The organism is Isoptericola sp. NPDC058082, assembly GCF_042885055.1.
GTDB lineage: Bacteria > Actinomycetota > Actinomycetes > Actinomycetales > Cellulomonadaceae > Isoptericola.
In genome coordinates, this window is record NZ_JBHVSQ010000001.1 from 1 (window position 1) to 57,671 (window position 57,671).

47 protein-coding genes (1 of these 47 running past the window's edge) are annotated in these 57,671 nt (G+C 74.5%); 30 read left to right on the forward strand and 17 right to left on the reverse strand.

Features of this window, described 5'->3' with window-relative positions; genetic code table 11:
* The 9 genes from ACFVS0_RS00005 to ACFVS0_RS00045 form a co-directional block, all read left to right on the forward strand.
* On the forward strand, positions 1–1,735 hold a 1,735-nt coding region (locus ACFVS0_RS00005; protein WP_430586815.1), incomplete at its 5' end, for a metallophosphoesterase family protein.
* 27 nt (positions 1,736–1,762) lie between these two features.
* Positions 1,763–2,488 carry a metal-dependent transcriptional regulator gene (locus tag ACFVS0_RS00010; protein WP_430550106.1) on the forward strand — a complete coding sequence of 242 codons (726 nt, stop codon included), beginning with the start codon at positions 1,763–1,765 and terminating at the stop codon, positions 2,486–2,488.
* 112 nt (positions 2,489–2,600) lie between these two features.
* Positions 2,601–3,818 (forward strand): MFS transporter, encoded by a 1,218-nt coding sequence (locus ACFVS0_RS00015; protein WP_430586816.1) that lies wholly within the window; start codon positions 2,601–2,603, stop codon positions 3,816–3,818.
* A gap of 79 nt (positions 3,819–3,897) precedes the next feature.
* Positions 3,898–4,563, forward strand: a complete 666-nt coding sequence (locus ACFVS0_RS00020) for a vitamin K epoxide reductase family protein (protein ID WP_430586817.1) — start codon at positions 3,898–3,900, stop codon at positions 4,561–4,563.
* A gap of 43 nt (positions 4,564–4,606) precedes the next feature.
* The gene (leuS, locus tag ACFVS0_RS00025; RefSeq protein WP_430586818.1) at positions 4,607–7,555 is read left to right on the forward strand and encodes a leucine--tRNA ligase; all 2,949 of its coding nucleotides are present in this window, start codon (positions 4,607–4,609) and stop codon (positions 7,553–7,555) included.
* Position 7,556: 1 nt separating this feature from the next.
* Positions 7,557–9,119 carry a DUF3375 domain-containing protein gene (locus ACFVS0_RS00030; RefSeq protein ID WP_430586819.1) on the forward strand — a complete coding sequence of 521 codons (1,563 nt, stop codon included), beginning with the start codon at positions 7,557–7,559 and terminating at the stop codon, positions 9,117–9,119.
* Entirely contained in the window at positions 9,116–9,841 is a 726-nt protein-coding gene (locus ACFVS0_RS00035) for a DUF4194 domain-containing protein (RefSeq protein WP_430586820.1), read from the forward strand. The genes ACFVS0_RS00030 and ACFVS0_RS00035 overlap by 4 nt, the downstream gene beginning before the upstream one ends.
* Positions 9,838–13,263: an ATP-binding protein gene (locus ACFVS0_RS00040; RefSeq protein WP_430586821.1), complete on the forward strand. Its 3,426-nt coding sequence runs from the start codon at positions 9,838–9,840 to the stop codon at positions 13,261–13,263. The genes ACFVS0_RS00035 and ACFVS0_RS00040 overlap by 4 nt, the downstream gene beginning before the upstream one ends.
* Positions 13,264–13,318: 55 nt before the next feature.
* Complete coding sequence (locus ACFVS0_RS00045) at positions 13,319–15,790, forward strand: glycogen/starch/alpha-glucan phosphorylase (protein ID WP_430586822.1); 2,472 nt, start codon at positions 13,319–13,321, stop codon at positions 15,788–15,790.
* Between the two features lie 26 nt (positions 15,791–15,816).
* Here ACFVS0_RS00045 and ACFVS0_RS00050 read toward each other — a convergent pair whose 3' ends face one another.
* Positions 15,817–17,622, reverse strand: coding sequence for a helicase HerA-like domain-containing protein (locus ACFVS0_RS00050; protein WP_430586823.1), 1,806 nt, complete (start codon positions 17,620–17,622; stop codon positions 15,817–15,819).
* 149 nt (positions 17,623–17,771) lie between these two features.
* Between ACFVS0_RS00050 and aztD the strand changes: the two genes are divergently transcribed.
* From aztD to holA, 5 genes are all read left to right on the forward strand, one after another.
* On the forward strand, positions 17,772–19,136 hold the full coding sequence (gene aztD, locus ACFVS0_RS00055; RefSeq protein ID WP_430586824.1) for a zinc metallochaperone AztD: 1,365 nt from the start codon (positions 17,772–17,774) through the stop codon (positions 19,134–19,136).
* Between the two features lie 50 nt (positions 19,137–19,186).
* Complete coding sequence (locus tag ACFVS0_RS00060) at positions 19,187–20,065, forward strand: DegV family protein (RefSeq protein ID WP_430585602.1); 879 nt, start codon at positions 19,187–19,189, stop codon at positions 20,063–20,065.
* Positions 20,066–20,147: 82 nt separating this feature from the next.
* Positions 20,148–21,299 carry a ComEA family DNA-binding protein gene (locus tag ACFVS0_RS00065; protein ID WP_430586825.1) on the forward strand — a complete coding sequence of 384 codons (1,152 nt, stop codon included), beginning with the start codon at positions 20,148–20,150 and terminating at the stop codon, positions 21,297–21,299.
* A gap of 122 nt (positions 21,300–21,421) precedes the next feature.
* The gene (locus ACFVS0_RS00070) at positions 21,422–23,896 is read left to right on the forward strand and encodes a ComEC/Rec2 family competence protein (RefSeq protein ID WP_430586826.1); all 2,475 of its coding nucleotides are present in this window, start codon (positions 21,422–21,424) and stop codon (positions 23,894–23,896) included.
* An 89-nt stretch (positions 23,897–23,985) separates the two neighbouring features.
* Positions 23,986–25,014 carry a DNA polymerase III subunit delta gene (gene holA, locus ACFVS0_RS00075; protein ID WP_430550093.1) on the forward strand — a complete coding sequence of 343 codons (1,029 nt, stop codon included), beginning with the start codon at positions 23,986–23,988 and terminating at the stop codon, positions 25,012–25,014.
* A gap of 137 nt (positions 25,015–25,151) precedes the next feature.
* On the opposite strand, the gene rpsT is transcribed toward holA, so the two are convergent.
* The 7 genes from rpsT to ACFVS0_RS00110 form a co-directional block, all read right to left on the reverse strand.
* Positions 25,152–25,412 carry a 30S ribosomal protein S20 gene (gene rpsT, locus ACFVS0_RS00080; RefSeq protein WP_430550092.1) on the reverse strand — a complete coding sequence of 87 codons (261 nt, stop codon included), beginning with the start codon at positions 25,410–25,412 and terminating at the stop codon, positions 25,152–25,154.
* A gap of 253 nt (positions 25,413–25,665) precedes the next feature.
* Positions 25,666–25,992 carry a type II toxin-antitoxin system PemK/MazF family toxin gene (locus tag ACFVS0_RS00085; protein WP_430587122.1) on the reverse strand — a complete coding sequence of 109 codons (327 nt, stop codon included), beginning with the start codon at positions 25,990–25,992 and terminating at the stop codon, positions 25,666–25,668.
* Between the two features lie 8 nt (positions 25,993–26,000).
* Positions 26,001–26,369, reverse strand: coding sequence for a hypothetical protein (locus ACFVS0_RS00090; protein ID WP_430586827.1), 369 nt, complete (start codon positions 26,367–26,369; stop codon positions 26,001–26,003).
* Between the two features lie 12 nt (positions 26,370–26,381).
* Entirely contained in the window at positions 26,382–26,969 is a 588-nt protein-coding gene (locus tag ACFVS0_RS00095; protein ID WP_430586828.1) for a type II toxin-antitoxin system PemK/MazF family toxin, read from the reverse strand.
* Positions 26,970–26,990: 21 nt separating this feature from the next.
* On the reverse strand, positions 26,991–27,830 hold the full coding sequence (locus ACFVS0_RS00100) for an alpha/beta fold hydrolase (protein ID WP_430586829.1): 840 nt from the start codon (positions 27,828–27,830) through the stop codon (positions 26,991–26,993).
* A gap of 62 nt (positions 27,831–27,892) precedes the next feature.
* On the reverse strand, positions 27,893–28,735 hold the full coding sequence (locus tag ACFVS0_RS00105) for a maleylpyruvate isomerase N-terminal domain-containing protein (RefSeq protein ID WP_430586830.1): 843 nt from the start codon (positions 28,733–28,735) through the stop codon (positions 27,893–27,895).
* Between the two features lie 45 nt (positions 28,736–28,780).
* A complete protein-coding gene (locus ACFVS0_RS00110) occupies positions 28,781–29,344 on the reverse strand; it encodes a DJ-1/PfpI/YhbO family deglycase/protease (protein WP_430586831.1) in 564 nt (187 codons plus the stop codon).
* 174 nt (positions 29,345–29,518) lie between these two features.
* Between ACFVS0_RS00110 and lepA the strand changes: the two genes are divergently transcribed.
* Positions 29,519–31,393, forward strand: coding sequence for a translation elongation factor 4 (gene lepA / locus ACFVS0_RS00115; RefSeq protein ID WP_430550087.1), 1,875 nt, complete (start codon positions 29,519–29,521; stop codon positions 31,391–31,393).
* Positions 31,393–32,667, forward strand: coding sequence for a radical SAM family heme chaperone HemW (hemW, locus tag ACFVS0_RS00120; protein ID WP_430586832.1), 1,275 nt, complete (start codon positions 31,393–31,395; stop codon positions 32,665–32,667). Before lepA ends, hemW begins: the two co-directional genes overlap by 1 nt.
* An 82-nt stretch (positions 32,668–32,749) precedes the next feature.
* Here the strand turns inward: hemW and ACFVS0_RS00125 are convergent, their stop codons facing one another.
* A complete protein-coding gene (locus ACFVS0_RS00125; RefSeq protein WP_430586833.1) occupies positions 32,750–33,247 on the reverse strand; it encodes a DUF4870 domain-containing protein in 498 nt (165 codons plus the stop codon).
* Between the two features lie 120 nt (positions 33,248–33,367).
* On the opposite strand from ACFVS0_RS00125, the gene ACFVS0_RS00130 reads away from it, so the two are divergent.
* Positions 33,368–33,943 (forward strand): DUF4282 domain-containing protein, encoded by a 576-nt coding sequence (locus tag ACFVS0_RS00130; RefSeq protein WP_430550084.1) that lies wholly within the window; start codon positions 33,368–33,370, stop codon positions 33,941–33,943.
* Positions 33,944–33,961: 18 nt separating this feature from the next.
* Here the strand turns inward: ACFVS0_RS00130 and ACFVS0_RS00135 are convergent, their stop codons facing one another.
* The 4 genes from ACFVS0_RS00135 to ACFVS0_RS00150 form a co-directional block, all read right to left on the reverse strand.
* A complete protein-coding gene (locus ACFVS0_RS00135) occupies positions 33,962–34,843 on the reverse strand; it encodes a DUF3097 domain-containing protein (RefSeq protein WP_430550083.1) in 882 nt (293 codons plus the stop codon).
* Between the two features lie 133 nt (positions 34,844–34,976).
* Positions 34,977–35,189, reverse strand: a complete 213-nt coding sequence (locus tag ACFVS0_RS00140) for a hypothetical protein (RefSeq protein ID WP_430550082.1) — start codon at positions 35,187–35,189, stop codon at positions 34,977–34,979.
* 101 nt (positions 35,190–35,290) lie between these two features.
* Positions 35,291–38,140, reverse strand: coding sequence for an AAA family ATPase (locus ACFVS0_RS00145; protein ID WP_430586834.1), 2,850 nt, complete (start codon positions 38,138–38,140; stop codon positions 35,291–35,293).
* A gap of 68 nt (positions 38,141–38,208) precedes the next feature.
* A complete protein-coding gene (locus ACFVS0_RS00150) occupies positions 38,209–38,406 on the reverse strand; it encodes a hypothetical protein (RefSeq protein ID WP_430550080.1) in 198 nt (65 codons plus the stop codon).
* A 319-nt stretch (positions 38,407–38,725) separates the two neighbouring features.
* Between ACFVS0_RS00150 and ACFVS0_RS00155 the strand changes: the two genes are divergently transcribed.
* The 13 genes from ACFVS0_RS00155 to ACFVS0_RS00215 all read left to right on the forward strand — a co-directional run bounded on the left by ACFVS0_RS00155 (position 38,726) and on the right by ACFVS0_RS00215 (position 53,497).
* On the forward strand, positions 38,726–39,823 hold the full coding sequence (locus ACFVS0_RS00155) for an HrcA family transcriptional regulator (protein ID WP_430585613.1): 1,098 nt from the start codon (positions 38,726–38,728) through the stop codon (positions 39,821–39,823).
* 85 nt (positions 39,824–39,908) lie between these two features.
* Positions 39,909–41,033 carry a molecular chaperone DnaJ gene (gene dnaJ, locus ACFVS0_RS00160; protein WP_430563609.1) on the forward strand — a complete coding sequence of 375 codons (1,125 nt, stop codon included), beginning with the start codon at positions 39,909–39,911 and terminating at the stop codon, positions 41,031–41,033.
* 42 nt (positions 41,034–41,075) lie between these two features.
* Positions 41,076–41,864 carry a 16S rRNA (uracil(1498)-N(3))-methyltransferase gene (locus tag ACFVS0_RS00165; protein ID WP_430563610.1) on the forward strand — a complete coding sequence of 263 codons (789 nt, stop codon included), beginning with the start codon at positions 41,076–41,078 and terminating at the stop codon, positions 41,862–41,864.
* 45 nt (positions 41,865–41,909) lie between these two features.
* Complete coding sequence (locus tag ACFVS0_RS00170) at positions 41,910–42,263, forward strand: histidine triad nucleotide-binding protein (protein ID WP_430550076.1); 354 nt, start codon at positions 41,910–41,912, stop codon at positions 42,261–42,263.
* A gap of 109 nt (positions 42,264–42,372) precedes the next feature.
* Positions 42,373–43,458 carry a PhoH family protein gene (locus ACFVS0_RS00175; protein WP_430586835.1) on the forward strand — a complete coding sequence of 362 codons (1,086 nt, stop codon included), beginning with the start codon at positions 42,373–42,375 and terminating at the stop codon, positions 43,456–43,458.
* A complete protein-coding gene (gene ybeY / locus ACFVS0_RS00180) occupies positions 43,455–43,907 on the forward strand; it encodes an rRNA maturation RNase YbeY (protein WP_429732311.1) in 453 nt (150 codons plus the stop codon). Before ACFVS0_RS00175 ends, ybeY begins: the two co-directional genes overlap by 4 nt.
* 28 nt (positions 43,908–43,935) lie before the next feature.
* A complete protein-coding gene (locus ACFVS0_RS00185) occupies positions 43,936–45,315 on the forward strand; it encodes a hemolysin family protein (protein WP_430550075.1) in 1,380 nt (459 codons plus the stop codon).
* Complete coding sequence (era, locus tag ACFVS0_RS00190) at positions 45,312–46,301, forward strand: GTPase Era (protein ID WP_430563611.1); 990 nt, start codon at positions 45,312–45,314, stop codon at positions 46,299–46,301. Before ACFVS0_RS00185 ends, era begins: the two co-directional genes overlap by 4 nt.
* Before the next feature lie 101 nt (positions 46,302–46,402).
* Positions 46,403–47,971 carry an alpha/beta hydrolase family protein gene (locus ACFVS0_RS00195; protein ID WP_430586836.1) on the forward strand — a complete coding sequence of 523 codons (1,569 nt, stop codon included), beginning with the start codon at positions 46,403–46,405 and terminating at the stop codon, positions 47,969–47,971.
* Positions 47,972–48,167: 196 nt separating this feature from the next.
* Entirely contained in the window at positions 48,168–49,844 is a 1,677-nt protein-coding gene (locus tag ACFVS0_RS00200; protein ID WP_430586837.1) for a hypothetical protein, read from the forward strand.
* A gap of 239 nt (positions 49,845–50,083) precedes the next feature.
* Positions 50,084–51,865 carry a 2-isopropylmalate synthase gene (gene leuA / locus ACFVS0_RS00205; RefSeq protein WP_430563614.1) on the forward strand — a complete coding sequence of 594 codons (1,782 nt, stop codon included), beginning with the start codon at positions 50,084–50,086 and terminating at the stop codon, positions 51,863–51,865.
* An 89-nt stretch (positions 51,866–51,954) separates the two neighbouring features.
* On the forward strand, positions 51,955–52,686 hold the full coding sequence (recO, locus tag ACFVS0_RS00210; protein ID WP_430550070.1) for a DNA repair protein RecO: 732 nt from the start codon (positions 51,955–51,957) through the stop codon (positions 52,684–52,686).
* A 16-nt stretch (positions 52,687–52,702) separates the two neighbouring features.
* Positions 52,703–53,497, forward strand: coding sequence for an isoprenyl transferase (locus tag ACFVS0_RS00215; RefSeq protein ID WP_430550069.1), 795 nt, complete (start codon positions 52,703–52,705; stop codon positions 53,495–53,497).
* A gap of 66 nt (positions 53,498–53,563) precedes the next feature.
* On the opposite strand, the gene ACFVS0_RS00220 is transcribed toward ACFVS0_RS00215, so the two are convergent.
* The 4 genes from ACFVS0_RS00220 to ACFVS0_RS00235 form a co-directional block, all read right to left on the reverse strand.
* A complete protein-coding gene (locus ACFVS0_RS00220; protein ID WP_430586838.1) occupies positions 53,564–54,619 on the reverse strand; it encodes an iron-siderophore ABC transporter substrate-binding protein in 1,056 nt (351 codons plus the stop codon).
* Positions 54,620–54,681: 62 nt separating this feature from the next.
* Complete coding sequence (locus tag ACFVS0_RS00225) at positions 54,682–55,572, reverse strand: ABC transporter ATP-binding protein (protein WP_430563616.1); 891 nt, start codon at positions 55,570–55,572, stop codon at positions 54,682–54,684.
* The gene (locus tag ACFVS0_RS00230; RefSeq protein WP_430550066.1) at positions 55,569–56,642 is read right to left on the reverse strand and encodes a FecCD family ABC transporter permease; all 1,074 of its coding nucleotides are present in this window, start codon (positions 56,640–56,642) and stop codon (positions 55,569–55,571) included. The genes ACFVS0_RS00225 and ACFVS0_RS00230 overlap by 4 nt, the downstream gene beginning before the upstream one ends.
* A 1-nt stretch (position 56,643) precedes the next feature.
* Positions 56,644–57,671, reverse strand: partial view of a FecCD family ABC transporter permease gene (locus ACFVS0_RS00235; protein ID WP_430550065.1) — the 3' portion only. It continues 19 nt past the right edge of the window; only the last 1,028 of its 1,047 coding nucleotides appear in the window; the start codon falls outside the window, past its right edge — the gene reads right to left on this strand; its stop codon occupies positions 56,644–56,646.

Genomic DNA, 57,671 nt, shown 5'->3' on the forward strand with positions numbered 1-57,671 from the left:
GTTTCTTGTCCTCCTGCTTCAGGGGGGCTTGCGGCGCCCCTCCACCACCGCCGCGGCGGTGGCCACGGACGAGACGCCGCCCGGCGGGCGGACGAGACGCACGCGCCGGACGCCGCCGCGCTGGGTGCGCTGGACCCTCGCCGGGGTGACCGCGGCCGTGGCGTGCCTCGTCTTCGGGGTCAGCACCGCCACCACGGAGCTCGGCTTCGGGCCCCACGAGGCCGTCTACTCGGTGACCAACGACAGCCTGGTCGTGGTCGACCTCGGCCCGCTGGGCACGCTGGAGATCGACTCGCCCCTCCCGCTCGGGCTGGGCGTGGACGTGGTGGTCAAGGAGATCCCCGCCGACCTGACCACGGTGGGTGCGGCCAACACCCTCACGGCACTGAGCCAGGACCTCGAGAGCTACCTGCAGTTCTTCTCCAGCCCGGACGTCGCCGTGCGCAGCGTCGCCCTGGCGCTGGTGGAGAACGCCCTGTGGCGCTCGCTGGGCGCCGCCGCGGTGGTGGTCGCGGTGGGGTTCGCCGTGCGCTGGCTGCTGGGGTCCGGGCGACGACGTGAGCTCGCCGACGCGATGGCCCCCCGGACGGGGGAGATCACCGCGGGGGTGGTGGTCGTGGCCCTCGTCGTGACGACGGTGACGTCCGGCGCCGTCGGCAGCACCGCCCAGGGGCAGCCCGCCTCGCCGGTCTTCGCCGGGACGGCGCTGGAGGGCGCGCGGATCACCGGGCGCCTCGCCGGCGTCATCGACACCTACGGCGGGCAGCTCGTCAAGCTGTACGAGGACAACGAGGAGTTCTACGCGAGCGCGGACGACGACCTGTCGGCCGCGTGGGACGCGCGGCTCGCCTCCGAGGCGGCCGCGTCCGCGACCGCGGCCGGCACCCAGTTCGCGTCCCCGGGTCCCGCCGAGCCCACCGCGCCGGCCGCCCCGCCCCGCGTCCTGCCGAGCGGCGGCCCGGAGGACGAGCCGGTCACCTTCGTCGTCATCTCCGACCTGCACTGCAACACGGGGATGACGCCGCTGATCCGCACGACGATCGAACGCTCGGGAGCCGACGTCGTGCTCAACGCGGGCGACACCACCATGAACGGCACGTCGGTGGAGAAGGTCTGCGTCGACTCGTTCGCCTCGGCCGTCCCGCGCGGGGTGCCGATGGTGGTGTCGGACGGCAACCACGACTCGCAGGTCACGTCCGACCAGGAGGCGGCGCACGGCCAGAAGATCCTCGACGGCCAGGTGGTCGACGTCGAGGGGGTCCGCATCCTCGGGGACCGGGACGCGCTCGAGACGCGCGTCGGCGTCGGCACGAACGTCGCGCGCGAGCGGACGCCGGAGCAGCAGGCGGCGGACCTCGCCGCGACCGCGTGCGAGGACCGCGACGGCGTCGACCTGCTGCTGATCCACACGCCGTCCGTGGGCCTCGACGCCCTCGAGACGGGGTGCGTGCCGTTCCAGGTGTCCGGGCACACGCACAGCAGGTCCGGGCCGGAGCAGGTGGGGCAGGGCGTCCGGTACGTCAACGGCTCCACCGCCGGCGCGGCGCCCAACCAGCCGACCGTCGGGCCGCTGCACGGCACGGCCGAGATGACGGTGCTGCGGTTCGACCCCGCGACGCGGCGGATGCTCGACGTGCAGGTCGTGAGCGTCACGCCCGACGGCGCGGCGACGGTGGGCGAGCGCGAGCCGGTGCCCGACGTCGTGCCGCCGGCCGACGAGGCGTCGGGGCCGTAGGGGCGGTCGCCCGGATAGGCTCGGACCGTGCCCGAACCCACCACGCCAGGCCCCACCACGCCGCCGCAGGCCGTCGACCCGGACGAGCTCACCCCCGTCGCCCAGGACTACCTCAAGGCGGTCTGGTCGGCGCAGGAGTGGTCGGACGAGAAGGTCACGACGGGGCTGCTGGCGGACCGGTTGGGCGTGGGCCCGTCCACCGTCTCCGAGACGGTGCGCCGCCTGACGACGCAGGGTCTGCTGGGTCACGAGCCGTACGGCGGCGTCTGGCTCACGGAGCTGGGCCGGCGCTATGCGCTCGTGATGGTACGGCGGCACCGGCTGCTGGAGACGTGGCTGGTGCGCGACCTCGGGTACGCGTGGGACGAGGTGCACGACGAGGCCGAGGTGCTGGAGCACGCCGTGTCCGACCGGCTCGTCGAGCGGATCTCCGCGCGGCTGGGCCACCCGGAGCGCGACCCGCACGGCGACCCGATCCCGTTCGCCGACGGGCGGGTGGTGCGCCCCGAGGCGGTGCCGCTGGTGGACCTCGAGGCCGGCGCCGGGGGAGTGGTCGCCCGGATCTCCGACGCCGATCCCGAGGCGCTGCGGTACCTGGCCGACCTCGGCATCGACCTGGACCTGCCGGTGCGGCTGACGTCCCGGCGGGAGTTCGCCGGGACCGTCGGCGTGACGTGGGAGGCGGACGGACGCGAGGTCGGCGTGGATCTCGGGCTGCTGGCGGCCTCGCGCATCTGGGTCGTGCGCGCGTAGGCTGACCCGGTTCCCCGACGACGTGAGCGCTTGGACGGCGCACCGCCGTCGACGCCTCGTCTCGAAACGATTCGAGCATCCCGGTGCGCGATCCGATCCCGAGGAGAGGCGAGTGACCTCGACGACCACGCCCGCGAGCGACGCCACGGCCCGCACCGGCCACACACCCCGCCCCGAGCACGTCGGGGCCGCGCTGTTCGCGCTCGCCGTCGGCGGGTTCACGATCGGCACCACCGAGTTCGCCACGATGGGCCTGCTGCCGCAGATCGGCGCGGACCTGGGCGTCAGCGACCCGGTGGTGGGCCACGCGATCACCGCGTACGCCGTCGGCGTCGTGGTCGGCGCGCCGCTGCTGACCGTCGCGGCCGCGCGGATGTCCCGCAAGCGGCTGCTGCTGTGCCTCATGGGCTTCTACACGGTGGCGAACGTGCTGTCGGCGGCCGCGCCCGGCATCGAGAGCCTGGTCGTCGGGCGGTTCCTCGCCGGCCTGCCGCACGGCGCCTTCTTCGGTGTCGGGGCCGCGGTCGGCGCCGCGGTGGCGGGGCCGGGCCGGCGCGGCCACGCCGTGTCGATGATGATGACCGGCCTGACGGTCGCGAACGTCGTCGGGGTCCCGCTGTCGACGGCGGTGGGGCAGAACCTCGGCTGGCGCGCCGCGTTCGTCGTCATCGGGGTGCTCGGAGCCGTGACCCTCCTCGGCATCTGGCGCTTCGTGCCCGAGCGGGGGCCCGTGGACTCCAGCGTCCGGAAGGAGCTGGGCACGCTGCGCAACGGCCCGCTGTGGATCTCGTTCGCCGCGGGTGCGATCGGCTTCGGCGGCCTGTTCGCCGTCTACACGTACGTCGCACCGACCGTCACCAAGGTCGCGGGGATGTCCGAGAGCGCCGTGCCCTGGGTGCTCGCCGTCTTCGGGGTCGGCATGACCGTCGGCACGCTGCTCGGCGGCAGGCTGGTGGACCGGAACGTGCTGCGCACCGTGGTCGGCGGGTTCGTCGCCACGGCCCTGTCGCTGGTCCTGTTCGCGCTGGTCGGGACGTCGCCCGTGCCCGCCGTCGTCGGGCTCTTCCTGCTGGCCGTCACGTCCCAGACCCTCGGCCTGGCGATGCAGACCCGCCTCATGGACCTGTCGCCGCGCGCGCAGTCCCTCGGTGCGGCCCTGTGCCACTCCGCCCTCAACATCGGCAACGCGAGCGGCGCCTTCTTCGGCGGGCTCGTCATCGCCGCGGGCTACGGGTACCTCGCGCCCGCGTGGGTCGGCGTCGCGCTCACTCTCGTGGGCCTGGCGATGGTGCTGGCCTTCGGCCGGCAGCGCGTGGCGCACGCGGGCTGACCTGGCGCCGAGGGTCCCGGCGGGGCTTCGCCGACGTCGTCGGGCCGGGCCCCCAGGAACGTGCGGTACGGTCGCGCCCGTGAGCCCGAGCGTGCGCGACGAGACCCACGACATCCCCGACGACGCGGCGGGGGAGGGCGTGCCCGCGACACCCGCGCGCGGCCTGACCGCCCGCGCGTACGGCGTGCTGCTGACCGTGCTGGGCGGGATCGGCTTCGGTGCGGCGTCGTGGCTGGCGATCGAGGAGTACCTCAAGCTGCTCGACCCGAACCGGGTGACGAGCTGCAGCTTCAACGTCTTCCTCGACTGCGGCGTCGCGATGATGTCCTGGCAGGGCACGCTGCTCGGCTTCCCGAACCCCTACATCGGGGTCGCGGCGTTCCCCGTGGTGATCACCACGGGCGTGGTGCTGCTCGCGGGGGCGAGGCTGCCGCGGTGGTACCACCGGTCGCTGCTCGCGGTGACGGTGCTCGCCCAGCTGCTCATCTTCTTCCTCATGTGGTCGAGCTTCTACGCGCTGGTGCGGCTGTGCCCCGCCTGCATGGTCGTGTGGACGATCGTGTGGCCGCTGCTGTGGTTCCAGGTGGTGCACGCCGTGCAGGAGGGCCACCTGCCGGCGGGCGACGGGCTGCGCCGCGCCGTCGTGCGCAACCGCGGCCTGGTCCTGATCATCGGGTACGTCGTGGCGATCGGCTGGCTGCTGCTGGCCGTCGGCGGGCCGCTGGTCGAGTCCTTCGGGGTGTGAATATCCGGCCGGGTCGTGCGGTCCCGGCCGGTAGACTCGCCGGGTGAGCACGCCCGACACCGCACCCGCCCGATCCGAGGCTCCGACCGCGCCTTCCCAGGAGCCCACCCACCGCTACACGCCCGCCCTCGCCCAGCAGATCGAGGAGCGCTGGCAGGACCTGTGGGAGGAGCGCGGCACCTTCTGGGCGGCGAACCCGAACGGTGCGCTCACGGACGGCGACGGCCGGAACGCCGCAGGCCAGCCGTTCTTCATCATGGACATGTTCCCGTACCCCTCCGGGGCGGGGCTGCACGTCGGGCACCCGCTGGGCTACATCGCCACGGACGTCGTGGGCCGGTTCCGCATGATGTGCGGCGACAACGTGCTGCACGCGCTGGGCTACGACGCGTTCGGCCTGCCCGCCGAGCAGTACGCGGTGCAGACGGGACAGCACCCGCGCACCACCACCGAGCAGAACATCGTCACCATGAAGCGTCAGCTGCGCCGCATGGGCCTGGCGCACGACTCGCGTCGCACGTTCGCCACGATCGACCCCGAGTACGTGCGCTGGACGCAGTGGATCTTCCTGCAGATCTTCGACTCCTGGTACGACGCCGAGGCCGACGGCGGGAAGGGCCGTGCGCGACGCATCTCCGAGCTGGAGGCCGAGTACGCCTCGGGAGAGCGCACGCTGGCCGACGGCAGGTCGTGGGACGCGTTGTCCGACGACGAGCGGCGCGATGTGCTGGACGCGCAGCGGCTGGCCTACGTCGACGAGTCGCCCGTGAACTGGGCGCCCGGCCTGGGCACGGTCCTGGCCAACGAGGAGGTCACGTCCGACGGCCGTTCCGAGCGCGGCAACATGCCCGTCTTCCAGAAGTCCCTGCGGCAGTGGAAGATGCGGATCACGGCCTACGCCGACCGCCTGACCGACGACCTGGAGCTCATCGACTGGCCGGAGAAGGTCAAGTCGATGCAGCGCAACTGGATCGGCCGTTCCACGGGCGCGAACGTCCGGTTCGACGTCGTCGGCACCAGCGACTACGACGCTGCCGGCGCGGGCGCGCAGGTCGAGGTGTTCACCACCCGCCCGGACACGCTGTTCGGCGCGACGTTCATGGTCGTGGCGCCCGAGCACCCGCTGCTGGACGAGGTCCCCGCGTCCTGGCCCGACGGCACGCGCGACGTCTGGACCGGCGGGCACGCGACGCCCGTCGAGGCCGTGGCCGCCTACCGCCGCGAGGCCGCCGCGAAGACCGCCGTCGAGCGGCAGGCCGACGCGGGCAAGAAGACCGGCGTCTTCACCGGCCACCTGGCCGTCAACCCCGTCAACGGCGCGACGGTCCCGGTGTTCACCGCCGACTACGTGCTGATGGGCTACGGCACGGGCGCGATCATGGCGGTGCCCGGCGGCGACCAGCGCGACTTCGACTTCGCGGAGGCGTTCGAGCTGCCCGTGATCCGCACGGTCGAGCCCGCCGGCGGCCTGCCCGAGGACTTCGCCGGCGCGTACACGGGCGACGGCGTCGCGGTGAACTCCTCGAACGACGAGATCAGCCTGGACGGGCTCGGCGTGGCCGAGGCCAAGGAGAAGATCACCGCGTGGCTGAGCGCCCGCGGCGTCGGCGAGGGGACGACCACGTACCGCCTGCGCGACTGGCTGTTCAGCCGGCAGCGCTACTGGGGCGAGCCGTTCCCGATCCTGTGGGACTCCAACGACCGCCCGGTCGCGATCCCGGCCGACATGCTGCCCGTCGACCTGCCCGACGTGCCCGACTACGCGCCGCGCACCTTCGAGCCCGACGACGCGGACTCCTCGCCCGAGGCCCCGCTGGGCCGTAACGACGAGTGGGTGCACGTCACCCTGGACCTGGGCGACGGGCCGAAGACCTACCGCCGCGACACCAACACCATGCCCAACTGGGCCGGGTCGTGCTGGTACTACCTGCGCTACCTGGACCCGACCGACTCGACCGACGGCCCCGCCAAGGGCACCGCCGTCGTCGACCCGGAGCTCGAGTCGTACTGGATGGGCCCGCGCCACAACGCGACGTCCGGCCCGGCCGGCGGCGTCGACCTGTACGTCGGCGGCGTCGAGCACGCGGTGCTGCACCTGCTGTACGCGCGGTTCTGGCACAAGGTGCTGCTGGACCTGGGCTACGTGTCGTCGCTGGAGCCGTTCGGCAAGCTGTTCAACCAGGGGTACATCCAGGCCTACGCCTACACCGACTCCCGCGGCGCCTACGTGCCCGCCGGCGAGGTCGAGGGCGACGAGCAGACCGGCTTCACGTACTGGGGCGAGCCCGTGAACCGTGAGTACGGGAAGATGGGCAAGTCCCTGAAGAACGTCGTCACGCCGGACGAGATGTACGAGCAGTACGGCGCCGACACGTTCCGCGTGTACGAGATGTCGATGGGCCCGCTGGACCTGTCGCGCCCGTGGGAGACGCGCGCCGTCGTCGGGTCGCAGCGCTTCCTGCAGCGGCTGTGGCGCAACGTCGTGGACGAGGAGACGGGCGCGCTCGTCGCGACCGACGACGAGCCCGACACCGCCACGCTGCGGGCGATGCACCGTGCGATCGCGGACGTGCGCGTCGAGATGGAGCACATGCGGCCCAACACGGCGATCGCGAAGCTCATCACGTACAACAACCACCTCACGTCCCTGGAGCGGGTGCCGCGCGCGGCGGTCGAGCCGCTGGTGCTCATGGTCGCGCCGATCGCCCCGCACATCGCGGAGGAGCTGTGGCAGCGGCTCGGGCACGACGGCTCGCTGGCGCGCGAGCCGTTCCCGACCGCCGACGAGCAGTACCTGGTCGAGGACACCGTGACGTGCGTCGTGCAGGTCAAGGGCAAGGTGCGCGGGCGTCTCGAGGTGGCGCCGTCCATCTCGGACGCCGACCTGGAGGCCGCCGCCCTGGCGGAGCCGAACGTGGTCCGCGCCATCGACGGTGCGACGGTGCGCAAGGTGATCGTGCGCGCGCCGAAGCTCGTCAACATCGTCGTCTGAGTTGGCGACCGTCCGCCTCGAGGGCGCCCTGGCACGCAGCCAGGGCGCCTTCGGCACGCCCTCCCTCGCCCTCCTGCACCGCAAGGAGGGGCCGCTGGTCGTCGCCCTGCTGTCGCTGATCTTCACACCCGGCCGCGCCACCGTGCCGACCGAGCAGATGCACGTGGAGGTCGAGGACCTGCTCGCCGAGGCGCGCGCCGCCGGCCACGACGTGCCCGACGACGCCGCCCGCGCGCTGTGCTCGCGCTGGGTGGCGGGCCGCTGGCTGGTGCGCGCGCTCGACGACGACGGCGTCGAGCAGTACCAGGTGAGCTCGCACGCGGCGGAGGCGCTCGCGTTCGTCGACCGGACGCAGGGGGCGCGCGCCCTGGTCAGCGAGTCGCGCATCCGCACGCTGCTCGTGGCCCTGGACGGGCTCGCGCGCGATGCCCGACCCGACCGGGAGTCGCAGCAGCGGGCGCTGCGGGAGCAGGTCGCCCGCGCGCGCGACGAGATCGCCGTGGCCGAGGCCGAGCTGGCCCGCCTCGACGCCGGCGGGCCCGTCGTGCAGGCGCCCACGGACCGGCTGGTCGAGCAGTTCGACAACGTGGCCGCGCTGGTCCGGGAGCTGCCCGCCGACTTCGCCCGCGTGGCCGAGTCGATCGCGGAGCTGCAGCGCAGCATCGTCACGGGCCTGCGCCAGGACGAGCGCCCGACCGGTGAGGTGCTGGGCGCCTACCTGGAGGCCTCCGACTCGCTCATGCAGCGCACGCCCGAGGGGCGCGCCTTCTCCGGGGCGATGGAGCTGCTGCGCGACCCGCAGCTGCTCGGCCAGGTCGACGAGCGGGTCCGGGCGGTGCTGGCGCACCCGTTCGCCGCGGACCTGCCCGCGGACCGCCGGGAGTCCGTGCGGGCCCTGTACTCCCAGCTGCTCGCCGCCGTCGACGGCGTGCTCGACGCGCAGGCGCGCGCGTCGCGGACCATCACGCAGCAGCTCACCGTGCACAACCCGCTGCGCGACCGCGAGCTGGACGCCGCGCTGCGCGAGGCGACCGCGGCGATGGCGGAGTGGTTCCCGACGTCGGGCCGGGCGGCGCGCGTGGAGCCGCTGCGCTGGCTCGAGCGGGCGCGTCTCGGCCGGTTCCGGGCGCAGCTGCACGACCTGCGCCCCGACACCCCGCCCGACGCGCTGGCCGACCTCGACGACCCCGGCCACGACGCCGCGGGCGCGCCGGGGGAGGTGCTGGGAGGCCTGCGCGGCATGGGCGGCCCGCGCTACGAGGAGACCGTCGCCCATGCGGCGCGGGTGCTGCGCGAGCGCGGCGGGGCCACGGCCGACGAGGTGTTCGCGGCCGGCCCGGCCGAGCTGCGTCGGCCCGTGGAGCTGCTGGGCTACCTCGAGCTGGCAGCGCCGGACGCGCTCGACGAGGCGCTCGGCGGCGACGGCGGCATGGGTGACGTGCCCGCGGCACGGCTGCGCCGCGTGACGGCCGTGCGCGCCGACGGCAGCACGCGCGACCTGGTGGTGCCGCTCGTGGGCCTCACGGCTCCCGGCGACGGGCCCGACGACGAGGAGGACGCATGACCGACACGACGACCGAGCCGGCGACCGAGCCGGTGGTGGGCGGGCCCGCGTTCGTCGAGGTGCCCGCGCTGGCCGACGACGACGCGTCGCTGTTCGCGGGCGACACGGGCGTGCTGCCGTACGAGGCGCGCCGCGCGCTCGCGCTGGTGCTGCAGCGGCGCTACCTGTCCGCGGCGGCGCACCCGGCGGAGTGGAAGGCGCTGCTGGCGCACCAGGACGTGCTCGCCTCGCGCTGCCACGACCTGTTCGTGGAGCTCGTCGTCGACCGCGACTACGAGATCGCCTACAAGCGGCAGGTCCGCGAGGCGGGGCTGAGCATCCCCGTGCTCCTCAAGGACGAGCCGTACAAGCGGGTCGAGACGCTGCTCATGCTGTTCGCGCGCAACCGCTTCCGGCAGGAGCAGGGCGCGGGCGAGCGCGCCGCGCACGTGGACGCCGAGGAGCTCGTGGACTACGCGCTCGGGTTCCTCGCCGCGGACGAGACCAACCTGGCCGCGCGCCGGCGCGAGGTCGACAACGCGGTCGCGACGCTCGTGCGCGAGCACGTGCTGGACGAGGTCGCCGAGGGCCGCTACCGCGTGCAGCCCGTCGTGGAGATCCTGCTCCCCGTGGAGCGGCTGCGGGAGCTGACGTCGTGGCTGCGCGACCCGGCGGTCGAGCCCGTCGAGACCACGGAGGACGAGACCGACGCGGTCGACGAGGACGAGGAGGCCCGCGCGTGACGATCACGAGCGACGCGGCGGAGCAGGTCGCCCCACCCCGGATGCAGCAGTCGCTGTTCGGGCTCATCCCGACGGCGTCGGACGGGCGGCAGTGGACGGCGCGCTCCATGCAGCTGGTGAGCTGGGGCGGCTACCACGGGTACCACGAGGTGCGGTTCGCGGGCACGACGACGCTGCTCACGGGCGCGTCCGGGTCCGGCAAGTCGACCCTGCTCGACGCGTACATCGCCCTGATGATGAGCCACACGACGCCGTTCAACGGCGCGTCGAACACGGCCACGAGCGGGCGCGCGCGCGGGCAGGAGCAGCGCAACGTCGTCTCCTACGCGCGCGGCAAGCTCGACGAGGAGCGCACGGCGGGGTCCGGGCGGGCCAAGGACCGCGTGCTGCGCGGAGAGACGTCGGACACCTGGTCGGCGATCGCGATGACGTGGTCCTCGCAGGCGGGCGAGCGGTTCACGGCGCTGCGGGCCTGGTACGTGCCCCGCGGGGCACAGCGCGCCGACGAGACGGTCGCGGTGCGCGCCGTCGTCGACGCGGACTTCAGTCTGCGCGACCTCGAGCCGCTCGCGGCCCAGCGGTTCGGCAAGGCCGGGCTCACCGCGGCCGGGCTGGCGTCGTTCGACACGGACAAGGCGTTCGCCACCCGCCTGCACGCCGCGCTCGGCATCGGCGCCGCGGGCGACGGCGAGAAGGCCATGCAGCTGCTCGGGCGGATCCAGGCCGGCCAGCAGATCACCACCGTGGACTCGCTCTACAAGGCGATGGTGCTGGAGGAGCCCGAGACGATCCGGGTGGCCGAGCGCGCCGTCGAGCACTTCGACGAGCTCAGCGAGGTGCGCGCCGAGATGGACACGGCGCAGCGGCAGGTGGACGTGCTGCGACCGATGCTGGAGCACCGGGTCGCGATCGACGACGCCGCGGCGCGGCGCGGTCTCGTGGACGCGCTCGGGCCCGACGGCGGCGCCGGTGGAACCGGGCCCGGCACCGAGTCGGCCCGGACCACGCCGTTCACCGCCTGGCGCGACCGCACCCAGCTCGACCTGCTGCGGGCCGGCGAGGCGGAGAACCGGGCCCAGCACAAGGCCGCGGCCGAGCGGGTCGCCGTCGCCGAGGAGCGGCTCACCGTCGCCCAGGGCGAGCTGGAGCAGGTGCGCGCCGACCAGCGCCGCAACGGAGGCGACGCCATCGAGGCCGCGGAGCGCGACGTGCGCACCGCCGAGCAGCGGCTGGCCGAGGCCCGGCGCGCCCGCGCCGAGCTCGAGGGCCACCTGGCACCGCTGGAGCGGGACGCGGGGACGCGGCGCGAGCTCGAGGCCCTGCACGCCGACGCCCGCCGGTACCTGGACGAGCGCGACACCCACACCGACGCGCTGTCCGAGTCCGTCGTCGAGGGCGCCGCGCGCGAGAAGGAGGCGATGCGGTCCCTGGCCGAGCTGGAACGGGAGGAGGCGTCGCTCAAGGCGCGGCGCGGCAACGTGCCGCGCGAGCTGCACGAGGCGCGCGAGGCGCTGGCGCGGGCTGCGGGTCTGCGCCCCGACGACCTGCCGTTCGTGGGCGAGCTGCTCGAGGTACGCGGCGAGTACGAGCCCTGGCGCGACGCCATCGGGCTCGCCCTCGGGGGCTTCGCCGTCACGGTGCTGGTCGACGAGGCGCGCCTCGACGCGTTCCGGTCCGCGATCGACGCCGTCCGCTCGCCCGTCCGCGTGCGCTTCGAGGGCGTCCCCACCGGGCTCGCGCTGTACGAGGAGGCCGACCGGGCGCTGCTCCCGGGGCGGCTCGAGGTCAAGGCCGGGCCCTTCGGCGGCTGGCTCGCCGGCCGCCTGGCGGAGCGGTTCGCCTACGTCTGCGTGGACGACCCGACCGAGCTGGCCCGGCACGACCTGGCGCTCTCGCGGTCGGGCCAGACGTCGGAGGGCCGGCGGGGTGCGCACGGCGGACAGGGCCGGGCGTCGGCGCTGGGCTTCAGCAACCACCGGCGGCTCGAGCAGCTCGCCGAGCAGATCGCGGCCGCGCACCAGGAGCTGCGGCAGGCCTCCGAGGCGCTCGCGGGCGCCCGGCTGCGGCAGAAGGGCGAGGCCGACCACTTCGTCGCGTACAGCCACGCGCTGCGGGCCACCTGGGACGACGTGGACGTGCGCGGCGCCGAGGAGCGGCTCGCCGAGCGGCGGGACCGGCTCGAGGCGCTCGTCGCCGGCTCGGACGTGCTGCGCGCGCTCAAGGCGGACGAGGACGCCCTGCGCGCCCGCGTCGACGAGCTCTACCGGGAGCGGGCCGCCGCGCAGCAGCGCGTCACCGAGCTCGGTGCCGGGTGGGAGCAGCTCAGCGACCAGGTGGACCAGGTCGCGGACGCGGTCGACCTTGCCGACGAGGAGGGGGTCGAGCTCACCGGCGAGCAGGAGCTCTGGCTGGCCGAGCTCATGGCGCAGGTCGGCTGGTCCGGCGTGGCGGGCGCGTCGGGCAGCGGCCTCGCGGACCTCACCACGGCCGTGGCCGCCGTCGTGCGCGAGCTGCATCACGCGCGGGACGCCGCCGAGGAGGCGGAGCGCGCGGCGCGTGCGGCCCTCGCAGCCCTGTTCGAGCGGTTCAACGACACCTGGCCCGACCCGAACCGCAGCGCCGACCCCGACGGCGCGTACGCCGACTTCCTGCGGATCTACGAGGACCTGGAGTATCAGCAGCTGTACCGGCTGCGCGACCGGTGGTCGGCGCACCTGCGGCAGATGTCGGGCGACCAGCTCACCCGGCTGAACAACGGCATCGCGCAGGCCGTCGCGGAGATCCGCGACCGCATGGAGCCGGTCAACGCGATCCTCGCGACGCTGCCGTTCCGCGACGACGCCCACCGGCTGCGCATCACCGCCACCCCGGTCGAGGCCTCGGACGTCGTCTCGTTCCGGCGCCGGCTGCGCGAGCTCGCCACCACGCCGGCGGGCGACGTCCCGCTCGCCGAGCACGAGCGCCGGTACGAGAGGATGCGCCGGCTGATCGACCGCATCCGTCCGGACAGCCCCGAGCGGCGGCGCCTCGTGGACGTGCGCGACCACGTGCGGGTCAGCGCCGAGTGCGTGGACCTCGAGGGCAACCACGTGAGCGTCTACGACCACATCGCCGGCAAGTCCGGCGGCGAGTCGCAGGAGCTCGTGGCGTTCATCGTCGGCGCGGCCCTGCGCTACCAGCTCGGCGACGCCGGGGCGGAGCGCCCCCGGTACGCACCCGTCTTCCTCGACGAGGCCTTCATCAAGGCCGACGCCCGGTTTGCCGGCCGCGCCGTCGGCGCGTGGCGCGGGCTGGGATTCCAGCTCGTCGTCGGCGCGCCGCTCGACAAGGTCAGCGCGCTGGAGCCGCACGCCGACGTCGTGCTGCAGGCCATCAAGGACGCGACCGGCAGGTCGCGGCTGGTGACGCTCGTGGGGGAATGACCGGCGTTCCGCGCCGGGCCGCGCCGGGGGAGCGACGCGTGTGTACTGTCGTGACGTGACCGAGACCACGCCTCTGATCACCAGCCCGGAACCGACCGTCGAGGGGTTCGTCCGCGAGTACCTGCACGAGCTGAACTTCAGCCAGGGCACGATCCTGGAGCGGGCGACGGACAACGACCGGTACCTCGCGCTCGCGCGCACGGTGCGGCACTACCTGATGTCCCGATGGATGCAGACCACGGTGAGCCAGTACCGCACGCAGGCGAAGGCGGTGGCCTACCTGTCGGCGGAGTACCTCCTGGGCCGGCAGCTCGACAACGCGCTCATCGCGACGGGGCTGGAGGAGGTGGCCGCGGAGGCGCTCGCCAGCCTGGGGCTCGACCTCGACGAGCTGCGCGAGGTCGAGGTCGAACCGGGGCTCGGCAACGGCGGGCTCGGCCGGCTGGCGGCCTGCTTCGTCGACTCCCTGGCGACGATGAGCGTGCCCGCGATCGGGTACGGCATCCGGTACGAGTACGGCATCTTCCGGCAGACGTTCTCGGACGGCCGCCAGGTCGAGGAGCCGGACACCTGGCTCGACAACGGCGACCCGTGGGAGTTCGCGCACCCCGAGCACGAGGTCACCGTCGGCTTCGGCGGGCACACGGAGAAGTTCACCGACGACGACGGCCGCGAGCGCTCACGCTGGGTGCCGGGCTGGCAGGTGCTCGGCGTGCCCTACAACTCGATGGTGCCGGGCTACCGGAACGGGCGGGTCAACACGCTTCGGCTGTGGAGCGCGCGGGCCACGCACGCGTTCGACCTCAAGATCTTCAACTACGGCGACTACGCCGAGGCCGTGCGGTCCCAGACGTTCGCCGAGAACATCTCGAAGGTGCTGTACCCCGAGGACTCCACGCCGCAGGGCAAGGAGCTGCGGCTGCAGCAGCAGTACTTCTTCGTCGCCTGCTCGATCCGCGACTTCCTCGACCAGCTCCTGCCGCCGGGCTTCGACCTGCACGACCTGCCCGACCGCATCGTCTTCCAGCTCAACGACACGCACCCCGTCATCGCGATCCCGGAGCTGATGCGGATCCTGGTGGACGAGCGCGGCTTCGAGTGGGACGACGCGTGGCAGGTGACGCAGCGCTGCTTCGCCTACACGTGCCACACGTTGCTGCCGGAGGCGCTGGAGGTCTGGCCGGTCGAGCTGGTGGGGCGGCTGCTGCCCCGGCACCTGGAGATCATCTACCGCATCAACGACGAGTTCCTCGCCCAGGTGCGCGAGCGCTCGGGCGGGAACGAGCTGCTGGTGCGGCGCATGTCGATCATCGCGGAGCACCCCGAGCGGTCGGTGCGGATGGCGTTCCTCGCGACGGTCGGCGGTTCCCGGGTGAACGGCGTCGCGGAGCTGCACTCGCAGCTGCTGCGCGACAAGGTGCTCGCCGACTTCGCCGACTTCTGGCCGGAGAAGTTCACCAACGTCACCAACGGCGTGACCCCGCGCCGGTTCGTGAAGCTGGCGAACCCGGGCCTGTCGGGCCTGATCACGGAGGCGATCGGCGACGGCTGGGTCACCGACCTCGACCGGTTGCGCGAGCTCGAGCCGTTCGCCGACGACGCCGAGTTCCGGCGCCGGTTCCGCGAGGTGAAGGCCGCGAACAAGGACCGGCTGGTCTCCTTCCTGGCCGCGCGCGACGGCATCGCGATCGACCCGGCCACGATGCTCGACGTCATGGTCAAGCGCCTGCACGAGTACAAGCGCCAGCTGCTCAAGCTGCTGCACGTCGTGACGCTCTACGACCGCATCACGTCCGGGGAGCTCGCGACCGCCGACGTCACGCCGCGCACCGTCGTCTTCGGCGCGAAGGCCGCCCCCGGGTACGTGATGGCGAAGGAGATCATCGCGCTGATCAACCACGTGGGCGCCGTGGTCGCCGCGCACCCCGACGTGTCCCGGGTGCTGCGGATCGCGTTCCCGGCGAACTACAACGTCACGGTCGCGGAGACGCTGATCCCGGCCGCCGACCTGTCGGAGCAGATCTCCCTGGCGGGCAAGGAGGCGTCCGGCACGGGCAACATGAAGTTCGCGCTCAACGGCGCGCTCACCATCGGCACCGACGACGGCGCGAACGTCGAGATCCGTCGGCTCGTGGGCGACGAGAACTTCTTCCTGTTCGGGCTCACGGAGCCCGAGGCGAGCGCCGTCGCCGAGGCGGGCTACCGGCCCTCGACGTACTACGAGGAGAACCCGTCGCTGCGCCGGGCGCTGGATCTCGTGGCGCGCGGCACGTTCTCCGGCGGTGACGCGTCGGTCTTCGAACCGATCGTGTCCAACCTGCTCACCGAGGACCGCTTCATGGTGCTCGCGGACTACCAGGCGTACCTCGACGCGCAGGATCGGGTGGAGCGCGCCTATGCGGACCCGGACGCCTGGAGCCGGTCGGCCGTGCTCAACGTGGCGCGCTCGGGCTTCTTCTCCTCGGACCGGTCCGTGCGCGACTACCTCGACCGCATCTGGCACGCCGCGCCGCTGACGGCCGACTGACCGGCCGACTGACGTCGCCGCCGCGCTCAGCGGCGGCGACGCGTGCCGAAGACGGTGCGGGTGATCTCCCGGGCCAGGGTCGTGCCGACGGTGGCGAGGATGGCGTCCATCGGGCTGCGGGCGCGCGACGTCGAGCCCGACCGCGAGGCCTTCTGCGCCTTCCGGGCGTCGGCGTCCGCCTCCTTGCGCGCCTGCGCCGCCTCCTTCTCCAGCTCGGCGGCGCGCTCGGTCGCCTCGCGGGTGGCGGCGTCCTGCGCGGCGCGGGCCTGCAGCAGCTCGTACGCGGACTCGCGGTCGACGGCGGCCCCGTAGCGCGCCTGGCCGGGTGACGCCGCGACGGCGGCGTCGAGCACCTGCTGCGGCGCCGGGTCCATGGACGCCTGCGGCGCGCGCACCCGGGTCCAGGCGACCGGGGTGGGCGCGCCCTTCTCGTCGAGGAGCGTGACGACGGCCTCGCCGGTGCCGAGCGACTGCAGCAGCCGCTCGAGGTCGTACGGCGAGGTGGGGAAGGTGCGGGCCGCCGCGCGCAGGGCCTTCGCGTCGTCGGGCGTGAAGGCGCGCAGCGCGTGCTGGACGCGGTTGCCGAGCTGGGCGAGGACGTCGGCCGGCACGTCCTTGGGCGACTGGGTCACGAAGAAGACGCCCACGCCCTTGCTGCGGATGAGCCGCACCGTCTGGACGACCTGCTGGAGGAAGTCCTTGGAGGCGCCCGTGAACAGCAGGTGCGCCTCGTCGAAGAAGAACACGAGCCGCGGCTTGTCGGGGTCGCCCACCTCGGGCAGCTCCTGGAACAGCTCCGCGAGCAGCCACATGAGGAACGTCGAGAACAGGGCGGGCCGGTCCTGCACGCCGGGCAGCTCGAGGGCGGAGATCACACCGCGCCCGTCCGGGGACGTGCGCAGCAGGTCGGCGGTCTCGAACGCCGGCTCGCCGAAGAAGACGTCGCCACCCTGCGCCTGCAGCCCCACGATCTCGCGCAGGATGACGCCGGCGGTCGCGGCCGAGACGCCGCCGATGCCCTTGAGCTCCTGCTTGCCCTCGTCGGAGGTGAGGTACGCGATGGTGGCCTGCAGGTCCTTGAGGTCGAGCAGCGCGAGCTGCTGCGTGTCGGCCCAGTGGAAGATCAGCTCCAGGCTGGAGGACTGCGTCGCGTTGAGGCCGAGCACCTTGCTCAGCAGCAGCGGGCCGAAGTCGGTGACGGTCGTGCGGATCGGCACGCCGGTGCCCAGGCCGCCGAGCGAGTAGAACTCGACGGGGTACGACGTCGGCGTCCACTGCTGCCCGATGCTCGCCGCGCGCTCGGCGACCTTCGGGTTGTCCGGGCCCTTGACGGCCAGCCCGGACAGGTCGCCCTTGATGTCGGCGAGGAACACCGGGACGCCCTGGGCGGACAAGCCCTCCGCCATGCCCTGGAGGGTCTTCGTCTTGCCGGTGCCCGTGGCGCCCGCGACGAGCCCGTGGCGGTTCAGCGTCGCGAGGGGGAAGCCGACCTGCACGGTGGCGTCGGGCTCCGGGTCGCCGCCGAGCGGGCCGGACAGCAGAGCTCCGAGCGGCAGCGTCGGGGCGTCGGAGGCGTAGCCCGCGCGCACCTCGTCGGCGTACGACGGCGGTGCGGCCCCGGTGTCCTCCGGCGGCGAGGTCCCGTCGGCAGCGGGCACGACATCGGGCGGTCCGGCGGCCCGTGGCTCATCCCTGCTCGCGGCCTCCGCCGCCTCGAGCGCCGCCTGGGCGGCCGCCGCCTTGGCCTCCGCCGCCTCGGCGGCGGCCTGCGCGGCGGCCGCTCGCAGTGCGGCGAGGTCGGCGTCGTCGGTGGGCGGTGTCCCCTCGGCCATGGCCCGCACGCTAGCGCGGTGCGGGGCCGGGTGCGCGACGAGCAGGAGGACGAGGTTGAGAACCGTTCTCACATCTGCTTCACTACTCGGGCACATGGGAATCGTTCTCATGTGACTCCTTCGCGCTGCCCCGACCTGGAGAGAGACCCATGCCTGCCCTCACCCGCACCACCCGCGCCGGCCGGCGCCGACAGTCCGCCGCGGGCCTCCTCGCCCTCGCGGTACCCCTCGCCCTGGCGAGCTGCGCGTCCGCGGACCCCGCCGACGGCGCCGCGTCGGCGGAGCCCGCCGCCGAGCCCTCCAGCGCGGAGACCGCGCAGGCCACCGAGGCCGCCGCCGCGACCGCCCGCATCGCGCTCACCTACGACGGCGGCGTCGTCGTCCTCGACGCGCAGACGCTGGAGCAGGTCGCCGACCTGCCGCTCGAGGGCTTCACCCGCCTCAACCCGGTCGGCGACGGCCGCCACCTGCTCGCCTCCACGACCGGCGGGTTCCGCGCCCTGGACCTCGGCGCGTGGGCTGAGGCGCACGGCGACCACCACCACTACTGGACGTCCGAGCCGCGCCTCACGGACGTCACCTACGCGGCCGAGGAGCCCGGCCACGTCGTCGTGCACGGCGGCCGCACCGTGCTGTTCGACGACGGGACGGGCCAGGTCCGCGTGCTCGACTCCGCCCACGTCGCCGAGGGCGAGGCCCCCGCCCGGGAGCTCACGACGCCGTCGGCGCACCACGGCGTCGCGGTCGAGCTCGGGGACGACTCGCTCCTCGTCACCGAGGGCACCGAGGAGTCGCGCTCCGGCGTGCGCGTCCTGGACGCCGACGACCAGGAGATCGCGGCGAGCGACGACTGCCCGGGCGTGCACGGCGAGGCGGTCGCGGCGGACGAGGCCGTCGTCGTGGGCTGCGAGGACGGCGTCCTCGTCTACGCGGACGGCGAGCTCACCAAGGTGCAGGCCCCTGACGCCTACGGCCGCATCGGCAACCAGGCCGGCTCCGAGGAGTCGCCCGTCGTGCTCGGTGACTACAAGACGGACCCCGACGCAGAGCTGGAGCGGCCCACGCGCGTCTCGCTCGTCGACACGCGTAGCGGGGACCTGTCGCTGGTCGACCTGCCCTCGAGCTACACGTTCCGTTCCCTGGCCCGCGGTGCCGACGGGGCGGCCCTCGTGCTGGGCACCGACGGCTCCCTGCATGTCATCGACCCGGGGAGCGGGAAGCTCACGACCTCGATCCCGGTGATCGACGCCTGGGAGGAGCCCGCCGAGTGGCAGGAGCCGCGCCCCGCGGTGCTCGCCCTCGACGGGTCCGTGTACGTCACCGACCCGGCGACGAAGTCCGTGCACGCGGTGGACGTGGAGTCCGGCGAGGTCTGGAAGTCCGTCCGGCTGGACGTCGCGCCGAACGAGATCTCCGGGGTCTCGGGCGACGTGGAGGCGAGCGGCACCGACGAGCACGACCACGAGGCGCACGACGGTGAGGCGCACGACGGTGAGGCGCACGACCACGAGTGACGACCGATGCCGCCCGGGCGGTCCGGGCGGCGTCGGTAGACTCCCCGCCGATGCCCATGGAATCCCCGGCCGTCCGCGTCGTCACCGACTCGACCGCCTGCCTGCCCGCCGTCGCCGACGGTGCCGTCGCGCCCGTCGTCGTCCCGCTCCGTGTCGTGGCGGGGGAGGAGTCGTGGCGGGAGGGCGTCGACATCACGCCCGAGGAGGTGGCCGCGCGCATCGCGGCGGGCGAACGGCTGAGCACGTCACAGCCGGCACCGGCCGAGTTCGGCGCCGTCTACCGCGACCTCGCCGCGGCCGGTGCGCGGGCCGTCGTCGGCGTGCACCTGTCGGGGGCGCTGTCCGGCACCGTCGAGGTCGCCGCGAGCGCGGGGCACCGCGCCATGATCCCCGTGCGGGCGGTCGACTCCCGGACCGTCGCGATGGCCCTCGGGTTCGCGGCGCTGGAGGCGGCGCGGTGCGCCGCCGCAGGGGGAGACGCCGCGGCCGTCGCGGCCCGTGCGCGGCAGGTCGCGGAGTCGAGCACGACCGTGTTCCTCGTGGACTCGCTCGACCACCTGCGCCGCGGTGGGCGGCTGTCCGCCCCGGCAGCCGCGCTCGGCACGGCCCTCGGCGTGCGGCCCATCCTCGGCATGCGCGACGGAGTGATCGAGATGACGCAGCGCGTCCGGACGCGTCGGGCGGCGACCGACCGGCTGGTCGAGGTCGCGGTGCGGCGCGCCGAGACGTGCGAGCGGCCGGGCGTGGCCGTGCACCACCTCGGCGTCCCCGAGCGGGCCGGCGAGCTCGCGGCCCGGCTCGCCGCGGAGACCGGGGCCGAGCCGTTCGTGACGCCCGTGAGCGCGGTGCTCGGCGCGCACGTCGGCCCGGGCGCTCTCGCCGTCGTCGTGGCCGAGCTGGGCGGACGTCCGGACGACCTCGTGCGCTGAGGAGCCTGCCCCCAGGAGCGCGCCGTCCACAGGTCGCCTCGCGCGGAACCCGTCGGGGCGGCGGCGAACCTAGCGTCGCGGCGTGACCACCACGCTGCCTCCCGACCACGGCGGAGCGGACGCCCCGCCACCGGCCACCTTCCCGCCGTCGGACGCCGGCGCGCCGCCTCGGCCCCGCACGCCGGCGGAGGGCGACGACCGGCCGGGCAGCTCCGGACCGGAGCCGGACCGGGCCCTCGGCGAGGCCGCTGCTCGGTTGCGGGCCTGGCACGCCCTGCGCGAGGACGCAGGTGGCCCGCCGGGTCGTGACCCCGGTCGTGATCCCGGTCGTGACCACCAGGAGCGTCCCGACGGCGGACCCCCGGTCGGCCCGCCGTGGGCCGCGCCGGTCGAGGAGGACGAGCTCGCCGACCGCCTGCGTGCCCGCCGGTCGGCGCAACACGTCGCCGCTGCGTACACGGCGGCGCACGGGCACCCCGTCGACGGGCACGACGACGGCGGCGGCGCGCGACGCTGGTCGATCGGGCTGCGGGCGGCGGTCGTGGCCTCCGTCGCCGTCCTGCTCGTGGCCGTCGTCGTCGCGGTGGTCGCGTCCGCACGGCCCGACGACGTCATCACCCTCGCCGACGCGAGCGCGTCGTCCGGGGTCCCCACCGGTCCGTCGTCGCCGTCCGCCGGCCCGTCCACGGCCGCGGACGCGGCGGTCTCGGCCGACAGCGGCGCGGGAGACCCTCCCGCCGGGACGCCCGGGACACCCGGGGCGACGCCGGCGCCGGGCACCGTGGTGGTGCACGTCGTGGGCGAGGTGCGCGAGCCCGGGCTGGTCACGGTCCCGTCGGGCGCCCGCGTGGCGGACGCCGTGGCCGCGGCCGGCGGCACGACCCGGCGCGCCGACGCCGCGGCCCTCAACCTGGCGCGGGCGGTCGTCGACGGCGAGCAGATCCGTGTGCCGAGGCCGGGGGAGCAGCTCCCGGCGTCCGCTGGGGCGGCGGACGAGAGCGGCGGGGACGGGACGGGAGGCGGGTCGGACGCCGCGGCGGGCGGCGCCGTGAACCTCAATTCCGCAGGAGCGGCAGACCTCGAGGAGCTGCCGGGCATCGGCCCCGCCCTGGCCGGGCGGATCGTCGCGTGGCGCGACGAGAACGGGCCGTTCACCAGCGTCGACGAGCTCGACGAGGTGTCCGGGATCGGCCCGTCGGTCCTCGGGCAGGTCCGTGACCTGGTCACGCTGTGACGGGCCCGTCCAGCCACCACGGTCCCGATGCCGGCCCGTGGGGGCGGGCGCGATCGGTCGTCCACCCGGGGGACCGACGGACGGTCGCCACGCCGCCGGTCCGGCGCACGGACCTGCGCCTGGTGCCCGCCGGCCTGGTGGCCTGGGTGGCGGCCTGGGCACTCACCGGTCCGGTCCAGGGCTGGGCCGGCGTGGTGGCCGTCGGCGCGGTGCTCGCCTGCGTCGGCGCGGGGACGGCGGCCCTCCTGGTGTCGCGGTGGTCGCGCCGCTCCCGCCCGCGACGCCGCCCGCGGCCGGAGCTGCCGGAGACGGTCCGGGTGGGCGCGGCACGGCCCACGGCCAGGCACGTCGTCGTGGCGCTGGCGTGCCTGGCGGCCGTGGCGCTCGGGGTGCACGCCCAGGCGGCACGGCAGGCGCCCTTGCGGTCGCTGGCCGGACAGGGTGCGCAGGCCGAGCTGGTCGGTCGCGTCGTGTCGGAGCCGCGGCCGGCCGTCTTCGGCGACGGCGAGCGTTGGCAGGTGGCCGCGCGGCAGGTGACGGCGCGCGGTGTCGCGTCGTCCACCGCCGGGCTCGTCGAGGTCACGGCGGCCGGTGCGGCGCCGCGCTACGGGGCGACGGTCTCCGTCTCCGGGGTGCTGCGCCCGGTCGACGCGGGCGACGGCCCGCTGGCCAGGCTGACGGCGGCGGGGCCGGTGGCCGAGCGCGCGCCGCCGACGGCCCTGCTGCGCGCGACGCACACGATGCGGTCGGCGCTGCTCGAGGTCACCGAGCCCCTGGACGCTCAGGCACGCGGGCTGGTGCCGGGCGTCGCCGTCGGCGACACGAGCCGCGTGCCCGAGGCCGTCGACGAAGCGATGCGGGTCACGAGCCTCACCCATGTCACCGCGGTGTCCGGGGGCCACTTCGCGATCGTGGTGGCCGCGCTCACCGCCCTGTGCGCGCTGGCGCGGGCTCCCCGCGCGCTGCGCGTCGGCGTGGTCGCGGTCGCCGCGACGGGCTTCGTCCTGCTCGTCCGGCCCGAGCCCAGCGTGCTCCGGGCCGCGTGGACGTGCGCCGCCGCGCTGCTCGCGCTGGCGCTGGGTCGGCCGTCCGCGGGCGCCCCGGCCCTCGCCGCGGCGGCGACCGTGCTGCTCGTCGTCGACCCGTGGCTCGCGCGGTCCTACGGCTTCGTCCTGTCGTGCGCGGCGACCGCGGGTCTCGTGCTCCTGGCGGGCCCGATCGCCCGCCGGCTCGCGCCGTGGACCGGGCGTCCGCTCGCGTTCGCGCTCGCGGTCCCGTGGGCCGCGCAGGCCGCCTGCGGGCCGGCGCTGCTCCTGCTCGACCCGCACGTGCCGCTGATGTCGGTGCCGGCGAACCTGCTCGCGACCCCCGCCCTGGTGCCGGCCACCGTGCTCGGGCTCGTGGCCACGCTGCTCGCCCCGTGGGCGCCGGGAGCGGCCCTGCCCGTCGCGTGGCTGGCGGGTCTCGCGACGGGGTGGATCGCCTCTGTGGCCCAGACCTTCGCCAGCGTGCCGGGCGCCCGCCTGCCCTGGCCCGCCGGGCCGCTCGGGGTGCTGGCGCTGATGTTGCTCACGGTCGCGGTCCTCGCCCTCGTCCTGCGCCGGCCGCCCGGCGAGGGCTGGCGACGGGAGTGGCGCGAAGCCGCACCACGCGCCGTGCGCCGGGTGCGGCGACAGGTCCGGCGGACGACGCTGCGGCACGGCCGCGTGCGGACGGCCACGGTGGCGGGTCTGGCCGGCGTCCTGCTGCTGGCGGTCCTCGTGGTCGCCGTGCCCCGGCTCGCCGGGGCGGGCCACGCGGTCCCGGACGACTGGCAGGTGGCCGCCTGCGACGTCGGGCAGGGCGACTCGCTCGCGGTGCGCACGGGTCCGTCGTCCGCGGTCGTGGTGGACGTCGGCCCCGACGGCGCGGCGGCCGGCCGCTGCCTCGACCGGCTGGGCGTCACGACCGTGGACCTGCTCGTCCTCAGCCACTTCCACGCCGACCACGTGGGCGGGCTCGCCGCCGTGCTGCGGGGGCGCTCGGTCACGGCCGCGCTGGTCTCGCCGCTCGACGAACCGGCGGGCCAGGCGGCGGCCGTGCGGTCCGCGCTCGCGGCGGCGGGGGTGCCCGTCCGCGCGGCGGCCGTCGGGGACGTGGGCTCGGCGGGCTCGGCGACCTGGCAGGTGCTGGCGGCCGCGGGCGGGGCGCGTTCCGCCGGGTCGGGCGGCGGGGACGAGGGCGACGGTGCGAACGACGCCAGCGTGGCCCTCGAGCTGCGCACCGCCGCCGGGCTCGACGTCGTCGCGCTCGGCGACCTCGAGGAGCCGGGCCAGGAAGCCCTCGCCGCAGACCTCGCCGCCACGGGGCGGGCGGCCGACGTCGACGTCGTGAAGATGGCCCACCACGGGTCGCGGTCCCAGTCCGCGGCGCTCGCCCGGCACCTCTCGCCCCGCGTCACGCTCGTGAGCGTCGGCGCCGACAACACCTACGGGCACCCGACCGACGACGCGCTCGCTCTCTACGCGTCCGAGGGGTCCGCGCTGGTCCGGACCGACGAGTGCGGCACCGCGGCGCTCGTCGGCCGGGACGACGAGATCGGCCTCGCGTGCGGCTAGCGTGCCCGCCGCGACGGCCCGGTCCGCTCGGGCGCGGGGAGAAAGCACGGGTGGGCGGGAGAGTCGGCGGCTCGTGGCAGGCTGGGGGCGTGCCCGCCGCCTCCACGTCCCGACAGCCCCGCCCCGCCCGCAAGGGGAGGTCCTCGGCGAACAGCCGGCCGTGGGACGACCCCACGCTGGCCCCGGTGCTCCTCGTGCGCGGACCGGAGGGGCTGCTCGCCGAGCGGGCCGTGGACGGCATCGTCGGGCTGGCGCGCGAGCGCGACGCCACCACCGAGAAGGCCGAGCTCGACGGCGGCACCTACGCCGCCGGTCAGCTCGTCGTCGCCGCCAGCCCGTCGTTGTTCGGCGAGCCGAGCGTCGTCGTCGTGCGGGGCGCCGAGGCGGCCACGGAGGACCTGGTCGCGGACGTGGTCGCGTACGTCGCGGCGCCCGACCCGGAGACGGTCGTCGTGGTGGTGCACGGCGGCGGGCAGCGGGGCAAGAAGATGCTCGACGCGATCGTCGCCAGCGGTGCCCCCGTGCTCGAGTGCGAGCCGATCTCCAAGGACGCCGACAAGGTGCAGTTCGTGACGGCCGAGTTCCGCGCCGCGCGGCGCCGGGCGGACGCGGCGGCGGTCCGGGCGCTCGTCGACGCCCTGGGTACGGACCTGCGCGAGCTCGCGTCCGCCTGCTCCCAGCTCGTCGCCGACACGACCGGCACCATCAGCGAGACCGTGGTCGACCGGTACTACGGCGGCCGCGTCGAGGCGACGGGGTTCAAGGTCGCGGACGCCGCGGTCGCGGGGGACACGGGGGGTGCGGTCGCGCTCCTGCGCCACGCCCTGGCGACGGGCGCCGACCCGGTGCCGATCGTCGCCGCCCTCGCACTGCGTCTGCGCACCCTCGCGCGGGTCGCGGCGATCCGCGGCGGAGCGGCCACTGCGCGGCAGCTGGGGCTGCAGGACTGGCAGGTCCGCAACGCTCAGCGGGACCTCTCCCGCTGGACCCCGGAGGGCCTCGCGACCGCCATCGGCGCCGTCGCGCAGGCCGACGCCGACGTCAAGGGCGGCGGCCGCGACCCCGTCTACGCCGTCGAGAAGGCCGTGCTGACGATCGCCCGCTCCCGCCGCGGCTGACCCTCACAGCGCCTGCCCTGGCCGGAGACGCGCGAAGGGCGCCGCACCCGGTGGGTGCGGCGCCCTTGCGGAGTCTTGGCCGGTCCGGCCCGACGTGAGAGGCGTCAGGCGGACGGAGCGCGACGACTACAGGCGACTCAGAGCGCCTCGACCTGCTTCGCGATGGCCGACTTGCGGTTCGCGGCCTGGTTGGCGTGGATGACGCCCTTCGAGACGGCCTTGTCGAGCTTGCGGGAAGCGGCCTGCAGCGCGGTGGCAGCGGCCTCCTTGTCGCCCGCGGCGACGGCCTCGCGCACCTTGCGCACGTAGGTCTTCAGCTCAGACTTGACGGCCTTGTTGCGCAGGCGCGCCTTCTCGTTCGTCTTGATGCGCTTGATCTGGGACTTGATGTTTGCCACGTGTGGACTTCCTGGTGTGTTCGCCTGCCGGCGAGCGGATAGGTCGTAGAGGGCGGCCACAGCTCCGGGACTGGGGTGGGGAACCCGTGGAGAGGAACTGCGGCTGTGCCCGCCGACCTGGGCGGACACGCAAACATCAACGATAGCAGAGGGGGCCAACCGGCAGAACCGCGTGCGCGGGGCCGTCCTGTGAGATGCGCCCCGGCGTTCCTGCCCTCGGGTCAGTTCCCGGGTCGCTTCCCGATCCTGATCCTCAGGCCCTCGCCCGACCCATCGCCTCGACCACGGCGTCGAACGTCTTCCGGTCGAGCACCGCGCCCTCGCGCCGGACCTTCCCCGGGTCGACGCAGAGGATCCGGTTGAGGCGCACCTCGCTCGGGCGCTTCCGCGGGTCCCACGCCCCGGCGCCGACGTCCATCCACAACCGGCCGTACCGCGCCTCCTGCGCGGCGTCGCGGTCGTGGTCCTTGCTGGTGAGCTGCAGGGCCAGCAGCCACGGGCCGTCGCGGCCCACGAGCAGCACCGGCCGGTCCTTGCCCTGGCTGTGGTCATGAAAGCACAGGCACCCACGTGGCAGCAGAGTGCTCGCTAGTCGGAGTCCGCGACGTACCGCAGGGTCCGAAGAGCTTCGTGACGCGAGACTCCAAGTCTCAGCTGGAACTCCTGGTCATCGATCGCACTCGGCCTGTGGAGGACTTCGTTGAGCGCGTTGACGACGGCGAGGCGATCGACGGTGCTCAGGACGTACTCGTCGGCGGCCAGCCATTCGTTGATCGGGCCGTCCCAGCCATCCGGTGGCACTCGGTAGCGCCCCGCTTCAAGACACTCTTCGCACGCCCACGCGTCCTCGACGGGCAGCCCCAGCCAGCGAGATCGTGACCGCGATTCCTCCGACAGCGGGCCCATGCACCAGTCGCAATAGGTCTGCGCGGTGTCCGATGCCAAGTCAGAGCTCATCGACGTCTCGCATCAACGTCCACGACGTCCTGACCCGCGGGCCTTCTGCATCGCAGCCACCACCTGGTCGAACCGCCTCTTGTCGAGGACGGCGCCCTCGCGACGCACCGCGTGCGGGTCCACCCGGATGACGCGATTGATGCGGACCTCGCTCGGTCGACCCTGTCCATCCCACGGACCGCTACCGATATCCATCCAGAGCCGTCCGTACCGCGCTTCCTGCGCGGCGTCCCGGTCGTGGTCCTTGCTGGTGAGCTGAAGGGCCAGGAGCCAGTGTCCATCCCGTCCAATGAGCAGCACAGGGCGGTCTTTGCCACGTGGGTTGTTGACGTTGTTCTGGTCCTCCTCGTACGGCACCCACGTCCACACGACCTCGCCCGGGTCGGGCTCGCCGTCCAGGCTCGGGGAGTACACCGGGCGCACCGTGCCGGTGTAGTCGCCGGGGTAGCCGGCGTCCCGGGCGGGGGTCGTCCCGCGCCGGTTCGAGGGCCTGGCCGTCGAGGGGCGGGTCGTCGAGGTGGGGCGCGCGGAGCCGCGCGACGACGGGCGGGTCGCCGAGCGCAGCACGTCCACCAGCAGGTTCAGCCATCGGTTCGCCACGGCGGACAGCCTACGTGCGGCTCACTCGAGCACGAACCGCGCCAGCCGGTCGCCCATCGCCTCCGGGTCCCACGAGTGGTCGGCGCCCGCGACGGTCTCGGCGGTGCCGTCGGGCACCGCGGACGCGAGGTCCGCCGCGGCCTCCGGCATGCCGGGGAAGGTCCGCGTCCCCGTCATGGCGAGCAGGGGCACCTGGATGCCGGAGAGCTCGCCGTCGCGCAACGCCCGCGTCGCCCAGGTCAGCGCCTGGGCGTCGGCCCGCTGCGAGACGACGGACGCTGCGATCGCGGGCCATTCCGGCGACGCCTTGGCCCCGGCGAGCCACTCGGGCGGCATGTCCTTCATGAAGTGCTCGGTGGCGCCCTCGAGGTCGCCGGCGTCGATCCGCCGCTCGATCTCGGCCGCCCAGGCGGCCGTCTCGCCGGCCCCGGACTCCAGCGGGGCCTCCCACAGCGCGAGCCCGAGGACGGGGAGGCCCCGGTCTGCCGCCCGCAGCGAGATCGCGCAGCCCGACGAGTGCCCGCAGAGCACGGCGGGTCCGCCCGCGACGTCGAGCACCGCCGCCACGGCGTCCAGCTCGCGGTCCAGGTCGAGGCGACCGGCGGCGGGGGAGTCGCCCCGGCCGAGCCGGTCGTAGACCACGGTCGTGACGCCTGCCGCCGCCAGGATCTCCGCCGTGCGGGTCGTCACCGGGTCGACGGCGCGGAACGGCCCGGCGCCCGCGACGAAGACGACCGCGGGGCCCGTGCCACGCAGGTCGTAGGTCACGCGGTCGCCGCGCGCGGTGGTGACGGTCGCGGTGGCGCACGCGGTGGCCGCCGCGCTCGGGGGGCCTGCGGTGCGTGCGGTGTCGTCGCTCATGCCGGGTGGGACCGGGCGACGCGCCGCGACTCATCGGTTCCCTCGGGGCGACCGCCCGGGCCTCAGGGCACGAGCGGCCCGGCGAGCACGCGCCGCGCGGCGTCGAGGTCGCCCTCGACGACGGCGCCGGCCTCCGCGGGCGTGAGCCGCCCCCACAGCAGCAGGTCGAGCCGTTGCGCCGTCGTGGTGAGCGTCGCGTCGGCGTCGGCATCGGCATCGAGATCGGCCTCGTCGGCCGTCGGGGCGCCGAGCGTCCACGACCAGCCGACGTCGGAGGCGACCACCCGGAGCCGGTCGGTGAGCGGCGCCGCCCGGCCGAGCCGCACCTGCCGCGGCTGGAACATCGTCACGACCTCGTCGACGCCGTCGGCCCAGACCTCGGGGGCGAGGGTGACCGTGTCCAGCGCGCCCGGGCCGGACCCCAGCCGCGCGGCGCGCAGGTCGTGCAGGTGCACGAGCGTCTCGTGGGACTGGCGGCGCCACCAGAACGACGCCGGCCCGTCGCCGAGCAGCGTCCGCGCGGCGCCGTCCGGCCCTGCGGCGTCGAGCGTCGCGCGCAGGTCGGCGGCGTGCCGGCGGTAGAGCGCGGCGAGGGCCGCGATCCCGCCGTCGGGCCCCGTGGGGTCGGGGGCCGGCAGGTCCTCGTCGCGCGAGGGGTCGCCCAGGGCCATCCCCGCCGCCCAGTGGTGCACGCCCGCGAGGTGCAGCACCAGCTCGGCCGCGCGCCAGTCGCCGCAGGCCGGGACGAGCGCGTCCGGTGCGACGTCGGGCACCGTGGCGGCGAACTCGTCCTGGAGGTGCGCGAGGAGTGCGAGCCGGTCGGGCTCCGGACCGGCGTCGGCGCGCCGCCCCGTGCGCGGGTCGACGACGGGGCGGGGCTGCGGGGCGGCGGGCGACGGCGGCATGACGCCGAGGCTAGCGCCCGGCACGGCCCCGGCCGAGGGCGTTCCTCAGGAGCCGAGCAGGGCGTCGACCTCGCGGAGGAAGTCGTCCAGGTCGTCGGGGGTCCGGGACGTCACGAGGGGGAAGCCGGCGCCGTCGTCGCGCACCACCGACCGGTCCACCCAGCGCCCGCCCGCGTTGCGCACGTCGGTGGCCAGGGACGGGTATGACGTCAGGGTCGCGCCGCCGACGCACCCCGCCTCGACCACCGCCCACGGACCGTGGCAGATGGCGGCGACCGGCCTGCCCGAGTGCGCGAACGTCGTGACGAGCCCGATCGCGGCCTCCTGCAGGCGCAGGGTGTCGGCGTTGATCGTGCCGCCCGGCACCAGCAGCAGGTCGACGCCCTCGGGATCGACGGCGTCGTAGGTCGTGTCGGCGGGAACAGGCCGCCCGGGGTCCTTGTCGCCGACGAGCGTGCGCACGTCGCCCGGCTCGTTCGAGGCGACGACCACCTCGGCGCCGGCGGCTCGCAGGTGGTCGAGCGGTACCACCAGCTCGTCCTGCTCGACGCCGTAGCTCGTCACGATCGCCAGCACGCGCTTCCCGGCCAGGTCTGCGGTGTCGGTCATGTCGGGGGCTCCTCCCGTCACGTCGGTCGGTGGACCTCGACCGTACGCAGCGGTGCACGACGCACGCACGTGGGACCGGCCCGCGGGACCCCCGGGGACAACCTCATGGGACAATGGCCGGGCCTCGTCACCACCGACGACACCCATCCAGCGACCCTGACGGAGCGAATCGCGTTGCCCATCCCCGGACCCGCGCTGCGTGCGCGCATCGAGCCGAACGCCACGGCGCCCGAGCTCATCCGCAACTTCTGCATCATCGCGCACATCGACCACGGCAAGTCGACGCTCGCCGACCGCATGCTGCAGCTCACCGGCGTCGTCGAGCCGCGGGCCATGCGGGCGCAGTACCTCGACCGGATGGACATCGAGCGCGAGCGCGGCATCACCATCAAGTCGCAGGCCGTGCGCATGCCCTGGCAGGTGGGCGAGGAGGCCCACGCGCTCAACATGATCGACACCCCGGGGCACGTCGACTTCACGTACGAGGTCTCCCGTTCGCTCGCGGCCTGCGAGGGCGCCGTCCTGCTGGTCGACGCGGCGCAGGGCATCGAGGCGCAGACGCTCGCCAACCTGTACCTGGCGATGGAGAACGACCTCGAGATCATCCCGGTCCTCAACAAGATCGACCTGCCGGCCGCGCAGCCGGAGAAGTACGCCGAGGAGATCGCGGGACTGGTCGGGGGCGACCCCGAGGACGTCCTCAAGGTCTCCGGCAAGACCGGCGAGGGCGTCGAGGCGCTCCTGGACCGGATCGTCGAGCGCATCCCGGCCCCCGTCGGCGACGCGGACGCCCCCGCCCGCGCGATGATCTTCGACTCGGTCTACGACACCTACCGCGGCGTGGTCACGTACGTGCGGGTCGTGGACGGCAACCTCAACCCGCGCGAGCGCATCGCGATGATGTCGACGCGCGCCACGCACGAGCTGCTCGAGATCGGCGTCATCTCGCCGGAGCCGATCGTCACGAAGGGGCTCGGCGTCGGCGAGGTCGGCTACCTCATCACGGGCGTGAAGGACGTGCGCCAGTCGAAGGTCGGCGACACCGTCACCAACATGGCCAAGCCCGCCTCGGAGGCGCTCGGCGGGTACAGCGACCCGAAGCCGATGGTGTTCTCCGGCCTCTACCCGGTGGACGGCACCGACTACCCGGCGCTGCGCGACGCCCTCGACAAGCTCAAGCTCAACGACGCCGCGCTCAACTACGAGCCCGAGACGTCGGTGGCGCTCGGCTTCGGCTTCCGCGTCGGCTTCCTCGGCCTGCTGCACCTGGAGATCGTGCGCGAGCGGCTCGAGCGCGAGTTCGACCTCGACCTCATCTCCACCGCCCCGAACGTCGTCTACGACGTCACGCTCGACGACGGCACCGAGGTGAAGGTGACCAACCCGTCGGAGTTCCCGGGCGGCAAGATCAAGGAGGTCCGCGAGCCCGTGGTGCGCGCGACAATCCTCGCGCCGAGCGAGTTCGTGGGCACGGTCATGGGCCTGTGCAACGACCGCCGCGGCCAGATGCTCGGCATGGACTACCTGTCGGAGGACCGCGTCGAGCTGCGGTTCACGCTGCCGCTCGCCGAGATCGTGTTCGACTTCTTCGACCACCTCAAGTCCCGCACCCGCGGCTACGCGTCGCTGGACTACGAGCCCTCGGGCGACCAGGCGGCCGACCTCGTGAAGGTCGACATCCTGCTGCAGGGCGAGCAGGTGGACGCGTTCAGCGCCATCGTGCACAAGGACAAGGCGTACGACTACGGCGTCATGATGACGGCGAAGCTCAAGGAGATCATCCCGCGCCAGCAGTTCGAGGTGCCGATCCAGGCCGCCGTCGGCGCCCGCGTCATCGCTCGCGAGACGGTGCGCGCCATGCGCAAGGACGTGCTCGCCAAGTGCTACGGCGGCGACATCAGCCGTAAGCGCAAGCTGCTGGAGAAGCAGAAGGAGGGCAAGAAGCGCATGAAGAACATCGGGTCCGTCGAGGTCCCGAAGGACGCCTTCATCGCCGCGCTCTCCTCGGACGGCGGCGGCGGCAAGGACGCCAAGGACAAGAAGAAGTAGTGCCCGCGCTGCCCGACGGCACGCCCGTGCCCGACGACGGCGCGCTGCCGCAGTGGGTGCGGCCCTCTCGGTCCGCTCCGGACGGCGACGGCCGACCGTTCGGCGTGTACGTGCACGTGCCGTTCTGCTCGGTGCGCTGCGGCTACTGCGACTTCAACACGTACACGGCGTCCGAGCTGGGTGGCGGCGCCAACCAGGCGGCGTACGCGACGACGGCGCTGCGCGAGGTGGACCTCGCCGCGCGCGTGCTCGACGACGCGGGCCTGGGGGCGCGCCCGGTGTCCACGGTCTTCTTCGGCGGCGGCACACCCACGATGCTGCCCGCTGCGGACCTGGCGCGGATCCTGCGCGGGGTCGACGACGCCTGGGGGCTGGCGGACGGTGCCGAGGTCACCACCGAGGCCAACCCGGACTCGGTGACGCCCGACTCGCTGAGGCTGCTCGCGGACGCCGGGTTCACCCGGGTCTCGTTCGGCATGCAGTCGGCGGTGCCGCACGTGCTGGCCACGCTGGAGCGCACCCACGACCCGCGCCGCGTCCCCGACGTCGTCGCCTGGGCCCGCGACGCGGGCCTCGACGTCTCGCTCGACCTCATCTACGGCACGCCGGGTGAGTCGCTGGACGACTGGCGTGCGTCCCTCGACGCCGTGCTGGCCGCCGGCGTGGACCACGTGTCGGCGTACGCGCTCGTCGTCGAGCCGGGCACCAAGATGTACGCCCAGGTGCGCCGCGGGGATATCGCGCTGCCCGACGAGGACGACCAGGCCGCCAAGTACGAGCTGGCCGACGACCTGCTCACCGAGGCGGGCCTCGGCTGGTACGAGGTGAGCAACTGGGCACGCGGGCCGGAGCACGCCTGCCGGCACAACCTCGCCTACTGGCGCGGCGACGACTGGTGGGGGATCGGTCCCGGCGCGCACTCGTACGTCGCGGCTCCGTCGGCCGAGCCGCGCGAGGGGGAGCACGCCGGCGTGCGCTGGTGGAACGTCAAGCACCCGCGGCGCTACGCCGCGCTCCTGGAGGACGGCGCGTCGCCGGGCGCCGGGCGCGAGCTGCTCACGCCCGCTGAGGCCCAGCTCGAGCGCGTGCTGCTGGGGGTGCGCGTGCGCGAGGGGCTGGAGGTCGCGGCGCTCGACCCGTCCCGCCGTGCGGCGGTCGCCGGGCTGGTGGCCCGCGGTCTGCTCGACGGGGTCGCCGCCGTCCGGGGGCGCGTCGTCCTCACCCGGCGGGGCCGCCTCCTCGCGGACTCCGTCGTCCGCGAGCTCACCCCCTGAACCGCGTCGAGCGTGCTGACCTGCTCCTCGAACGGCTCGTTCGAGCAGGTCAGCACGCTCGATTCCCGCGCGGCGGGGTCGGTCAGGAGATCAGGCGGATGTTCAGCGGGTAGCGGTACGCCTCGTGGCGGTTCACGGCGACCGCGGCGAGGATGCCGAAGACGATCGACAGGACCCAGACCGCGAGCAGGATCACGAACCCGACGAGCAGGAACACCGTGATCCAGCCGACGACGTAGCCGATGAGCAGCGTGATCTGGAAGTTCAGTGACTCCTTGGCCTGGTCCCTCACGTACGCGCTGCGGTCGCGCAGGAACAGCCAGATCAGCAGCGGCGTGAGGAACCCGAGAAGCCCGAGACTCAGCAGGGAGAGCACCGGCGGACCCAGGTGGGCGACCAGCGCCCAGGTGCGCTCGTCCGACGGCGAGAGCGGCTGCGGCCCGTAGCCGTACGGAGGCTGACCTGGAGGCTGTCCGCCGTAGGGCGGCTGGCCCGGTGGTGGGCCGCCGTAGGGCGGCTGTCCGGGGGGCGGACCCGCCGGCGGCTGCTGCGGCGGCGGTCCGTACGGCGGGGTGCTCATGGGGCCATCCTCGCGCATCTGCGGTGGTCACGTGCGGTGGCGGAGCCGATCGGGTGCGGCCAGAGTGGGCGGAGGCGCCGACCCCGCCGGGTGCGTCGCCCGGACCACTCAGGAGGAACGATGAGCGAGAACACGCCGCAGCAGCCCGGCGACCCGCAGCAGCCGCCGCAGCAGCCGGGACACCAGCCCCCGCCGGGCCAGCCGGCACCGCACGCGCCGTACGGGCAGCAGCCGCCCGCCGGCCCGCCGCCGCACGGCGGCCAGCCGCCCTACGGCGACCAGCCCTACGCCCAGCCGCAGCAGCCGTACGAGGGGCAGATGCCCGACCCGGGCCTGTACCCCGGCTCCGAGTACCCGCCGGACCGGTCGGCGGGGCCGATCACGCCGCACGGCGAGGGCAGCGGCTTCCTCAGCGCGCTGTTCGACTACTCCTTCAGCCGCTACATCACGCCCAGCGTGGTGAAGGTCGTCTACATCATCGTCACGGTGCTGGTCGCGCTGGCGTGGCTCTCCGGCCTCGTCGCCACGTTCTCCCAGTCGATCTGGGGCGGGATCCTGTACCTCGTGTTCGGGTGGATCATCGCGCTCGTGTACCTGGCGCTCGCCCGCATCACCCTGGAGTTCTTCATGGCTGTCATCTCCGTCTCGGAGAAGGTCAACGCCTACGCGCAGCGGGACGGCATCACCACGCGCTGACCCTCCCGGGAGGCGCGGTCAGGCCGTCACGAAGTCGATGAGCTCCTCGACCCGGCCCAGCAGGGCCGGGTCGAGGTCGCGGTAGTCCCGCACGGTCGCGAGGATCCGCTGCCACGCGCGGCCGACGTCCTCGGTGGTCGACGCCGGCCAGCCCAGCTCCCGCAGGATGCCACGCTTCCACTCCGTGCCCCGCTCGATGGTGGGCCACGACGCCAGCCCGAGCCGTTCCGCCTTCACGGCCTGCCACACGTCGACGTACGGGTGGCCGAGCACGACGACGGTGCCGCGCGGCACCCGCTTCAGGGCGTCGTCGGCGAGGCGCCGCTCCTTCGAGCCGGGCACCAGGTGGTCGACCAGGACGCCGACCCGCCGCTCCGGCGTCGGGGCGAACTCGTCGAGGGCGTCCGCGAGGTTGTCCACGCCGTCGAGCAGCTCGACCACGACGCCCTCGACGCGCAGGTCGTCGCCCCACACCTTCTCGACCAGCTCGGCGTCGTGCTTGCCCTCCACCCAGATGCGCGACCCGCGGGCCACCCGGGCGCGCTGGTCGTGCACCGCCACGGAGCCCGACGCCGTCCGGGTGGGTCGCTCCGGGGCGCGGGTGGTCACCGGGGCCGTCAGCTCCACCGGCTGCCCGTCCACCCAGAAGCCCGGGCCCAGGGGGAACGACCGGGTGCGACCGCGCCGGTCCTCCAGCACCACGAGGTGGACGCCGCCCGACTTCTCCACGCGCACGACGGCGCCCACCCAGCCCGTCGTGACCTCCTCGACCACGAGGCCGTGGTCGGCCGCGCGGGGCCGGGACACGGGCCGGCGGCGGTGATGGGCGGAGCCGTCCGGGGCGCCCGGGGCGCGGGAGCCGGAGGAGGACAGGACGTCGGAGCCGTAGCGGTCGTGCACGGCGGTGAGCCTACGGTCGCGACCGCGACGGAGGAGCTCCCGACACGCGCCGCGCGCAGTCCGGTCGGAACCGGACGGCGCGCGGACGGTGATGCCTGGTGAGCTGCCTGGTGTGATGTCGTGCGCGCTCCGCTCACGCGTGCCGCGGCCGGTGCAGCGGGGCCACCGCGGGGCGGCGCCGGGCCTGCGGCGGTTCGGCCCGCCCCGACGGCTCCAGGCCCGCGACAGCGCCCCGGAGCGCGCGGCGCGAGGCGTGGAGCTCGTGCGCCAGGCGGCGCAGCGCGACCTCGCGCTCGAGCTCCTCCTGACGGCGCTCGAAGAGCATGTCGTACACGTGCGGATCCATGATGTCCTCCAGCCGGGGTGTGGTGTCACGCCTAGGGAGGACGCCAGGGGTCCGTCCGTACACGACTGCTCAGGGCATGTGTACAGGTGCGTCGGGCGACGTCAGGCCGGATCGTCGCGCGCCAGGACCGCCGCCTCCGTGCGGCTGGACACGCCGAGCTTGCGCAGGATGGCGGAGACGTGCACCGACGCCGTCTTGCGGCTGATGAACAGCCGCTCGGCGATCTGCCCGTTCGTCAGACCCTCGGCGACGAGCTCGAGCACCTGACGCTCGCGGTCGGTGAGCGCGCGGTCGGGCTGCCGTGCGCGGGTGGTGGCCCGGGCGAGGCCCGCGCCGGTGAGCAGTGCGCGCGCCTGGTCGCGCACGAGGCCGCAGCCGATCGCGTCCGCCGCCTCGATGGCGGCGTCCAGCCGCTCGCGCGCGGTGGCGCGGTCGCCGGCCTCCAGGAGCGACGCCCCGTCGCGGTACAGGGCGTAGGGCCGCAGGTGCGCGGGCCCGTCGGCCGCGACGACCGCCCCCCACGACCCGTCTCCGAGCTCGGCGGCGAACACCGCCGCCCAGGTCGGGTAGGTCGGCCACACGGTGCACGTCGCCAGCGCCGCACGGTACGGCGCGACGTCGACCTGCCGCCCCGCCCGCCGGGCGCGGTCGAGCACGCGCGCGGCGACGGCGAGCGTCGTGAGCCGGTAGAACGGGCCCAGGCCCTCGGGCTCGACGGCGATCCGGACGAGGTCGAGCGCGTCGTCCAGGTCGTCGCGCAGGAGGGCGAGCTCTGCCAGGGTTCCCGACACCCGCGCCCGGATCTGTTCCTCCACCCGGCCGAAGCGCTGCCAGGTCGTGCGGTGCACCCGCGCCCGCGCCTGGGCGGCGTCGACGTCACCGCGCCACATCGTGAGCCACGTCCATCGTTCGCCCAGGTACACGGCGTAGTCGCTGGGGTCGACGAGCGGGACGGAGCGCGCGTACCACGCCTCGGCGTCGGACCACCGGCCGGACCCGATCCACGCCTCCGCCACGTTCCCCTCGAGCATCGCTCGGGTGGCCCAGCCGGCACCGAGCGCGCGCGCGAACTGCGCGCCCGACTCGGCGAGGTGCTCCGCCTCGGCGAACTGGCCGAGCTTGAGGCGGGTGTCGGACGCGTTGGTGTAGTAGTGGCACTGGGCGCGCCAGTCGTCGCCCGCCATCTCGTGGGACCGCTCGAGCTCGTCCAGGGCGTCGAGGTCCCCGCGGTCCAGGCGGCTCATCGCCCGGAGGTTGAGGGCGAGCGAGGCGTTCTGGCGGTCGCCGACCGACGTCGCGGCGGCGAGCGCCTCGCCGGCGGCCGCGATCGCCTCGCCGTGGCGGTGGTCCATCATCGCGTTCCGCGCCTTGAGCCGGAGCAGCGGGGCCCGGCCGGCGGGGTCGTCCGGTGGCAGGAGGGCGAGCGCCTCGTCGAGCATCTGGTCCGAGCCCGGGTCGCCGGCCTTGCCGAGGATGTGGGCGAGGGTCGACAGCGCCTGCGCCCGCCCTGCGGGGTCGTCCGCGGGCCACTCCGCCACCGCCTCTCGGGCCAGCGCCGCCCCCCGGTCGATCTGCGCGGAGTCCTGCAGGGCGACGGACACGTGGCGCAGCAGGGCGGCTCGGTGCAGCCCGGCGACCTTCTCGGCGTCGGGCACCAGCTCCCAGAGCTCGAGCGCGCGCTCGCCCGCGGCGGCGACCACGGCGGAGGACGCCTGCCCGTAGGTCTCGGGCACCGCGACGACCTCGACCGCCGAGGCGAGCGCCCGGTCCGGCAGGCGGGCGCGCCACCAGTGGTCGGCCGCGGCCGCGATCCGCGCGAGCGTGCGCTCGCCGTCCTCGAGCGCGCTCGCGCACGCCGCGTGCAGCCGGCGCGACTCGCCGGGCAGGAGCTCGGCGTCGACCGACTCCTGGATGAGCGCGTGCCGGAAGCGGTAGCCGTCGGTGTCCGCCACGAGCACGTGCGCGTCGACCGACTCCCGGGCGGCGGCCTCCGCGTCGTCGAGGCCTCCCGCGCCGAGCATGGCGACGAGCAGCTCGTACGGGGCCCGCTGGCCCGCCGCGGCGACGGTGCGGCAGAAGCGCTGGGCGGCGTCGCTGAGGGACGAGTAGCGCAGGAGCAGCAGCTCGCGCAGCGAGTCGGGCAGTGCGTCACCGGCGAAGTCCGCCAGCTCCTCGGCGTAGAACGGCACACCCTCGCTGCGCTCGACGAGCTCGCCGAGCACCGTGCCGGGCAGGTCGGGGGCGTCGGGGCGCCTCGAGACGAGGGACCAGAACAGCCGCGTCGCCTCGGCGGCGTCGAGGCGAGGCACGTCGACGCGGGTCGCGAGCCGCGCCCGCTCCAGCTCGGCCAGGGTGGTGCGCAAGGGGTGGCGCCGCCCGACGTCGTCGCTGCGGTAGGTGGCGACGACGAGCAGGGTGGTGGCGGGCGCGGTACGCGCCAGGCGGGCGAGCACGGTGCGGGTGACGTCGTCGGACCAGTGCAGGTCCTCGAGGACGAGGACGACCGGGCGCTCGCCGGCGAGCGCGGTCATGAGGTCGGCGAGCACCTCGGGCAGGCGCCCGGTGTCGACGTCGCGCCGCACGTCGACCAGGCGCGGCGCGAGGAGCCCGAGCGCGTCCGCGGCCGGCCCGGCCGCGGCGAGCGTCGCCTCCGGCCCGATCGTGTCGACGACGTCGGACAGGACCCCGGTGAGCGCGGCGTAGGGGAGGGGGCCCGAGCCGGAGTCGGCGCACTGCCCGTGCAGGACGAGCGGCGCGGCGTCGCCGGCCCCGATCTCCGTGCCGACCTCTGCGAGGAACTCCGTCACGAGGCGCGTCTTGCCGATGCCCGCCTCGCCGCCGACGACGACCACGCCGCCGGAGCCGTCGCGGGCGTTCGTGAACGCCTCGCGCAGGGAGGTCAGCTCGGCGGCGCGGCCGACGAGCGGCGAGGGGGCGGCTGGGGTGGGCACATCGTCATCGTGCCAGGCCGGACGGGGCCCCGCCGCGTCCGCGGGCGCCGCCGCGCCCGAGGTGGCGGTCACTGCGGCCAGGGCCGGACCAGGCCCGCGGGCAGCTCCCAGGAGCGGCGGGTCGCGCGGCGGCGGCGGGCGGTCGCCCGACGGCGGGCGTGACGGGCCTGCCGTGCGGCGCTCCGTGCCGCCGCCTCCTGGCGCACCGCCTGCTCCAGGTCGACCTGGCGGGCGCGGAATTCGTCGTAGTACAGGTACTCGTTCATCACCGGTCTCCTTCTCCGCTCGGCGTCGTCCGGTCCGGACGGCCGCCGGTGGTTCCACCCTCCGTTCCTGAGGTACCGGCGCGGATCGGTCAGGTGCCGGATCTTCGCGGGCCGGGGTACCTCAGACGGTCGCGGGGTACCTCAGCCCGGCGCGCGGGTGCGGGTCGGCGCGGGTTCCGGCCGGGGCCCGGCGTGTCGGGCGCGGGTCCCGCGGACCTCCGGCGAGCCCGCGTAGGATGGCACTCGGGACATGAGAGTGCTAAGGGTGGGCGCTCAGGGCAGGAGGGCCCGCATCACCCCGTCGGACCCGAGGAGGACCGTGAGCGAGGAACGTCGCCTGGCCGTGCTCCGCGCGATCGTGGAGGACTACGTCCACACGCGCGAGCCCGTGGGGTCGCGCGTGCTCACGGAGCGACACGGTCTCGGGGTCTCGCCCGCCACGATCCGCAACGACATGGCGGCGCTGGAGGAGGCCGGGTACATCGCCCAGCCGCACACGTCCGCCGGCCGGATCCCGACCGACAAGGGGTACCGCCTCTTCGTCGACCGGCTCGCGGAGGTGCGGCCGCTCACCAGCCCGCAGCGACGGGCGATCGAGACGTTCCTGTCCGAGGCGATCGACATGGACGACGTGCTCGGCCGTGCCGGGCGGCTCATCGCCCAGCTCACCGGCCAGGTCGCGGTGGTCCAGTACCCGTCGCTGCGGCTCGCGGGGCTCCGGCACCTCGAGCTCGTCCCCGTCGGCGGCGCGCGGTTGCTGGTCGTGGTGATCAGCGACGCCGGCCGCGTGGAGCAGCGGTTCCTCGACGTCGGCGTCGGGCCGGGGGCGGAGCCCGCGGTCGTCGCCGTGGACGCCCCTGCCGGCCCGGAGCCCGACCCCGGTGCCCTCGACGAGGGCACGCTGAGCGAGCTGCGCGCGCGGCTCAACTCCGCCGCGGCGGGCAAGGGGCTCGCCGACCTGCCCGAGGCCTTCGCGCGCGTCGTGGTCGGGGTGGACGCCACCCTCGCCCCCTTGGCCCGCGGCATCGCCGACCTCGTGGTCGACACGCTCGGCGCGCAGCGCGAGGACCGCATCGTGCTGGCGGGCACCGCCAACCTGGCCCGGGCCGACATGCGGTTCGAGCAGGGCCTGAGCCCCGTGCTCGAGGCGCTCGAGGAGCAGGTCGTGCTGCTCGGGCTCCTCACCGAGCTGGCGGCCGAGCCCGTCGGCCGGGGCGGCGGGGTGGGCGTCCGCATCGGGCACGAGAACCGCCTCGACGGCCTCGCCGAGACCTCCGTCGTCGCCTCCGGCTACGGCGGCGACGGCGACACCGTGGCGATCCTGGGGTCCATCGGCCCCACCCGGATGGACTATCCGGGCACGATCGCCTCCGTGCGGGCCGTCGCCCGCTACCTGTCCCGGGTGCTGCCCGGCTGACCGGGCCGCGGCGGCATCCCCCAACCAGCCGACCTGACCGTGCACGTCACCGACACGTCACCGACACGTCACCGAAGAGAGACCTGTGACCGACTACTACGAGATCCTGGGCGTCCCCCGTGACGCCTCGGCCGAGCAGATCAAGAAGTCGTACCGCAAGCTCGCGCGCGAGCTGCACCCCGACGTCGCCGGCGAGGCCGGCGAGGAACGCTTCAAGGACGTCGCCCGCGCCTACGAGGTGCTGTCCAACCCGGACAAGCGCCAGCAGTACGACATGGGCGTGGACCCGAGCTCGCCGTCCGGCGGCGCGGGCGCCGGCTTCGGCAACGGCTTCGGCTTCCAGGACATCTTCGAGACCTTCTTCGGCGGCGGCGGCCAGCCCGCCGGGCCCGTGCCGCGCGCCCGTCGCGGCCAGGACGCCCTCGTGCGGATGGACATCGACCTGGCGGAGGCGGCGTTCGGCGCCAAGCGCGAGCTCCAGGTCGACACCGCCGTCGTGTGCGGCACCTGCGGCGGCAACGGCTGCCGGCCGGGCACCGACCTCAAGACCTGCGACGTCTGCCACGGCCGCGGCAACGTGCAGCGCGTGGCCCGCTCCTTCCTCGGACAGGTCATGACGACCGCGCCGTGCGCAGCCTGCCAGGGCTTTGGCACGGTCATCCCCGAGCCGTGCGCCGACTGCTCGGGCGAGGGGCGCGTCCGCTCGCGCCGCACGCTGACGGTCAACGTGCCCGCCGGCGTGGACACCGGCACGCGCATCAAGCTCACCTCGCAGGGCGAGGTCGGCCCCGGCGGCGGCCCCGCCGGCGACCTGTACGTCGAGATCCGCGAGAAGCCGCACGACACGTTCGTGCGGCGCGGCGACGACCTGCACTGCACCCTCCAGGTGCCGATGACGGCGGCCGCCCTCGGCACCGTGCTCGACCTGGAGACGCTGGACGGCGAGCAGGAGATCGACCTGCGGCCGGGCACCCAGCCGGGCCAGGTCGTGACGCTCAAGGGCCTGGGCGTCGGGCACCTGCACGCCGGCGGCCGCGGCGACCTCAACGTGCACGTCGAGGTCCAGGTGCCGACAAGCCTGGACGACGAGCAGACCGAGCTGCTGCGCTCGCTGGCCACGCTGCGTGGCGAGGAGCGGCCCGAGCCCCGCCTCTCCGCCGCGCACCCGGGCGTGTTCTCGCGGCTGCGGGACAAGCTGAGCGGTCGCTGACGTGGGCGCGGCACCCGGGGCCTCGCGGGCGGGGCGCACGACGTGAGCGCGCCGGTATTCCTCGCTGACGGCGGGGCGCTCGGTGCGCTCGGCCCGGGTGACGTCTACGTGCTCGACGGCGCCGAGGGGCGGCACGCGGGCGTCGTGCAGCGCCGGGGCCCGGGCGAGCGGCTTGACGTGGTCGACGGCGCGGGCACGCGGCTGCGGTGCGTGGTCGACGCCGTCGAGGACGGCGAGGTGCGGCTGCGCGTCGACGAGGTGGTGGTCGAGCCGGCCCCCGGCGTCGTGCTGACCCTGGTGCAGGCGCTCGCGAAGGGGGACCGCGACGAGCTGGCCGTCGAGGCCGCCGTCGAGGTGGGCGTCGACGCGGTGGTGCCGTGGCAGGCCGACCGGTCCGTCGTCGTGTGGCGCGGGCAGCGGGCGGCGAAGTCGCGCGCCAAGTGGGTGGCGACCGTGCGCTCGGCCGTGAAGCAGGCGCGGCGCGCCTGCCTCCCGCCCGTGGCGGAACCCGTCACCTCGCGGCAGCTCGCCGTCCGCGTCCGCGACGTCGTCGCCGACGGCGGGGCCGTCGTCGTGCTGCACGAGGACGCCACGACGGCGCTCGCGGACGTCACGCTCCCCGCGCCGTCGTCGGCAGCGCCGGCCACTTCGGCCACGCCGGCGCTGCTCGTCGTCGTCGGACCGGAGGGCGGGATCTCCGACGCGGAGGTCGCCGCGCTCGAGGAGGCGGGCGCCGTGACCGCGCGGCTCGGGCCGCACGTGCTGCGGACCTCCACGGCCGGGCCGGTCGCCGTCGCGCTGCTCAGCGAGCGCCTCGGGCGCTGGGCCTGAGCGGACCGACGGCACGCCGTCGCGGCGCGCGGTAACGTCCGGGTCATGACGAGCGCGCCCAGCACCGACTGCCTGTTCTGCAAGATCGTCGCCGGCGACCTGCCGGCGGACGTGGTCGCCAGCACCGACCGCGTGATCGCGTTCCGCGACATCGACCCGAAGGCGCCCGTGCACGTGCTGGTGGTGCCGAGGGAGCACCACGGCGACGTCGCGACGCTCGCCAAGGCGGACCCGGCCCTGCTCGCCGAGGTGGTGGCGATGGCCGACCGGGTGGCCGGCGACCTCGCCGACGGCCAGTACCGGTTCGTCTTCAACTCCGGGCCCCGCGCGGGGCAGAGCGTGTTCCACGTGCACGGCCACGTGCTCGCAGGCGCCCAGCTGGGCTGGACGCCGGCCTGAATTCGGCTGTCCTGCCTGCCGCCGCTCGATAGACTCGGTTCCTCAGCACGTCCCTAGAATCGTCTCTCGCACCGTCTCGCTGAAGGAGGGCCCCGGCGGCAGCCGGCCCATGACATCGACACCCCACACCGCCCCCGGCACGCCCGGCGCGCACGCCGAACGGTCCACCGAGCACCGCATCGTGGTGCCGCCGCACGTGCCGATGGTGGCGCTGCTGGGCAGCAGGGACTCCGTGCTGCGGGCCGTGGAGGACGGCTTCCCCGGCGTCGACGTGCACGCGCGCGGCAACGAGATCGTCGTGAGCGGGCCGGCCGGGGACGTCGCCCTGGTCTCCCGCCTCCTCGACGAGCTGGTCGAGGTGGTCGAGTCCGGCACGCCGCTGACCCCCGAGGTGGTGGCGCGGTCGGTGCAGATGCTCACCGCCGCGTCCGTGCAGCGTCCGGCCGAGGTCCTGACCTTCAACATCCTGTCCAGCCGCGGGCGCACGATCCGGCCGAAGACGGTGGGCCAGAAGCACTACGTCGAGGCGATCGACGCGAACACGATCACGTTCGGCATCGGCCCCGCCGGCACGGGCAAGACGTACCTCGCGATGGCCAAGGCCGTGCAGGCCCTGCAGGCCAAGCGGGTCAACCGGATCGTGCTCACGCGCCCGGCCGTGGAGGCGGGGGAGAAGCTCGGCTTCCTGCCTGGTTCCCTGTCGGACAAGATCGACCCGTACCTGCGGCCGCTGTACGACGCGCTGCACGACATGATGGACCCCGACGCCATCCCGAGGCTCATCGAGGCCGGGACGATCGAGGTGGCGCCGCTGGCATACATGCGCGGAAGAACCGTAAATGATTCTTTCCTTATTCTTGACGAAGCGCAGAACACCTCCGCCGAGCAGATGAAGATGTTCCTCACGCGCCTGGGGTTCGGCTCCACGATGGTCATCACGGGGGACGCCACGCAGGTGGACCTGCCGGGCGGCACGACGTCGGGCCTGCGCGTGGTCGAGGACATCCTCACCGGGGTCGACGACGTGGAGTTCTGCCGGCTGACCTCGGCGGACGTGGTGCGGCACAAGCTGGTCAGCGACATCATCGACGCCTACGCGCGCTGGGACGTGGCGACGGCACGCCCGGACCAGGGCAGGCAGGGACAGGGACGGCAGGGCCGCGGCCCGCACGAGCGAGGGGCACGCAGGTCATGAGCATCGAGGTCGCGAACGAGTCCGGTGTCGAGGTGGACGAGGCGGAGTTCGCCGCGCTCGGCCGGTTCGTGCTGGACACCCTGCACGTGCACCCGCGCAGCGAGCTGTCGATCATGTTCGTCGACACGGCCGTGATGACCGAGCTGCACGTGCAGTGGATGGACGAGCCGGGCCCCACCGACGTGCTCTCCTTCCCGATGGACGAGCTGCGCCCCGGGCGCGAGGGCGAGGAGACGCCGCCCGGCACGCTGGGCGACGTCGTGCTCTGCCCGGAGGTGGCGGCGCAGCAGGCGAAGGTCGCGGGGCACTCCACGGCCGAGGAGCTGCTGCTGCTCACCACGCACGGCATCCTGCACCTGCTCGGCTACGACCACGCCGAGCCGGAGGAGGAGAAGGAGATGTTCGCGCTGCAGCGCCGGCTCCTGCTCACCTTCCTCGCCGGCCGGTGAGCGCGACGTCGGACCGGATGGTGGCCTGATGGACGGACCGGAGCTGCTGCTGGCGCTCGTGGCCGTGGTCGCGCTCGCCCTGGCGGGGATGCTGTCGGCCGGCGAGGCCGCGGTGCTGCGGATCACCCGCACCTCGGTCTCGGACGCGGTGATCGAGGCGGAGACCGCGGAGGACCTCACGGCCACGGCCCGTCGCACCCGCCTCACCCGGCTGCGCGCGGTGCAGGGTCTCGTCGTCGACCCGCCCGCCGCCGTCGCGGCGTTCGCGCTGGTGCGGGTGTTCGCCGAGACCGTCGCGCTCGCGGCGGCCACGCTGATGATCGCGGACTGGTTCGACACGTGGTGGCAGGTGCTGCTCGTGGCCGGCGTCGTGGGCCTCGTGGCCGGCGTCGTCTTCGTGCGCCTCAGTCCGCGCGCGCTCGGGCTGCGCCGGCCGCTGCCCGTGCTCGTCGCGCTCGCCGGGCCGCTGTCCGCGGTGCACCGCGCCGCGGCCTGGCTCACCGACCGCACCACCGAACGCGGCGCGGGGCGCGCCCCCGAGCGCGACGGCGAGCACGACCCGGGCGAGGACGCGCTGCGCGAGGTCGCCGAGCGGGTGCGCGACAACGAGGCGATCGAGGACGCCGAGCGGGAGCTCATCCGCTCGGTCGTCCAGCTGGGTGGCACGCTGACCCGCGAGGTCATGGTGCCGCGGACCGACATGGTGACGGTCACGGCGACGACCCCGCTGCGCAAGGCGATGCGCCTCTTCCTCCGCTCGGGGTACTCGCGCGTGCCCGTCGTCGGCGAGGAGGTGGACGACCTCGTGGGCGTCGCCTACCTCAAGGACGTCGCCCGCGTGCTGGAGAACGAGCCCTCGGCCGCGGACCGGCCCGTGGTCGAGGTCGCCCGGGACGCCGTCTTCGTGCCGGAGTCGAAGCCCGCGGACGAGCTGCTCCGCGAGATGCAGGCCTCCCGCTCCCACATCGCGGTCGTCGTCGACGAGTACGGCGGCATCGCCGGGCTCGTCACCGTCGAGGACGTCATCGAGGAGCTCGTCGGCGAGCTGACCGACGAGCACGACACCGCCCCGGAGCTCGAGCCCGAGGACCTGGGCGACGGCACGTTCCTCGTCTCCGCGCGGATGCCCGTCGACGAGCTCGGCGAGCTGTTCGACCTGCGGCTCGACGACGACGACGTGGACACCGCGGGCGGCCTGATCGCCAAGGCCCTCGGCAAGGTGCCGCTCACGGGGGCGACGGCCGACGTCGGGGGGCTGCACCTCGTGGCCGACCGCGTCGAGGGCCGCCGCAAGCAGCTCGCCACCCTCCGGGTGCGCCGCACGACCTCTCCCTCGCACGACGAGGACGACCCAGCAGCGGGTGGCCAGCACGCCACGCCGCCAGACCAGAAGGAAGCACACGCATGACCACCGAGCGCCACCATCCCTCCGTCGTCGCCCCGCACGACGAGGGCGACGCCCACCGCTCCGGCTTCGCCTGCCTCGTCGGGCGGCCCAACGTCGGCAAGTCGACGCTCACCAACGCGCTGGTGGGGGAGAAGGTCGCGATCATGTCCGCGCGGCCCCAGACCACGCGGCACACGATCCGCGGCATCGTGCACCGCGACGACGCCCAGCTGGTGCTCGTCGACACGCCGGGCCTGCACCGCCCGCGCACCCTGCTCGGCGAGCGGCTGAACGCGCTGGTGCAGGACACGCTCGGCGAGGTCGACGTCATCGCGTTCTGCCTGCCCGCCGACCAGAAGATCGGCCCCGGCGACCGGTACATCGCCTCGCAGCTCGCCCCCCTGATGGAGGGCCGGCGTGCAGTGCCCGTCGTCGCCGTCGTGACGAAGTCCGACCTCGTGGACCGCGGGCGCCTCGCGGAGCACCTCCTGGCCGTCGACGAGCTCGCCCGCTCCGTCGACCGCGACTGGTCGGCGATCGTGCCGGTGTCCGCCCGCGACGGCTACCAGGTGGACGAGCTGACCGACGTGCTCGTCGCCCACCTGCCCGCCGGGCCGGCGCTCTACCCGGGCGGCGAGCTCACCGACGAGCCCGAGCAGGTCATGGTCGCCGAGCTGGTGCGCGAGGCCGCGCTCGAGGGCGTCCGCGACGAGCTGCCGCACTCGTTGGCCGTCGTGGTCGAGGAGATCCTCGAGCGCGAGGGCAGCGGCGACCCGGACAGGGGGAAGCCGCCGCTGCTGGACGTCCGCGTCAACCTGTTCGTGGAGCGCGACAGCCAGAAGGCGATCATCATCGGCAAGGGCGGGTCGCGGCTGCGGGAGGTCGGCACCAACGCCCGCAAGGGCATCGAGAAGCTGCTCGGCACGCGCGTGTACCTCGACCTGCACGTCAAGGTGGCCAAGGACTGGCAGCGGGACCCCAAGCAGCTGCAGCGCCTCGGCTTCTGACGTCGCGCGGGCGGGAGCCAGCCGGCTCCCGGGGGACGTCCTCCGAGGTCGTGGGGGAAATCCCTGCCGTCTCCCGGCACGGCGCCGAGTAGCATCGCTGCGTGGTGTTCCGGACTATTGCGACGACGGCGGCGATCCTGGTGGGCCTGGCACTGACCGGGGCGGTGGCCGGCCCGCAGTGGGACCCCGTGCCCGTGACGGACCACCTCGTCCCGGCCACCGACGACACGGCCATCGGCGGGGTCGCACCCGGCGCGGACGCCGGCGAGGTCGGCGAGTTCGAGGTCCGCGAGACGCCCGTGACGATCCCGCTCGACGGCGCCGTCGTCGGCGGGCTGCTCCGCCAGCCGCTGACCGAGGACGGCGACCTGCTGGCCGACCGGCCGGGCGTCGTGTACGTGCACGGCGCGGGCACGGGCAAGTCCACGGAGGCCTTCACCGAGTCGGCCACCGCGCTCGCGAGCGCGGGCGTCGTGACGCTCGTGCCCGACAAGCGGCTGGACACCTACACCACCCGGGACCGGGACTACGTGGCCATGGCCGCGGACTACCAGCACTCGGTCGACCTGCTGCGCACGATCGACGGCGTCGACGCCGCGCAGGTCGGCGTCTACGGGGAGTCGGAGGGCACCTGGATCGTGCCCGTCATGCAGGCGCAGGACCCGACCATCGCGTACACGGTCCTCGTCTCGGCGCCGGTGGTGCCGCCCCGCCAGCAGGCAGCGTTCGCGGTGGACAGCTACCTGCGCAACACCGGGGTGCCCCAGCAGGTGTTCCGCGCGATCCCGCGGGCGGTTGGGATGCAGCTGCCCGGCGGCGGCTTCGAGTACGCCGACTTCGACGTGCGCCCGTGGCTCGAGCGGCAGACCGCACCCGTCCTCGTGGCCTACGGCACGGCCGACCCGTCGATGCCGGTCGAGCAGGGCGCGCGACAGGTCATCGCCGACACCGCCGTGAACGGGGACGACGCCCCCGTGACGGTGCGCTACTACGCCGGGGCCAACCACGGGATCAACGTGCCGCTGGACGGCGGGATGCACCTTCACCCCGACTTCGCGCGCGACGTCGCCACCTGGATCCAGGGCATGCCCGGCACGGCCGACGCGCCGCCCCGGGTCGCCGGGGAGACTCCCAACCAGCTCTACGTCGCGTCGGCCGTCCCGCAGCCGCGGTGGTGGGGCAACGGGGACATCGTCGTGGGCGCGGTGATCGCGGGCGCCGCGCTGCTCGTGGTCGGCCCCCTCGTGTGGGGCGTGCACGCGCTGGTGCGGCGCGCCTTCCTGCGCCGGTCGTCGGTCGCCGCGCCGCGCCTCGCCCGCGGGCTCCGGTCGTCGCTGCTGGGTCTCGGCCTGGGCTCGGTGGCGACGATGGTCGCGCTCGTGGTGTACCTCCTGGCGGTGGCGCGCCTCGCCCTCGACTACCAGCGCGACGACCTCGTCGTGCAGGGTGGCTGGATCGTGGTGCGCCTCCTCGGGGTCGCGACGGCCGTCGCCGCCGCGCTGGTGATCCGCCGGGTGGCCGACGCCAGGGCGGAGCGCCGTGCGGGGGACGACGTCGTGGTGGTCGCGCGCGGCTGGCCCGCCGTGCTGACGTTCTGGTGCACCCTGGCCGGGTCGCTCGCGCTCCTGGGCACCCTCGCGTACTGGGGCGTGTACCAGCTCGGCATCTGACCGGCGTCCGTACCGGCAGCGAGCCGGCACCGTGCCGGGATCTGCGGGCGGAGGGTGAGCGCGGCGTGCGGGAGCGGCGACGGTGTGACCGACCCGTCCGCGCGGGAGACGACGCGAAGGGCCGGCGTCGGGTAGAAACGGGTGCGGGGGCACGATGGCCCGGTCCCCTTCGGATCCCAGCCCTGGAGACGCACGCATGACCGATCCCGACACCCTCGACGCCCCCGAGCAGGAGCGCTCGCCGTTCGGCGGTGTGGCGGTCCGCGAGCTCGTGCGCGACGTGGTGGCCGCGTTCGCGCTGCTCGTCGCCCTCCCGCTGCCGTGGGACCACGCCCACCGTGGCAGCGACCGGCTGGAGATCGTGCTCGCGACCGTCCTCGCGCTCCTGGCGATCGCCGCCCCGTACCTGCGGCGCGGCGGCGTCGGCCCGTCGTCGTGGGACGTCCTGACCTCGCGGCGCACGGTGGCGCTCGCCTGCGTCCCCTACGCGGTCGTCGCGGTCGTGTACCTGGTGCTGGACGCCCTCGCCCCGGCGGACGCCGCGGGCGGGGTCGGAGCCGGGCTCGCGGTCGGCCTGGCGGGTGCCGCGCTCGCGGCCGCGCCCCGGTGGGCGTACGCCCCCGCCGTCGTCGCCGGGGTGGTCGCGCTCGGCACGCTCGCGACCCCGGTCGCGGCGCTCGTGCAGGGTGCTCCGTGGGCCGTGTCCGTGGTCGGCCTCCTCAACGCCCTCGTGGTGCTGGGCGTGCTGTGGTTCACCGTCGGCACCTACCTGCGCTCGGGCGACCTCGCCTCCGGCTACGTGCTGCTGGCCCTGGGCGGCGCCGTCACGCTGGAGCTCGTGCTCTTCGCCGGGGGCAACGCGGACCCCTGGTTCGAGAGCGTGCACGGGCAGCGCCTCGGCCTCCTGCTCCTCCCGGTGGTCGCGGCGGTCACGGCGCGACGCATCGTCGACGACGCCGCGGCGACGGCGGGAGAGCCCGACGACGTGCGGGCCTCCCGCTGGGTGGCCGTCGCGCTGCGGGCGCTGGCCATCGTGGCGCTGGTCGCGGCGTTCGTCGCCCTCGTCGCGCTGGTGCTGATCGTGGCGGACGGCGTCCGCGTGGGCCGCGTGCTGCGGCTCGTCGTCGGCGTGCTGATGGTCGGGGTCGCGATCGCCGCGCGGCGGTCCCTCGCCCGCGACCCGCGCACCGGGCACGCCGCCGCCGTGGGCGCCGCGTGCGTGATCGTGGTGCTCGGCCTGGTGATCGTCGTCGCCCGCGCCGGTCTCGGCACGCAGTCCAACGTGGAGGAGCTGCTGGTGGCGTTCGGTCTGCCGGCCATCGCGCTCGCCGTCCTGCTCGTGCCGCCGTCGGTCCGTGCGCTCGTCGCGTCCGCGCCCGAGACGCCCGATCCCGAGCCGACGCACCCGGCGTCCTCCGACCTCCCGGCCTCCGGCCCTGCGGCGCCCGAGCCCGCGCCGACCGGACCGGCGACGCCCGAGCCCGCGCCGACCGAGCCCTCACCGACCGAGGCGGAGACGACGGAGCCCGCGACGGGCACGTCGCCGACCCCGGTGGCCGCGGCCGCGTCCCGCCCGGCGCCCCGCCCCGTCGACGCGACCCAGCAGATGGAGCCCGTCCGCGCCGCCCTCGCGCCCGACTCCACGCAGGTGCTCCCGCCCGTGCAGGCGCCGCCCGCCCAGGCACCGGGGTGGTCGGTGGCCCAGGCGATGGACCCGTCGACGCCGCTCGCGGACCTCGCGCGGATCTCGGCGGAGGCACCCCACCTGCGCTCGTACGTGGCCGCGAACCCCTCGACCTATCCGGCGCTGCTGGACTGGCTCGGCGCCCTCGGAGACCCCGCCGTCGACGCCGCGCTGCGCTCCCGGCGCTAGGTCAATACGCTGCGGCAAGGCGGGCGTCCGGTCGGATCCTGGACGCCCCAGGCGACGCCCTGACGAAGGTGTACGGTGGCAGCGTGCAGCGCACGGTGAGCCTTCTCCTTCGGTGCCGCGGCGGGGCCCTCTAAGGCCGGACCCCCGTCGCGGAGGTTGTGGCGCGCCGGCCGACTGGTCATGACCGACGACCCCACCCGGGTCGGCGGTCACCGAGCCCCACCGAAGGACGCGACACCATGCAGAACCATCACCCTCAGGGCATCGCCGGCGCCAACCCCCAGCGCCCCTCCGGGATGCCGTACACGCGATACCTCCCGTTCCACGAGCAGATCGCCGTCGACCTGCCGGACCGGACGTGGCCCGACAAGCGCATCACGAAGGCCCCCCGCTGGTGCGCCGTCGACCTGCGCGACGGCAACCAGGCCCTGATCGAGCCGATGGACGCCGAGCGCAAGCTGCGCATGTTCGACCTGCTCGTGCAGATGGGCTACAAGGAGATCGAGGTCGGCTTCCCGTCCGCGTCGCAGACGGACTTCGACTTCGTGCGCCAGCTCATCGACACCGGCCGCATCCCCGACGACGTGGTCATCCAGGTGCTCACGCAGTGCCGCGACCACCTCATCGAGCGCACCTACGACGCCATCCGCGGCGCCAAGCAGGCGATCGTGCACATCTACAACTCGACGTCGATCCTGCAGCGCGAGGTCGTGTTCCGCAGCGACATGGACGGCATCGTCGACATCGCGCTGCAGGCCGCGCGCCTGTGCCGCAAGCTCGAGGAGACCGTGCCCGAGACGACGGTGTACTACGAGTACTCGCCCGAGTCGTACACCGGCACGGAGCTCGAGTTCGCCGCCCGCATCTGCAACGAGGTGCTGGAGGTGCTGGAGCCGACGGCCGAGCGCCCGGTGATCGTCAACCTGCCGGCGACGGTCGAGATGGCCACCCCGAACGTCTACGCCGACTCGATCGAGTGGATGAACCGGAACCTGGCGTTCCGCGAGCACGTCGTGCTGTCGCTGCACCCGCACAACGACCGGGGCACCGCCGTCGCCGCCGCGGAGCTCGGCTACCAGGCCGGCGCCGACCGCATCGAGGGGTGCCTGTTCGGCAACGGCGAGCGGACCGGCAACGTCGACCTGGTGACGCTCGGCATGAACCTGTTCAGCCAGGGCGTCGACCCGCAGATCGACTTCACCGTCGGCGGCGGCATCGACGGGATCCGCCGCACGGTCGAGCACTGCAACCAGATCCCCGTGCACGAGCGGCACCCGTACGTGGGCGACCTCGTCTTCACCGCGTTCTCCGGCTCCCACCAGGACGCGATCAAGAAGGGCTTCGAGCACATGGCGGCCCGCGCGGAGGCGGAGGGCAAGCCGGTCGACGAGCTCACCTGGGGCGTGCCGTACCTGCCCATCGACCCGAAGGACGTGGGTCGGTCGTACGAGGCCGTCATCCGCGTGAACTCGCAGTCCGGCAAGGGCGGCATCGCGTACCTGCTGTCCACCGAGCACTCGCTGGACCTGCCGCGTCGCCTGCAGATCGAGTTCTCCGGCGTCGTGCAGCACTACACGGACACCGAGGGCAGCGAGGTCACCGGATCCGACATCTGGCGGATCTTCAGCGACGAGTACCTGCCCGTCGAGGTGGGCGACCCGCGGGGGCTGGAGCCGTGGGGTCGCCTGCGGCTGCGCGAGACCCGGACGACGTCGGCCGAGGGCGGCGTCACCGCGCTCGCCGTCGACGTCCTGGACCAGGGCGTGGAGCACACGCTGGAGGGCACCGGCAACGGGCCGCTCGCCGCGTTCGTCGACGCGATCTCGAAGGTCGGCGTGGACGTGCGGGTGCTCGACTACGCGGAGCACGCCCTGTCCGAGGGCGGCGACGCCACCGCCGCGGCCTACGTCGAGTGCCAGGTGGGCGACGACGTGCTGTGGGGCGTCGGCATCGACCCGTCCATCACGACGGCGTCGCTCAAGGCGATCGTGTCGGCCGTGAACCGCGCCGCCCGCGCCTGACCCGTCCCGCGAGCCATCAGGGCCAGGGCCACGTCCGCGTGGCCCTGGCCCTGACCTGTTTCGTGGGTGGGGGCTGAGAGAATGGGCCCGTGCCCCTGTACCGAGACGACGCGATCGTGCTGCGCACCCACAAGCTGGGCGAGGCCGACCGGATCGTCACGTTCCTCACCCGCGAGCACGGCAAGGTGCGCGGGGTCGGCCGCGGGGTGCGGCGCACGTCGTCGCGCTTCGGGGCGCGGCTGGAGCCGTTCATGGTCGTGGACGTGCAGCTGCACACCGGGCGCAACCTCGACACCGTGACGCAGGTGGAGACGGTGGGGGCCTACGCCCGCGCCATCTGCGAGGACTACGCGCTGTACACGTCCGGCGCGGCGATGCTCGAGGCCGCCGACCGCCTGGTCGCCGCGGAGCACGAGCCCGCCGTGCAGCAGTACTGGCTGCTCGCCGGGGCCCTGCGGGCGCTGGCCGAGCGCGCGCACGCGCCGGGCCTGGTGCTCGACTCGTACCTGCTGCGCGGGCTCGCCGTCGCCGGCTGGGCGCCGTCGTTCACCGACTGCGCCCGCTGCGGCGAGCCCGGCCCGCACCACGCGTTCTCGGTCGGACAGGGCGGCGCGGTGTGCTCCCGCTGCCGGCCGCCGGGCTCCACCGCACCCGCTCCGGAGACCTTCGCGCTGCTCGGCGCCCTGCTCGGCGGGGACTGGGAGACGGCGGACGCCTCCGAGACGCGCCACCGCACCGAGGCCTCGGGGCTGGTCGCCGCCTACTCCCAGTACTACCTGGAGCGCACGCTGCGTTCGCTGCGCATGATCGAGCGCACATGATCGAGAGAGAGGCCTGATGCCCCGTTCGTCCGTCGAGTACGCCGAGCCCTACCCGCACCCCTCGGGCGCGACGCCGCCGAACATCCCCGCGCAGTTCGTGCCGAACCACGTGGCGATCGTCATGGACGGCAACGGCCGGTGGGCCAACGCGCGCGGGCTGCCGCGGGTGGAGGGGCACAAGCAGGGGGAGAAGTCCCTGCTCGACGTTGTGGCCGGCGCCGTGCAGATCGGCGTCCGGCACGTCTCCGCGTACGCGTTCAGCACGGAGAACTGGAAGCGGTCGCCGGACGAGGTGAAGTTCCTCATGAACTTCAACCGCGACGTCATCCGCCGGCGACGCGACGAGATGTCGTCGTGGGGCGTGCGCATCCGTTGGGCCGGCCGCCGGCCGAAGCTGTGGGGCTCGGTGATCAAGGAGCTGCAGGTCGCCGAGGAGATGACCCGGGAGAACGACCGCTGCACGCTGACGATGTGCGTCAACTACGGCGGGCGGGCGGAGATCGCCGACGCCGCGGCCGCCATCGCGCGCGAGGCCGCGGCGGGGAGGCTGAACCCGGCGCGGGTCTCGGAGAAGACCGTCCAGAAGTACCTCGACGAGCCCGACCTGCCGGACGTCGACCTGTTCCTGCGCTCGTCGGGGGAGCAGCGCACCTCGAACTTCATGATCTGGCAGGCGGCGTACGCCGAGATGGTGTTCCTGCCCGAGCCGTGGCCCGACGTCGACCGTCGGCACCTGTGGCGGGCCGTGGAGGAGTTCGCGCGCCGCGACCGCCGTTACGGCGGGGCCGTCGACACCCCCGACGCCGGCTGAACGAGCAGGAACCCCCGTCCGGTCGTGGCGACCGGGCGGGGGTTCCTGCGTGATCGGGCGGCGGGATCAGTCGCCGAGCACCGTCGCCATGGAGTCGACGAGGGCGGGCAGACCCTTCTCCCAGTACACCGACAGGGCGGTGGGCGGCGACACGGCCGACACCTCCGCCGTCCCGACGACCTTCACGACCTTCCCGGCCTTGACCGCGGGGATCGCCTGGAGGTCCTTGTTGTCGTCGAAGGCCTGGGCGGCCTCGTCGCTGGCCGAGTAGGAGATGACGAAGTCCGAGTCGAGCTTGTCCAGCTCCTCGTAGGACAGGTCGTAGTAGAAGCTGCCGTTCGACGTGTCGAGCTCCGTGACCGAGGGCGCGTTCTTCACGCCCAGGCCCTCGAGGAACACGGTCCGCGGGTCCAGCGGCGTGTAGACGGAGACGATGCCCTTCGTCGGGTCGTCGTAGATCGCCGCGAACGTCTTGCCGGCGAACTCCGGGTGCTCGGCGGCCTGCTGGGCGACGAAGTCGTCGATGTCGCCGAGCACCTGGTCGCCCGCGTCCGAGCGGCCGAGGGCCTCGGCCGTGAGCGTGATCGTGTCCTGCCACGTGGTGGTCCAGGGGGCGTCGGGGTAGGCGACGACGGGGGCGATGTCGCTCAGGACGTCGTACTGCTCCTGGGTGAGCCCGGAGTAGGGCGCCACGATGAGGTCGGGCTTCGCCTCGACGAACTCCTCGTAGGGCACCGTCGAGCCGCCCTCGGGGTCGGACAGGATGGCGGGCTTGTCCACGCCCTCCTCGTCGTAGGCGTCCTCGACCCACGGCAGCAGCGCGTCCTCGCCGACGGTGTAGATCTGCTCGGCGACCGCGACCGGGTAGACGCCGGCGGCGATGGCGGCCTCGGTGGAGCCCCAGCCCCACGTGGCGACGCGCTGCGGCGCCTTCTCGATCACCGTCTCGCCGAGCGCGTGCTCGATCGTGATCGGGAACTCGTCGGTGGGCTCGGAGCGGACGTTGCCCGAGGCGGCCGACTGGTCGCTCTCCGGGGCGTCGTCGGAGGCGCAGCCGGCGAGGGTCAGGGCGGCCGTCGCCGCGAGGGCGGCGGCAGCGGTGAGAGGACGGCGAAGACGCACGAGTTCTCCTCGGTTGCTCGCGCCGGCGGCGCGAGAGGAACAATAGGTGAGGCGAGCCTAACCTATCTCGGGCCGTCGCCGTGCGTCCGGCCGAGGGGGACGACGAGTGGCGTTCCCGACACCGGGTCCGGCACGACCTGCGCCCGCAGGCCGAACGCCGCATGCACCGAGGCGGCGGTGAGCACGTCACCGGGGCGGCCCTCGGCCACCACCTGCCCGGCGCTCATCACCACCAGGTGGTCGGCGTACCGGGCGGCCAGGTTGAGCTCGTGCAGCACCATCACCACGGTGGTGCCCCGGGTGCGGTTCAGCTCGGTCAGCAGGTCGAGCAGGTCGACCTGGTGGGCGAGGTCGAGGTACGTGGTGGGCTCGTCGAGCAGCACGACGTCGGTCTCCTGCGCCAGCACCATCGCGATCCACACCCGCTGGCGCTGGCCGCCCGACAGCTCGGCGACGGGCCGGTCGGCGAGGTCGGCGACCCCGGTGGCCTCCAGGGCGCGCAGCACCGCGCCGTCGTCGGTGGAGCTGTGCCGGCCGAACCACCCCTGGTGGGGATACCGGCCGCGGCCCACGAGCTCCGCGACGCGGACGCCGTCGGGCGCGATCGACGACTGCGGCAGCACGCCGACCCGCTTCGCCAGCTCCTTGCGCGACAGGCCGCCCACGTCCTCGCCGCCCAGCGTCACGCGGCCGCCGTCGAGCGGGTGCAGGCGCGCCAGGCCGCGCAGGAGGGTCGACTTGCCGCAGGCGTTGGGGCCGACGATCGCCGTCACGCGGCCGGCGGGGAGCTCCAGGTCGAGCCCGTCGATCACGCGGTGCCCGTCGTACCCGAGGCTCACGCCGTGCGCGCGCAGCGTGACGTCCGGCGCCGCCTCCCGGCGCGTGCCGGACGTCGTGCCCGGCGTCGCGTCAGGACGCGCGGGCGGCGCGGGGGGCCGGTGCACGTCGGTCATGCGAGCCTCTTCCTTCGGTCGGTGGCCAGGAGCCACAGCAGGTAAGGGGCGCCGATCAGCCCGGTCACGATGCCCGTGGGTGCCTCGAGGCCGAACAGCAGGTGCTGACCCACGACGTCCGCGGCGAGCACGAGGACGGCGCCGGTGAGCACCGAGACGGCGAGGGCGGCGCCGCCGTCGGACAGCAGGCGGCGCGCGATCGCGGGGGCCACGAGGGCCACGAACGCGAGCGGGCCGACGAACGACGTCGCGACCCCCACCAGGCCGACGGCCAGCAGCAGGGACGTCACGCGGGCGGCGTCGACGGGGACGCCGAGGGCGCGCGCGTTGTCGTCGCCGAGCGCGAGCGGGCCCTGCCACCGTGAGACGGCGGCGATCCCGGCGCCGAGGACCAGGGCGGCCGCGGCGAAGGCCACGAGGTCCGCGCCGCGCACGTCGGCCACGCTCCCGACCGTCCACACGAGGGCGGACTGGGCGGCGCGGATCTCGACGCTCGCCAGCAGCCAGGCCAGCAGCGACGAGCACAGGTAGGCGAAGCCGACGCCGACCAGGACGAAGCGGATCGAGTGCAGGCCCTGGCGCCACGCGAACAGCCAGATGGCGATCGCGACGACGAGCGCGCCCACGAACGCCGCCCCGGACACGGCCAGGCCGGTGAGTCCCAGCACGAGCATCGCGGTGACCGCGCCGAGGCTCGCGCCGCTGGCGATGCCGAGGATGTCCGGGCTGGCGAGCGGGTTGCGCAGGGTGGTCTGGAACATGGCGCCCGCGAGCCCGAAGGACGCGCCCGCGAGGACGGCCGTCTCGATGCGGGGCAGCCGCAGCCGGTGCACGACGAACATGTCGGCGTCCGACCCGACGCCGAACAGCGCCGCCAGGGCGCGGCCGGGCGCGAGCGACGCCTCGCCGAGCGTGAGGGCGAGGGTCGCGAACGCCACGAGGAGGACGACGAGCGACGCGACCACGAGGGTGAGCCGCCGCCGACGGCGGCGGCGCAGGGAGGCGACGGGGTCCGCGGCGGCGACGGGGGAGTCGGGGCCCGCCGGGCGGGCGGCGAGGTCGGCGGTCATCTCACACCCCCGCCACGGTCCGGCCGCGGGCCACGGCCACGAGGACGGGGGCGCCGATCGCGGCGGCGACGACGCCGGCCTCGAGCTCGGAGTGCGGCAGCACCAGGCGTCCGACGACGTCGGCCCCCAGCAGCATCACGGGGCCCAGGACGGCGGTCAGCGGGACGATCCAGCGGTAGTCCGTGCCGACCAGGCGCCGGGCGGCGTGCGGCACGGCGAGCCCGACGAGGGCGATGGGGCCGGCCAGCGCCGTCGCCGTCCCGGCGAGCAGGATGACGGCGACGGCCGTGAGCCCCCGCGTCACCCCGACGCGCTGGCCGAGCGCGGAGGCGACGTCGTCACCGAGCGCGAGCATGGACAACCGGTGGGCGAGCGCCCCGGCCAGCACGACGCCGACGACGACGAACGGCCACAGCACCGCGAGCGTCTCCGTGCCCCGCCCGGTGAGGGAGCCCACCGCCCAGAACCGGTACATGTTGAAGGCCTCGGGGTCGCGCAGCAGCACCAGGGTGATCAGGGGCGTGATGAGCGCGGTGACGGTCGCGCCGACGAGGGCGAGCTTGACCGGTTGCCCGGCGCCGATGGAGAAGACCAGCAGCGCGGCGGCGGCGGTGCCCGCGAACGCGAACCAGACGAACCCGAGCGGCGAGGCCACGCCGAGCATCGACACGGCGATCACGACGGCGAGCGACGCGCCCGAGTTGAGGCCGAGCAGGCCGGGGTCGGCGATGGGGTTGCGGGTGACGCCCTGCACGAGGGTGCCCGCGATGCCGAGCGCCGCGCCGGCGGCGAGGCCGATCAGCGTGCGCGGCACGCGCTGGTCCCGCACGACGTCGTGGTCGACGTTCCCCGCGACCGGGTGGGTGAGGGCCTGCCAGACGGTCGCGACGTCGATGTCGCGCACGCCCAGCGCGAGGCTCGCCAGCACAACGAGGGTGAGCACCACGAGGGCGGCCAGGACCACCAGGAGGCGGCCGCGGGCGCGCCGGGCGACGAGGGCGGACGCGGGCCGGGCTGCGGGGGCGACGG

What these genes read in the sequence shown, in the direction of transcription:
- ACFVS0_RS00035 (WP_430586820.1), top strand. Translation starts at nt 9,116, where the DNA reads ATGACCGACACGACGACCGAGCCGGCGACCGAGCCGGTGGTGGGCGGG.
- ACFVS0_RS00050 (WP_430586823.1), bottom strand. Translation starts at nt 17,622, where the DNA reads ATGGCCGAGGGGACACCGCCCACCGACGACGCCGACCTCGCCGCACTG.
- aztD (WP_430586824.1), top strand. Translation starts at nt 17,772, where the DNA reads ATGCCTGCCCTCACCCGCACCACCCGCGCCGGCCGGCGCCGACAGTCC.
- ACFVS0_RS00060 (WP_430585602.1), top strand. Translation starts at nt 19,187, where the DNA reads ATGCCCATGGAATCCCCGGCCGTCCGCGTCGTCACCGACTCGACCGCC.
- ACFVS0_RS00090 (WP_430586827.1), bottom strand. Translation starts at nt 26,369, where the DNA reads ATGAGCTCTGACTTGGCATCGGACACCGCGCAGACCTATTGCGACTGG.
- ACFVS0_RS00100 (WP_430586829.1), bottom strand. Translation starts at nt 27,830, where the DNA reads ATGAGCGACGACACCGCACGCACCGCAGGCCCCCCGAGCGCGGCGGCC.
- ACFVS0_RS00105 (WP_430586830.1), bottom strand. Translation starts at nt 28,735, where the DNA reads ATGCCGCCGTCGCCCGCCGCCCCGCAGCCCCGCCCCGTCGTCGACCCG.
- ACFVS0_RS00110 (WP_430586831.1), bottom strand. Translation starts at nt 29,344, where the DNA reads ATGACCGACACCGCAGACCTGGCCGGGAAGCGCGTGCTGGCGATCGTG.
- ACFVS0_RS00125 (WP_430586833.1), bottom strand. Translation starts at nt 33,247, where the DNA reads ATGAGCACCCCGCCGTACGGACCGCCGCCGCAGCAGCCGCCGGCGGGT.
- ACFVS0_RS00130 (WP_430550084.1), top strand. Translation starts at nt 33,368, where the DNA reads ATGAGCGAGAACACGCCGCAGCAGCCCGGCGACCCGCAGCAGCCGCCG.
- ACFVS0_RS00140 (WP_430550082.1), bottom strand. Translation starts at nt 35,189, where the DNA reads ATGGATCCGCACGTGTACGACATGCTCTTCGAGCGCCGTCAGGAGGAG.
- ACFVS0_RS00150 (WP_430550080.1), bottom strand. Translation starts at nt 38,406, where the DNA reads ATGAACGAGTACCTGTACTACGACGAATTCCGCGCCCGCCAGGTCGAC.
- ACFVS0_RS00170 (WP_430550076.1), top strand. Translation starts at nt 41,910, where the DNA reads ATGACGAGCGCGCCCAGCACCGACTGCCTGTTCTGCAAGATCGTCGCC.
- ACFVS0_RS00175 (WP_430586835.1), top strand. Translation starts at nt 42,373, where the DNA reads ATGACATCGACACCCCACACCGCCCCCGGCACGCCCGGCGCGCACGCC.
- ybeY (WP_429732311.1), top strand. Translation starts at nt 43,455, where the DNA reads ATGAGCATCGAGGTCGCGAACGAGTCCGGTGTCGAGGTGGACGAGGCG.
- ACFVS0_RS00185 (WP_430550075.1), top strand. Translation starts at nt 43,936, where the DNA reads ATGGACGGACCGGAGCTGCTGCTGGCGCTCGTGGCCGTGGTCGCGCTC.
- era (WP_430563611.1), top strand. Translation starts at nt 45,312, where the DNA reads ATGACCACCGAGCGCCACCATCCCTCCGTCGTCGCCCCGCACGACGAG.
- ACFVS0_RS00200 (WP_430586837.1), top strand. Translation starts at nt 48,168, where the DNA reads ATGACCGATCCCGACACCCTCGACGCCCCCGAGCAGGAGCGCTCGCCG.
- leuA (WP_430563614.1), top strand. Translation starts at nt 50,084, where the DNA reads ATGCAGAACCATCACCCTCAGGGCATCGCCGGCGCCAACCCCCAGCGC.
- ACFVS0_RS00215 (WP_430550069.1), top strand. Translation starts at nt 52,703, where the DNA reads ATGCCCCGTTCGTCCGTCGAGTACGCCGAGCCCTACCCGCACCCCTCG.
- ACFVS0_RS00225 (WP_430563616.1), bottom strand. Translation starts at nt 55,572, where the DNA reads ATGACCGACGTGCACCGGCCCCCCGCGCCGCCCGCGCGTCCTGACGCG.
- ACFVS0_RS00230 (WP_430550066.1), bottom strand. Translation starts at nt 56,642, where the DNA reads ATGACCGCCGACCTCGCCGCCCGCCCGGCGGGCCCCGACTCCCCCGTC.